The organism is Duganella sp. CT11-25, assembly GCF_047302815.1.
In the GTDB taxonomy this organism is placed as follows: Bacteria; Pseudomonadota; Gammaproteobacteria; order Burkholderiales; family Burkholderiaceae_D; genus Rugamonas.
Genome location: NZ_JBKBFD010000001.1, coordinates 2,002,782 through 2,057,833, shown reverse-complemented (window position 1 = coordinate 2,057,833; position 55,052 = coordinate 2,002,782). Strand labels below are relative to the sequence as shown.

The window sequence follows — 55,052 nt, the reverse complement described above, 5'->3', positions numbered from 1 at the left end:
CTTCAATGTGTACCTGAGCTGGCTTTTTTACGAGGATGTGTCGTTCGATCCTGGTCTAAGCGGTTTTACGATTGGGACGAACGTTAAGAGCACCGCAAAGCAGCGCAGTGTGTCCTTTAAACCGACCGTTCAATATAAGCTCATCAATCGTGAACCTCGAAAATTATCTCCCCGTTCTGTTGTTCATCCTCGTCGGTCTCGGCGTAGGTATCCTTCCCCAGGTGCTGGGCCACATCCTCGGCCCTAACAAGCCTGATGCGGCTAAACTCTCCCCGTATGAATGCGGCTTCGAAGCGTTCGAAGACGCGCGCATGAAATTCGACGTGCGTTACTACCTCGTCGCAATTCTCTTTATTTTGTTCGATCTGGAAACGGCATTCTTCTTCCCGTGGGGCGTAGCGATGCGCGACTTGGGCTGGCAAGGTTTCGTGACGATGATGGTGTTCATCGCCGAATTCGTGGTCGGTTTTTGGTATATCTGGAAGAAAGGTGCCCTTGATTGGGAATAAGCCATGGCTATTGAAGGCGTATTAAACGAAGGTTTCATCACCACCTCGGCCGACAAGCTGATCAACTGGGCGCGCACGGGTTCGATGTTCCCGATGACGTTCGGTCTGGCCTGCTGCGCGGTCGAAATGATGCACGTGGGCGCAGCCCGTTACGACATGGACCGCTTCGGCGTGGTGTTCCGTCCGTCGCCGCGTCAGTCCGACGTGATGATCGTGGCCGGCACGCTGTGCAACAAGATGGCGCCCGCGCTGCGCAAGGTCTACGACCAGATGCCGGAACCGCGCTGGGTCATCTCGATGGGCTCCTGCGCCAACGGCGGCGGCTACTATCACTACTCCTACTCCGTGGTGCGCGGTTGCGACCGCATCGTGCCAGTCGACGTCTACGTGCCGGGCTGTCCGCCGACGGCCGAGGCTCTGCTGTACGGCATCATGCAGCTGCAGAACAAGATCAAGCGCACCAATACGATCGCACGCTAACGGGGTCGCTTCAGAATATGACTACACATTTAGAAAAACTGCAAAACGCCCTCGGCTCCGCCCTGGGCGATCGCGTTTCCACCACCGTGGCGCTGGGCGAGATCACGCTGGTCGTGAAGGCGGCCGACTACTACGGCGTGATGCAAACGCTGCGCGACGACCCGTCGCTGGGCTTCGACCAGCTGATCGACCTGGCCGGCGTCGACTACCTGACCTACGGCGACGGCGCCTGGGACGGCCTGCGTTTCGCGGTGGTCGTCCATTTGCTGTCGGTAAAGCACAACTGGCGCGTGCGCGTGCGCGCGTTCTGCGCCGACGACGACATGCCGCTGCTGCCGTCGCTGGTGCCGCTGTGGCGCGCCGTCAACTGGTACGAGCGCGAAGCGTTCGACATGCTGGGCATCCTGTTCGAAGGCCACAACGACCTGCGCCGCATCCTGACCGACTACGGTTTCATCGGCCATCCGTTCCGCAAGGACTTCCCGGTATCGGGCTATGTCGAAATGCGCTACGACCCCGAGCAGAAGCGCGTGATCTACCAGCCGGTCACCATCGAGCCGCGTGAAAACGTGCCGCGTGTGATCCGCGAAGAAAACTACGGGAAGTAAATAATGGCTGAAATTAAGAACTACACCCTGAACTTTGGCCCGCAACACCCGGCCGCGCACGGCGTGCTGCGCCTGGTGCTGGAGCTGGACGGCGAAGTGATCCAGCGCGCCGACCCGCACATCGGCCTGCTGCACCGTGGTACCGAGAAGCTGGCGGAGCAGAAGACCTACCTGCAGTCGGTGCCGTATATGGACCGTCTCGATTACGTCTCGATGATGTGCAACGAGCACGCCTACGTGATGGCGATCGAGAAGCTGCTGGGCATCGAAGTGCCGCTGCGCGCGCAATACATCCGCGTGATGTTCGACGAGATCACCCGCATCCTGAACCACCTGATGTGGCTGGGCGCGCACGCGCTCGACGTCGGCGCCATGGGCCCGTTCCTGTACTGCTTCCGCGACCGCGAAGACTTGTTCGACTGCTACGAAGCGGTGTCGGGCGCGCGCATGCACGCGGCCTACTACCGTCCGGGCGGCGTGTACCGCGACCTGCCGGACGCGATGCCGCAGCACAAGCCGTCGATCATCCGTTCGGCCAAGGCGGTCGCCAACCTGAACGAGAACCGCCAGGGCTCGCTGCTGGACTTCATCGAAGACTTCACGCGCCGTTTCCCGACCTATGTCGACGAATACGAAACGCTGCTGACCGACAACCGTATCTGGAAACAGCGTACCGTCGGCATCGGCGTGGTCACGCCGGAAGATGCGCTGGCGATGGGCTTCACCGGCGCCATGCTGCGCGGTTCGGGCATCGAGTGGGACCTGCGCAAGCACCAGCCGTACGAAGTGTACGACCTGATGGACTTCGACGTTCCCGTCGGCACCAACGGCGACTGCTACGACCGCTACCTGGTGCGCGTGGAAGAACTGCGCCAGGCCAACAAGATCATCAAGCAGTGCGTCGAGTGGCTGCGCAACAATCCAGGTCCGGTCATGTCGGACAACCGCAAGGTCGCGCCTCCGGGCCGCGTCGACATGAAGACCAACATGGAATCGCTGATTCACCACTTCAAGCTGTTCACCGAGGGCTTCCACGTGCCGCCGGGCGAAGCGTACAGCGCGGTGGAGCACCCGAAAGGGGAGTTCGGCATCTACCTGCTGTCCGACGGCGCCAACAAGCCATACCGCATGAAGCTGCGCGCGCCGGACTACGCGCACTTGCAGGCGCTGGATGAGATGGCCCGTGGACACATGATTGCCGACGCCGTGACGATCATCGGTACGCAAGATATCGTGTTCGGCAGTATCGACCGCTAAGGGAAAAAGTATGTTGTTATCAGAGCAGTGCTATAAAAAAATCGACCGCGAATTGGCCAAGTATCCGGCCGACCAGCGCCAGTCGGCCGTGATGGCCTCGCTGGCTCACGCCCAGGTTGAACTGGGCTGGATCTCGCCGGAAACCATGCAGGAACTGGCCGACTACATCCAGATGCCGGCGATCGCCGTGCAGGAAGTCGCCACGTTCTACAATATGTACAACCTGAAGCCGGTCGGCAAGCACAAGATCACCGTGTGCACCAACCTGCCGTGCGCCCTGTCGGGCGGCGAGCGCGCAGCGCACCACCTGAAACAGAAGCTGGGCATCGACTACCGTGACACCACGGAAGACGGCGCCTTCACGCTGATGGAAGGCGAGTGCATGGGCGCCTGCGGCGACGCGCCGGTGATGCTGGTGAATAACCACCGCATGTGCAGCTTCATGTCCAACGATAAAATCGACGCCCTCGTGGAGGAATTGAAGAAATGACGTCACTCCACAATCGTCACATCGACCCAGTCATTCTCGCCGGCCTCGACGGCAAGAACTGGCACCTGGAAGATTACGTCAAGCGCGGCGGCTACAGCGCCCTGCGCAAGATCCTCGAAGAGAAGATCACCCCGGAACAGATCATCGCCGACCTCAAGGCGTCGTCGCTGCGCGGCCGTGGCGGCGCGGGCTTCCCGACCGGCCTGAAGTGGAGCTTCATGCCGCGCCAGTTCCCGGGCCAGAAGTACCTGGTATGCAACTCAGATGAGGGCGAGCCGGGCACTTTCAAGGACCGCGACATCATGCGCTTCAACCCGCATGCATTGATCGAAGGCATGGCCATCGGCGCTTACGCCATGGGCATCACGGTCGGCTACAACTACATCCACGGCGAGATCTTCGACGTCTACACGCAGTTTGAAGATGCGCTGGAAGAGGCGCGCGCCGCCGGCTTCCTGGGCGACAAGATCATGGGCAGCGAGTTCAGCTTCCAGCTGCACGCGCACCACGGCTACGGCGCCTACATCTGCGGCGAGGAAACCGCGCTGCTGGAATCGCTGGAGGGCAAGAAGGGCCAGCCGCGCTTCAAGCCGCCTTTCCCTGCCTCGTTCGGCCTGTACGGCAAGCCGACCACCATCAACAACACCGAGACCTTCGCGGCCGTCCCGTTCATCCTGAACATGGGCCCCGAGAAGTACCTGGCGATGGGGCGTCCGAACAACGGCGGTTCGAAGATCTTCTCGATCTCGGGCGACGTCGAAATGCCGGGCAACTACGAGGTACCGCTGGGCACCCCGTTCGCCAAGCTGCTGGAACTGGCGGGCGGCATGCGCGGCGGCAAAAAGATCAAGGCCGTGATCCCTGGCGGCTCGTCCGCTCCGGTGATCCGCGGCGAACTGATGATGAACACCGACCTGGACTACGACTCGATCGCCAAGGCTGGCTCGATGCTCGGTTCGGGCGCCGTCATCGTCATGGATGAAACGCGTTGCATGGTCAAGGCAATGGAGCGCCTGGCCTACTTCTACTTCGAAGAATCGTGCGGCCAGTGCACCCCATGCCGCGAAGGCACGGGCTGGATGTACCGCATGATCCACCGCATCGAAAACGGCCAGGGACGTCCGTCGGACCTGGACGTGCTGAACTCGATCTGCGACAACATCCAGGGCCGCACGATTTGCGCGCTGGGCGATGCCGCGGCGATGCCGATGCGCGCGTTCATCAAGCAATTCCGCGAAGAATTTGAATATCACGTCGAGCACAAGCATTGCTTAGTGCCCGCTTACATCTAAGCTGCGTCAGGTAACGATCACCATGGTTGAAATCGAAATAGACGGCAAAAAAGTCGAAGTCCCTGCTGGTAGCATGGTGATGGACGCCGCCAACAAATTGGGAACCTACATTCCGCACTTCTGCTATCACAAGAAATTGTCGATCGCCGCGAACTGCCGTATGTGCCTCGTCGAAGTGGAAAAGGCGCCCAAGCCTTTGCCAGCATGCGCAACGCCGGTCTCGGCAGGCATGATTGTGCGCTCCGCTTCGGACAAGGCCGTACAGGCACAGAAGTCCGTGATGGAATTCCTGCTGATTAACCACCCGCTGGATTGCCCGATCTGCGACCAGGGCGGCGAGTGCCAGTTGCAAGACTTGGCGGTCGGCTACGGCAAGGGCGAATCGCGCTACGAGGAAGACAAGCGCGTCGTCGTGCCGAAGGACGCCGGCCCGCTGGTCTCCATGCAGGAGATGGCGCGCTGCATCCAGTGCACCCGCTGCGTGCGTTTCGGCCAGGAAGTGGCCGGCGTGATGGAGCTGGGCATGATCGGCCGCGGCGAACACTCGGAAATCACCGCGTTCGTCGGCCAGACCGTCAACTCGGAAATGTCCGGTAACATGATCGATCTGTGCCCGGTCGGCGCGCTGACGTCGAAGCCGTTCCGCTACAGCGCCCGTTCGTGGGAACTGTCGCGCCGCAAATCGGTCTCGCCGCACGACGGCCTGGGTGCCAACCTGATCGTTCAGGTCAAGGCCGGCAAGGTCAAGCGCGTGCTGCCGCTGGAAAACGACGCGGTCAACGAGTGCTGGATTTCCGACAAGGACCGCTTCGCCTACGAAGGCCTGGACGCCGCCGATCGCCTGACCCAGCCGATGCTGAAGCAGGGCGGCGAGTGGAAGGAAGTCGACTGGCAGACCGCGCTGGAATACGTGGCGCACGGCCTGAAGAACATTAAGCACGAACACGGCGCCAACGCGCTGGCCGCGCTGGCCACGCCGCATTCGACGCTGGAAGAACTGCACCTGCTGCAAAAGCTGACCCGCGCCATGGGCTCGGACAGCGTTGACACGCGCCTGCGCCACAGCGACTTCTCGCTGGCCGACGTGACCCCTTGGCTGGGCATGTCGATCACCGAGTTCGGCCAGCTGAACCGCGCCTTCGTCATCGGCTCGTTCCTGCGCAAGGATCACCCGCTGCTGGCGACCCGTCTGCGTACCGCGGTGAAGGGCGGCGCCAAGCTGTCGATCCTGCACGCGACCGACGACGACCTGCTGATGAACGTGGCGAACAAGCTGATCGTCGCTCCTTCGGAATGGCTGTCGGCGCTGTCGCAAGTAGTCGTCGCCGTCGCCAAAGCCAAGGAAGTCGCCGCGCCTGCGGGCTTCGAAGGCGTCATCGCCTCCGACGCCGCCACCGCGATCGCCGCCTCGCTGATCTCCGGCGAGAACAAGGGTGTCTTCCTGGGTAACGCGGCAACGCAGCACCCGCAAGCCGCCGCGCTGCACGCCGCCGCACAATGGATCGCCGAACAAACCGGCGCCAAGCTGGGCTACCTGACCGAAGCCGCCAACACCGTCGGCGCCTACCTGGTCAACGCCAACGGCGCCAAGGCCCCGGCCTTCACCGAAGCCAAGTCGGCCTACGTGCTGCTGAACGTCGAGCCTGAGTTGGACGCGCACAACCCGCAAGCCGCCGTCGCCGCGCTGAAAAAAGCCGAGATGGTGGTCGTGATGTCGGCCTACAAGCATGGCCTGGACTACGCCGACGTGCTGCTGCCGGTATCGCCATTCAGCGAAACCTCGGGCACCTTCGTCAACTGCGAAGGCCGCGCGCAAAGCTTCAACGGCACCGTCAAGCCGCTGCTGGAAACCCGCCCTGCGTGGAAAATCCTGCGCGTGCTGGGCAACATCCTGGGCCTGACCGGCTTTGAGTACGACACCTCGGAAGCGATCCGCGACGAAGTGCTGGGCGCCGGCGTGACCGACCTGTCGGCAAAACTGAACAACGTAACGAAACAAGCTGTTGTCGCAGCCTCCGCTGCTTCCACCGGTACGGAACGTATTGCAGATGTGCCTATCTACTTCGCCGACGCAGTGGTGCGCCGCGCCGAGTCGCTGCAGAAGATGGCTGATGCGGCTGCGCCTCAAGCGCACCTGTCGACCGCGCTGGCGCAGCAGCTGGGTGTCGCCGCCGGCGACAAGGTCAAGGTAACGCAAGGTTCCGGCAGCGCGATCCTGGTCGCCGCTGTCGACGCCAAGCTGCCGGCCAACGCAGTCCGCGTCGCCGCCGCTCACGCGTCGACCGCCGCACTGGGCGGCATGTTCGGTTCCATCACCGTTGAAAAAGCAGGGGAGGGTAAATAATGGCTCTGCCTGAATTCGTCACTACGCTCAACAACCTGGGCGCAACCAGCCCGCTGGCGCCTGTCTGGCCTATCGTCTGGGCGATGATCAAGATCGTCGTCGTGCTGCTGCCGCTGATGGGCCTGGTCGCCTATCTGACGCTGTGGGAACGCAAGTTCATCGGCTGGATCCAGATCCGCGTCGGCCCGAACCGCGTCGGTCCCATGGGCCTGCTGCAGCCGATCGCCGATGCGCTCAAGCTGCTGTTCAAAGAGATCATCATGCCGGCCAAGGCCAACCCCGGCCTGTTCGTGATCGGTCCGATCATGACCATCATGCCGGCGCTGGCCGCATGGTCGGTCGTGCCTTTCGGCCCCGAGGCGGTGCTGGCCAACGTCAACGCCGGCCTGCTGCTGCTGATGGCGATCACCTCGATGGAAGTCTACGGCATCATCATCGCCGGCTGGGCCTCGAACTCGAAGTACTCGTTCATGGGCGCGATGCGCGCCTCGGCACAGATGATTTCCTACGAAATCCCGATGGGCTTCGTGCTGGTCGTGGTGCTGATGGTCTCCGGTTCGCTGAACTTCGGCGACATCGTGCTGGGTCAGCAGAAGGGCATGTTCGCCGACCACGGCGTCAACATCCTGTCGTGGAACTGGCTGCCGCTGCTGCCGCTGTTCGTGGTCTACCTGACCTCCGGCTTGGCTGAAGCGAACCGTCACCCGTTCGACGTGGTCGAGGGCGAGTCCGAGATCGTTGCCGGCCACATGGTCGAGTACTCGGGCATGGCCTACGCCATGTTCATGCTGGCCGAATACGCCAACATGATCCTGATCGCGACCCTGGGCTCGATCATGTTCCTGGGCGGCTGGTCCGCACCGTTTGCCTTCCTCGAATTCTGGGGCGGTTTCGGCGGCTTCTTCTGGTTGTTCGTGAAAGCGTTCTTCCTGGTCTCCGTCTTCATCTGGGTGCGCGGTACTTTCCCACGCTACCGTTACGACCAGATCATGCGTCTGGGCTGGAAAGTATTTATCCCTCTGACGCTGGTGTACCTGGTGTTCGTGGCCGGCTGGATGCAGACATCCTGGAATATCTGGAAGTAAGGACAAGAAATCATGGAACGTTTAAAAGACTTCGTCAGCAGCTTCATGCTGACCGAATTGATCAAAGGGATGGCGCTGACGGGCAAGTATATGTTCTCGCGCAAAATCACCGTGCAGTACCCGGAAGAGAAGACGCCGATGTCGCCGCGCTTCCGTGGCCTGCACGCGCTGCGCCGCTATCCGAATGGCGAAGAGCGCTGCATCGCCTGCAAACTGTGCGAAGCGGTTTGCCCGGCGATGGCGATCACCATCGAATCCGAGCAGCGCGACGACGGTTCGCGCCGCACCACGCGTTATGACATCGATCTGACCAAGTGCATCTTCTGCGGTTTCTGCGAAGAGTCCTGCCCGGTCGATTCGATCGTCGAGACGCACGTGCTGGAATACCACGGCGAGAAACGCGGCGATCTGTACTACACGAAAGAGATGCTGCTGGCCGTAGGCGATCGCTATGAAAACGAGATCGCCGCAGCCCGCGCAGCGGACGCTCCTTACCGCTGATCGAAGCCTGCCCCGCAAAACGCCGTAAGGCGCGGGGCAGGGATCACTAAACTGTACGTCTCTTGGGTTAGTTATGGAATTTAAAACTGCTTTGTTCTACGCCTTCTCAGCCATCATGATATTGGCTGCGACGCGCGTTATCACGGCCCGCAATCCGGTCCACGCCGCACTGTTCCTGGTGCTGGCGTTCTTCTCGGCGGCCGGCATCTGGATGCTGCTGGAGGCCGAGTTCCTCGCCATCGTGCTGGTCCTGGTCTACGTCGGCGCCGTCATGGTGCTGTTCCTGTTCGTGGTGATGATGCTGGACATCGACACCGACAAGATGCGGGAAAACTTCTGGGGCTACCTGCCGGTCGCGTCGTTCGTCGGCGCGGTCATCGTGCTGGAAATGGCCGCCGTGCTGTGGCGCTCCTTCCTGTCGTTCGACCAGCAGGCGGTCAACGCCGGCAACATCGGCGGCACCAAGGAACTGGGCCTGCTGATCTACACCAAATACATCTACGGCTTCGAGATCGCCGCGGCGATCCTGCTGGTCGCGATCATCGCCGCCGTGGCGCTGACCCTGCGCAAGCGCAAGGACACCAAACATTTCGACCCAGCCGACGCCGTGCGCGTCAAGCGCAACGACCGCCTGAAGATCATCAAGATCGATCCGGTCACCACGCGCGGCCAGGACGCCGCTGCTGCTGGTTCGGCAGAAGTTAAGGAGGCACCATGACTTTATCGCTCGCTCACTACCTCGTTCTCGGCGCGATACTGTTCGCGATCTCGATCGTCGGTATTTTCCTGAATCGCAAGAACATCATTGTCCTGCTGATGGCCATCGAACTGATGCTGCTGGCTGTGAACATGAACTTCATCGCGTTTTCGCATTACCTGGGCGACGCGGCCGGGCAGATCTTCGTTTTCTTCATCTTGACCGTGGCGGCTGCTGAATCGGCAATCGGCCTCGCGATTCTGGTGGTGATGTTCCGTAACCTGGACACCATCAATGTAGAAGACCTGGATAGCCTGAAGGGTTGATCCCGTGGCTAAAGTTCTAACCTCGAAAAATAACGATTAAGGTTCATCATGGCGGTTACTCTTAACCCTAATCTCCTGCTAGCCGTACCCTTGGCGCCGCTGGCCGGCGCCGCGGTAGCGGGCTTGTTGGGAACTAAATTCTTTGGCAACGTCGTCGGTCGCAAGATCTCGACCGCGGCGACCATCCTGGGCGTGCTGGTTGCCTTCATCCTGTCGGCGCTGACGCTGAACGATGTGCTGAACGGCGCTACGTACAACGGCACCGTCTACAACTGGATGACCGTGGCCGGCATGAAGCTGGAAGTCGGCTTCCAGATCGATTCGCTGTCGGCGATGATGATGTGCGTGGTGACCTTCGTGTCGCTGATGGTGCACGTCTACACCATCGGCTACATGGCCGAGGACGAAGGCTACAACCGCTTCTTCGCCTACATCTCGCTGTTCACCTTCTCGATGCTGATGCTGGTCATGGCCAACAACTTCCTGCAGCTGTTCTTCGGCTGGGAAGCGGTGGGCCTGGTGTCGTACCTGCTGATCGGCTTCTGGTACACCCGCCCAACGGCGATCGTGGCCAACATGAAGGCGTTCCTGGTCAACCGCGTCGGCGACTTCGGCTTCATCCTGGGTATCGGCCTGCTGCTGGCCTATACCGGTTCGATGGACTACCAGGAAGTCTTCGCCAAGAAGGAACAGCTGATGACGCTGACCCTGCCGGGTACCGACTGGGCGCTGCTGACCGTGGCCTGCATCTGCCTGTTCATCGGCGCGATGGGCAAGTCGGCGCAGTTCCCGCTGCACGTCTGGCTGCCTGACTCGATGGAAGGCCCAACCCCGATCTCGGCACTGATCCACGCCGCGACCATGGTTACCGCCGGTATCTTCATGGTGACCCGCATGTCGCCGCTGTTCGAACTGTCGGACACCGCGCTGTCGTTCATCCTGGTGATCGGCTCGATCACCGCGCTGTTCATGGGCTTCCTGGGCATCATCCAGAACGACATCAAGCGCGTGGTCGCCTACTCGACCTTGTCGCAGCTGGGCTACATGACCGTGGCGCTGGGCTCGTCGGCCTACTCGGTGGCTGTGTTCCACCTGATGACCCACGCCTTCTTCAAGGCGCTGCTGTTCCTCGGCGCCGGTTCGGTCATCATCGGCATGCACCACGACCAGGACATCCGCAACATGGGCGGCCTGCGCAAGTACATGCCGATCACCTGGATTACTTCGCTGCTGGGTTCCCTGGCGCTGATCGGCACCCCGTTCTTCTCGGGCTTCTACTCGAAGGATTCGATCATCGAAGCGGTGCACGAGACCCATATCTGGGGTGCGGGCTTCGCCAACTTCGCCGTGCTGGCTGGCGTATTCGTGACCGCGTTCTACTCGTTCCGCATGTACTTCCTGGTGTTCCATGGCGAAGAGCGTTTCGGCAAGGCCCACGCGCACGACGACCACCATCATGCTCCGGCGGCTGCCGCGCACGACGATCACGGTCACGACGACCACGGCCACGACGAGGAAGACGATCACGCGCACCACGGCCTGGAACCAGGCCAGAAGCCGCATGAATCGCCATTCGTGGTCTGGTTCCCGCTGGTGATGCTGGCCATCCCTTCGGTCTTCATCGGCTACTTCACGATCAAGCCTATGCTGCACGGCGACTTCTTCAAGAACGTGATCTTCATCGGCGAGAACCACAAAGCCATGGAAATCCTGGGCGAAGAGTTCCACAGCGCCGGCGCGATGGCGCTGCACTCGCTGACGACGCTGCCGCTGTGGCTGGCGATCGCCGGTGTCGCCACCGCGTTCTACTGCTACATGATCAACCCGCGCGTACCTGCCTGGTTCTTTGCCAAGTTCAAAGCCCTGCATACCCTGCTGGACAACAAGTACTACATGGACAAGTTCAACGAAGTAGTGTTCGCGGGCGGCGCACGCCTGCTGGGCAACGGCTTGTGGAATTTCGGCGACAAGAAACTGATCGACGGCCTGCTGGTGAACGGCAGCGCCAAAATGGTCGGCTGGTTCTCGACGCTGACCCGCTTGGCGCAGACTGGTTATATCTACCACTACGCGTTCGTCATGATCCTCGGCATTCTGGGGTTCCTGGTCTACTTCCTGCCGTTTTGGCACGCTTAATTAGCTGATACGCATAGAGATAACGATAACCATGATGCAGTCAACCATATCTACACTACCTCCGTACCTGAGCCTCGCGATCTGGCTCCCGATCATCTTCGGCCTGATCGTGCTGGCCGTCGGCCGTGATACCAATGCGGCGATGGTCCGCGTTGGTTCGCTGATCGCCGCGATCGTCAGCTTCATCGCGACCATCCCGCTGATCACCAACTTCGACAACGCCGCCCACGGCATGCAGTTCGTCGAGAAGTCGCCGTGGATCGAGCGCTTCAACATCTACTACTCGCTGGGCATCGACGGCCTGTCGCTGTGGTTCGTGCCGCTGACGGCATTCATCACCGTGATCGTCGTGATCTCGGCATGGCAGGTGATCCAGAAGCGTGTCGCGCAATACATGGGCGCCTTCCTGATCCTGTCAGGCCTGATGATCGGCGTGTTCTGCGCGATGGACGGCCTGCTGTTCTACTTCTTCTTTGAGGCGACCCTGATCCCGATGTACATCATCATCGGCGTGTGGGGCGGCGAGAACCGCGTGTACGCGTCGTTCAAGTTCTTCCTCTACACCTTCTTCGGCTCGCTGCTGACGCTGGTCGCCATCATCTACCTGTACAAGGTATCGGGCGGCAGCTTCGACATCCTGATGTGGCACCGCGTGCCGCTGACGATGAAAGAACAGATCTTCATCTTCATCGCCTTCTTCATGGCGTTCGCCGTCAAAGTGCCGATGTTCCCGGTCCACACCTGGCTGCCGGACGTCCACGTCGAAGCGCCTACCGGCGGTTCCGCCGTGCTGGCCGCGATCATGCTGAAGCTCGGTGCTTACGGCTTCCTGCGGTTCTCGCTGCCGATCACCCCGGACGCATCGCACTACCTGTCGGGCTTCGTCATCACGCTGTCGCTGATCGCCGTGATCTACATCGGTCTGGTGGCGCTGGTGCAGAAGGACATGAAAAAGCTGGTCGCCTACTCGTCGATCGCGCACATGGGCTTCGTCACCCTGGGCTTCTTCGTCTTCAACGCCATGGCGGTGCAGGGCGCGATCGTACAAATGATCTCGCACGGCTTCATCTCCGGCGCGATGTTCCTGTGCATCGGCGTGCTGTATGACCAGGCGCACTCGCGCCAGATCGCCGACTACGGTGGCGTCGTCAACAAGATGCCCAAGTTCGCGGCATTCTTCATCCTGTTCTCGATGGCTAACTGCGGCCTGCCTGCGACCTCCGGCTTCGTCGGCGAGTTCATGGTGATCCTGGGCGCCGTGCAGTACAACTTCTGGATCGGTTTGCTGGCCGCGACCGCGCTGATCTTCGGTGCAGCTTACTCGCTGTGGATGGCCAAGCGCGTCATCTTCGGCAAGGTCACCAACCACCACGTGGCTGAACTGGTCGACATCAACGGCCGTGAATTCCTGATGCTGGGCATTCTGGCGGTCGCCGTGCTGGCCATGGGCCTGTACCCAGCGCCATTCACCGACACGATGCAAACCTCGGTCGCTGACCTGCTGGCCCACGTCGCACACAGCAAGCTGCCTTAAGAAGAAAACGGAAACGCATAAATGACTACACCAATCCTACAAGAGGCCGTGAACCTGGTCCCGGTCTATGCCGAGATCGCGGTCCTGATCGGCGCCTCGGCCATCCTGCTGATCGACATGTTCCTGTCCCAGGGCCAGCGTTCGGTCACCTACGTGCTGTCGCTGCTGACGCTGCTGGTCTGCGGCGTGTTGAGCTACATCGACTTCTCGGCGGGCACCACGGTCTATACCTTCCACGGCATGTTCGTCTCCGATCCGATGGCGAACCTGCTCAAGCTGTTCACCTACCTGACGGTCGGCCTGACCCTGATCTACTCGCGCCAGTACGCCGGCGACCGCGGCATGTTGAGCGGTAACCTGGGCGGCGAGTTCTATGTGCTCGCGCTGTTCGCGATGCTGGGCCAGCTGGTCATGATCTCGGGTTCGAACTTCCTGTCGATCTACCTGGGCGTCGAACTGATGTCGCTGTCGCTGTACGCGCTGGTTGCGCTGCGCCGCGATAACCACAAGGCCACCGAAGCGGCGATGAAGTACTTCATCCTGGGCGCGCTGGCATCCGGTTTCCTGTTGTACGGCATCTCGATGCTGTACGGCGCCACCGGCACGCTGGACATCCGCAGCGTTTCGGCTGCTGTCGCGGCGGGCACCATCAAGCCGACGATCCTGATCTTCGGCATCGTGTTCCTGGTCGCCGGCCTGGCGTTCAAGCTGGGCGCCGTACCGTTCCATATGTGGGTACCGGACGTCTACGAAGGCTCGCCAACCGCGGTGACCCTGCTGCTGGGCGGCGCACCGAAGATCGCCACCTTCGCCATCTGCATCCGCATCCTGGTCGAAGGCCTGCTGCCGCTGGCGTTCGACTGGCAGCAGATGCTGCTGGTGCTGGCCGTGATGTCGCTGGCCATCGGTAACATCACCGCGATCGCGCAAACCAACCTGAAGCGTATGCTGGCTTACTCCACCATCGCGCAAATCGGCTTCGTGCTGCTTGGCCTGCTGGCTGGCGTGGCCGGCACCACCGACCGCACCGGCATCGCCGCCGCCTACAGCGCTGCGATGTACTACACCATCACCTACGTGCTGACCACCGTCGGCACCTTCGGCATGCTGATGCTGTTGTCGCGTTCCGGCTTCGAAGCCGAGAACCTGGCGGACTTCAAGGGCCTGAGCAAGCGTAACGGCTGGTTCGCGGTCGTGATGACGATCCTGCTGTTCTCGCTGGCGGGCGTGCCGCCGATGATGGGCTTTGCCGCCAAGTTCTCGGTGCTGACCGCCGTGCTGGGCACCGGCCAGATCTGGCTGACCGTGTTCGCGGTGATGTTCTCGCTGATCGGCGCGTTCTACTACCTGCGCGTGATCAAGACCATGTGGTTCGACGAGCCGACCGACAATACTCCTATCGTTGCCAACGGCGATACGAAGTTCGTCCTGAGCCTGAACGGCGTCGGCATCGTGGCGCTGGGCGTCTTGCCAGGTCCGCTGCTGGCGGCCTGCCTGACCGCCATCAAAGCGACGCTCGCCACCTGATGGATGTATCCCTCGCAAGCTGGTTGGTGATCGCGGTTGCTATCGTGGCCGCCAACCTGCCTTTTTTCAACGACAAGGTATTCGCACTGCTGCCAACCAAATGGCCGCGCAAGCCGCTGATCGTGCGCTTGCTCGAAATGGCGGTGCTGTACGTTGTCGTTGGCGCGATCGGCTTCGCCATCGAAGGCCAGATCGGCAGCCGCTTCCCGCAGACCCAGGAGTTCTACTGGATCGCCGGAGGCCTCTTCATCGTTCTCGGATTCCCGGGATTTATCGTCCGCTACCTGCGCAAGCGCCACGGCTGATACACTATCGTTCTACAACGACGTGGAGCAGGTATGGACAATTTGACAGAAACCCGTATCGACGGTGAATTGGTCTATGACGGCCATTTCCTCAAGGTCCAGCGCGACACCATCTCACTTCCCGACGGCAAGCACACAGCACGTGAATACGTGCTGCATCCCGGCGCGGTGGTGATCCTGCCGCTGCTCGACGACGGCACGGTGCTGATGGAGCGCCAATACCGCTATCCGCTGCACCAGGTATTCATCGAATTCCCGGCCGGGAAGATCGACCATGACGAAGATCCGCTCTCCAGCGCCAAGCGCGAACTGGAAGAGGAAACCGGCTACACCGCCAGCCAGTGGCAGTTCGTCAGCACCATCCACAACGCCATCGCCTATTCGGACGAACACCTGGACCTGTACCTGGCGCGCGGCCTCAAGGCCGGCCCGCAGAAGCTGGACGACGGCGAGTTCCTCGAAACCTTCACCGCCACCATCGACGAGCTGCTGCAATGGGTACGCGAAGGGAAGATCACCGACGTCAAGACGGTGATCGGCATCTTCTGGCTGGACAAGCTGCGCGCCGGCGACTGGAAGCTGGACTAAGGCCATGAAGGCGCTGCTGGCCATCGCCTGCATCTGTGCCGCCGCCGGCGCGCAGGCCGCCGAGCGTACGCCGTTCCAGATCCGTTGCGAGGACACGATCAACAAGACCGTCTCCGTGCTGTCATCGACGCAGAACGGCTTCACGATCAATAACCAGCTGCCATATCGCGCGCTGACCGCCAAGGCGGGCAGCATCGACGGCCGTATGCAGACGCTGGGACTGACCGTGACCAAGGGGATCTACAAAGCCAGCCTGGGCGGGCCGGTACTGCAGGATCCGGCCAGCGGCTACGAGTGCATCGCGCCCAAGGTCGAGATCAAATTGAATTACTCGCCGGTGCTGATCTACGTCGGCAACGAGTTCGTGCCGGGCAGCTGCGCCTACAACGAGATACTGACGCACGAGCAGCGCCACCTGAAGGCTTACATGGACAACCTGGCGCGTGTGGAGCTGGCCGTGCGCGACGCCTTGAGCAAGCGCTTCGAAGGCAAGCCGCTGTATGCGCCGTCCGGCACCGCGATGTCGGCGCTGGAGCACGAGATCAACGGCACGTGGTTCCCGTTCATACGGGATGAATTCGAGAAGGGCAAGGCGAAGCAGGCGGAGATCGATACGCCCGACGAATATGCGCGCCTTGGCAAGGCCTGTAATGGCGAGATCAGCGAAATACTGCTGCGCCGCCGGAAATAAGAGAGCAATGACGACAACGACTCAAACCCCGCGCTACTTCGCGTTGCTGCCCGCCGCCGGCGTCGGCGCGCGCATGGCGGCGGATGGACCCAAGCAATACCTGACGGTTGGCGGCAAGCCGATGCTGCGCCACGCCGTCGACGCCTTCCGCGCCAGCGAACTGGTGGCGCATACCTATGTCGTCGTCAGTGCTGCGGATGGCCAGATCGACGCCGTGCTGCCGCCTGGCCTGGACGGCGTCACGGTACTGCGCTGCGGCGGTGCCACCCGCATGGACACGGTGCTGAACGCGCTGCGCGAACTACACGGCGTGGTTGACGAGAGCGACATGATCATGGTGCACGATGCCGCGCGCCCCGGCCTGACGCCGGCCTTGATCGCGAAGCTGATCGACGGCGTCGGCGACGACGCGGCGGGCGGCCTGTTGGCGCTGCCGGTGGTGGACACCGTCAAGCGTGCCGCCGGTTCGCCGGCCCTGGCCGCGGCGACGGTGCCGCGTGCCGGATTGTGGCTGGCGCAGACGCCGCAGATGTTCAGCTACGCGCTGCTGCTGCGCGCACTGGGCAGCGCGCCGGATGCCAACGCCATCACCGACGACGCCAGTGCCGTCGAGATGCTGGGCTACTCGCCGCGCCTGATCGAAGGCCATCCACGCAATTTGAAGGTAACGCTGCCAGCCGACATCCGCATCGCGGAAATGTACCTGGCCGCAGGTGAACAAGGATAACGACATGACCGCACCAAAACTCCCATTCCGCATCGGCCAGGGCTACGATTGCCACGCGCTGGTGGAAGGCCGCAAATTGATCATCGGCGGCGTCGACATTCCGCATCACGTTGGTTTGCTGGGGCACTCGGATGCCGACGTGCTGCTGCACGCGATCACCGATTCGATCCTGGGCGCGGCCGCGCTGGGCGACATCGGCAAGCACTTCCCGGACACCGACCCGCAATTCAAGGGCGCCGACTCGCGCACGCTGCTGAAGGAGGCGGCGCGCCGCGTGGTCGCCACCGGCTACAGCATCGGCAACATCGACGCCACCATCATCGCGCAACGCCCGAAGATGGCGCCGCACATCGCCGGCATGTGCGCCAACATCGCCGAGGATCTCGGCGTGGCCGTCGGCCAGGTCAACATCAAGGCCAAGACCAACGAGAAGCTGGGCTACCTGGGGCGGGAAGAGGGCATCGCCGCCGAATCGATCGCCTTGCTGATCGCTTCGTAAAACAAGGTCCGCTCGGTTCCCAGGACGCCGATGGCGGTGTGGCGAGATACCGCCGGGTAGTCTGCAAGAAAATCTTCCAGTGACTTCCCGCGGAGCAGATAATCGAACATGCGCTTGATCGGTACCAGCGTGTCTTTAAAAACGGGCATGCCGCCCAGGATAGTCGGCTCCATCTGGATCAACGGCGTAATCGATTTCATGAACGCCAATAGTTCCGGGTCAATCGGGTCAGCAGGAGATCTCCTTGGCGGGATGATGCGCCCGTTTATCTTGTGAACCGGTGTGGAAAAGTATTTTGGGTCGTACGGAGGGCAATCCTCATCGTATTCGATATTGTCGTCCGGCATCTGCAAGACCGTATTCCAGTCATCTTCCATAGATGAACAAGGTTTCTCGCTCTTCGCGATTTGCTTTTCTGAATGAGATAATTCGGATGTCATCGTTTCTCTCCGTATAGGTAACTGCCACTTCGCGGCCCGCAAAATGACCGATGGTTATAAAACGGCGTTCTCCATAGCGAACTCGGGTATCTTCTGTCGTGAATGTCCTGCCAGCGAACACAGCCGAGGCGTTGGCAAAATCCAAACCATGCTTGCGGAGGTTGCTCAGCCGCTTCTTTTCGTCCCAAGTATAGGATGTCATTTTCAGTGTACTGGCTTAAAGATTTCCTTCAAGCGGCACTGAACGCAAAATGCCAGGCTGCCAGGACATCGTTTCGATATCCTGTGCCTGGCATTCTCTGCTGTCGTTCGACTAGATCAATGTGGCGTCGATGGCATCAGTAGTTGCCGTAGCCGGTCGGTGATGCCGGGAATGCGTTCCAGTCGCGGATAGCGCAGCGATCCGAAATAGTCGATGGCCACGGTGCGCGTGGCGCCATCGGCTTCAAACGTCAGTTGGATCGGCTGCTTGCCGGCGGCGGCTTCCTTGATCGCTTGCTTTAACAGCTCGTCGGTATAAGGCCGCTTGCCGACCGAGACCAGGCGCGCGCCGAGGCTGATGCCGGCGCGGAAGGCGGGACTCTCCCACGCCACGCTTTTGATCGCGCCTTTGCCGGCGATGACCAGTCCCAGCGACGTAGACAGGTCGATGCCGCCCAAATCGATCTCGTGCCGCATGAAGAATTCGGTCGGCTGGTCCGTATAGACCAGGTGATAGCCGCCGCGCCTCAGGCCATCCAGCAGATGGGTATCGTCATGTGTTTGCAGCCGCGCGGTGAAATAGCCGGACCAGTCATACGGCGCGATCTTGTTGAGCGTCTTGCAGATATCGGCGAAGGTATAGGTCGAGATGGTGCGGCTGTTGTCGCCCGCGCCGAAGAAGACGGCGGCGAAATCCGTCATGCTCTTCTTGTCCGCGGTGAGCTCGCGCAGCAGCATGTCCACGTCCAGCCAAAGCATGACGCCTTCGGCGTAGTAATCCTCGCGCCGCTGCCAGTCGCGCCAGTTGACCGCCTTGCCCGGCATGTATAGCGCATCGATGGTGCTGTCCTGCAGCGACTTCCATTGACGTCCGGGACGATTGCTCATCAACGACGCATCCACCGCCAGCGCATCCAGTGCCTGCTGCGTTGTGCGCAGGCCGAGGCGAGGCGTCATCGCATGGGCCCAGAACTCCGTCTGCCCTTCATAGAGCCACAGCAGGCTGCCGCGCATCGGCGTGTTCAGGTCGGGCGCCCACAGGTCGGCCGGCTGCCGGCTGCGGCCATTCCACGAGTGGATAAATTCGTGGATCACCAGGTTCCCCATGAACATCTGCTCTCCCGGATCCTGTGCATAACCGGCGGAGACATTGATCTCGGTCGATTCCTGGTGCTCCACGCCGCCGCCGGACTGCATCACGTCCGACAGCGACATGAGGAAATCAAAGTGGCGGTAGTGCTGCGAGTTGAACAGGCGCGGGACTGCGGAGGCCATCGCGCTGAACTTGGCCACCAGTTCCGGCGGCAGCGCCAGTGCGGCATCCGTATCGCCGAACAGGTTCAGCCGCACCGGGATCGCCGGCGCGGTGGTCAGCTCGATGCGCTTGAAGTGCTTGCCCGCATAGACCGGCGCATCGACCAGCTCCTCGAAGCTGGCAGCCTTGAACGACACCTGGTTGGCCTTGACGTCGGTGGTTTCCAAGGACGTCGCAAACTGGAAGCCATCAGGCATGGTCAGCTCGGCCTGCACGGCGATATTGCGGATGAACCAGCCCGCCGGGTAGAGTGCCACCTTCTGCCACGGCAGCATCAGCATGCCGGCGGAGATCAGCTGAGGTCCGCGTGCGGCTGGCAGATATTGGAATTCGACATCCAGCGTGCGCGCACCGGCGGGAGCGTTGACGCGAAAGGCAAACGGGTTGACCGGATCGCGCTGCCAATCCAGCCGCCGCGCGCCGGCCTTGATGGTCAGGCCTGCCAGCGGCGCCACCTCCTGCGTGGCGGAATGGCTGCCGGTCTCCCATTGCGGATACAACAGCACCATTGCGCCGGCCTTCTGGACCGGGATGGTTTCGCGCACGCGGAAGATCTTGTGGACGCTGTCGGTGGCGTCGACCTTTAGCTGGATCGTACCGTGAAAAGGGATGTCGCGCGGCGCTTCGATCGCCGGTGGAGCGGGTACCGGTTGCGGGCCGACGCTTGCGCAAGCCGGCGCCATGCACGCGGCGGACAAGAGCAAGGCAAGAACGGTGTTTTGCATGAGCAGAATGTCGCGTTGGAGGAAAGCTTCATTATGCAATAGGCATGCCATCCCTGATGCGAAGGCTTGGCGGGGAGAGCGCCCAGTCGCGCCGTCCGTTTTGGGCGACTGGGTGTCCGTGCGGACGTCCGCGTCCCGTGTCAGGTCGGCAGCGCTTGCCATCGACCACCTGAGTCTGGCCGATGGCAAGCGCTTATGCCGCGCTCCGCTGCAGCAGGGCGGCGATGGCTTGGTCCAGCTTCACCGAACCCTTGCGCGAGCCTTGCTGGCCGCCTTCAAACTCGATCCAGCCTTGGTTGAAGCCGTCCAGCATCTGCATGCGCGGCGTCGGATTGTTCATGCCCTGCGATGCGAACAAGCCGGCCCACACATCGCGCGGCACGGCCGCCGTGCCGACCTCATGACCCAGCAGGCGGCTGAAGCTCGCGGCGATATCGGCGGGGCTGATGCGCGCCGGACCTTCCAGCTCCACCACGCGGCGGCCGCTCCATGATTGCTGCAGCAGTTCGCAAGCTACCGCCGAGATATCGGCGCAGGCCACCATTGGCACCTTGCGCTCCAGCGGCTGCAGGAAGCTCGGTATGCGATGGGTTTCGCGTGCCGCCGCCACATCCCACAGGCTGTTCTCGATGAACCACGCCGCACGCAGGAAAGTGATCGGCAGGTCCAGCGTGCCAAGCTCGCGCTCCATGATGCCCAATTGGTTCAGCAGGTTGGGCTGTGTCGCCTGCGCGCCGACGGTGGACAGTACGACCACGCGCGACGGTTTGGCGGCAGCCAACGCCTCGCGCAGGGCGGCGATGCTGCGGCGCGCTTCCGGGAAGCCTTCGGTCGGATCGAAGGTGGGCGGCAGCAGCACGAAGACCGCCTCTGCGCCGGTGAAGGCGCGGGACAGCGCGGCGCCGTCGTTCACATCGGCCAGCGCCACTTCCGCGCCGCGCGCGGCCCAGGCTGTGCCCTTGGCGGCATCGCGTACCACGGCACGGACGGGCAGTCCGGCCGCCAGCAGCTGATTGCCCAGTTCCGAGCCGACTTGTCCTGTGATACCGGTGATTGCATACATGGTGTTCTCCTTGAATGAGGCGGCGAATTCCGCATGTGAAGAATTCTGATGCAAAACGAGTCATACTCCGATAGCATGGAACTCATATCATTCATGACCAATGAGCATATATGGCATTCGACGAGCGGGTAGTGAACGGCATGCGTGTGCTGGCGGCCATCGTGGACGGCGGCAGCTTCGTGCGCGCGGGCGAGGCGCTGGAGATGTCGCAGTCCGGCGTCAGCCGCGCCATCGCCAAGCTGGAATCGCGCTTGAATATCCGGCTGTTCGACCGCACCACGCGCAAGGTATCGCTGACCGACGAGGGGCGGCGCTTCTACGCGCAGATCGGGCCACTGCTGGCTGGGCTGGAGGAAGCGGTGACCTCGGCCGGCGAGGGCGCGGTGGTGGTGCGGGGGCGCCTGCGGGTGAATATCGATCCGCTGTGCGCACGGCTGCTGCTGGGGCCAAGGCTGGGCGGCTTCCTCAAGCGCTACCCGGAGCTGGAGCTGGACCTGATGGCGCGCGATCACCTCGGCGACATGGTAGGCGACGGTTTTGACCTGGCGATCCGGCTTGGTCAGCCGCAATCGTCCTCGCTGATCGCCCGCAAGCTGCTGGACACGCGCGTGCTGACGGTCGCCACGCCGGCCTATCTGCGCAAGCACGGCACGCCGAAGAAGCCCGCCGACCTGGAAGGGCCGGAGCATGTGTGCCTCCACTTCCGCAATCCTGCGACGGGGCGGCCCTTCGACTGGGAGTTTCATCGCGGCGGCAAGACCACCATCGTCAATCCGCACGGCCAGTTGACGCTCAACGACGCCGGTACGATGGAGAGTGTGCTGATGTCCGGCTACGGACTGGCGCAGGTGATCGACCTGGCGGTAGCGCCGCTGCTGCGTTCCGGCGCACTGGTGCCGGTGCTGACGGCGTGGCCGGACGAGCGCTTTCCCTTGTACGCGCTATACCCGTCGCGGCATCATCCGCCGGCCAAGACGCTGGCCTTCCTCGATTTCGTTACTTCGCTGGTGGAATAGGGAAGATCAGGCAGGTTGTCGTGGCATGCGCATACAGCTTGCCGTTGGCGTCCGTGATGCGGCCTTCGGCCACCGCCACCTGGCCGCCCACCGTCACGACCTTGCCCTCGGCCCGTACCGGGCCGGTCTGATCGGTCATCGCGCGGATGTAGTTGACCTTGAGCTCCAGCGTCGTAAAGCCTTTCCCCTGGGGCAGCATCGAATGCACCGCGCAGCCGACCGCGCTGTCGAGCAGCGTCGCCGCGTAGCCGCCGTGGACCGCGCCGCTCGGATTGTAGTGCTGCGGCCCCGGCGTGCCCTGGAATATCACCACGCCAGGCTCCACGCTGATGGGGATGAAATCCAGTGTCGCGCCGATGGGCGGCGGCGGCAGTTCGCCGGCGCTGATCGCCGCGAGGAACTCCGCGCCGCTGCGGGAGCTGAGCTGCTCGCGCGTCGCGACGCCTGGTTGCGCCAGTTTGGCGCGGACGGCGGCTTCTTCGGCCAGCCACTGTTCGTGATTGCTCATGCGGTCTCCTTTAGCGTCGGATAGAAGACTATAAACGATCTGCTAACATGGCGCTTTTGACGGCAAGGGATGACGATGGCGCGGGATATTTATGCATACCGGCAGGTGGCGGTGCATTCGGTGGCGCGCGGCGGCAAGGTGGAAATCCATCCGGTGCCGGGGCAGGCGTTCTCGCCGGAGCTGCACGTGCAATGCTCGCGGCGCATGAGCGATACGCGCGCATACCCGCTGGGCACCAGCTTCCTGCTCGATGCCAAGCTGACCGACCGCCAGGGCGGCACGCCGTATCTATACGCCTGGCACGGCGATGAGATCAAGGTCCTGTCGCCCAAGGAAACCAAGGCCTTCCTGGCCGAATTCAAGCGCGGCCGCATCTAAAGAAGTGGTGTCAGTGCCGACATTCGGACACAAGCTCTGCCGCAATGCGGCTGGGCCTGTGTCCGAATGTCGGCACTGACACCGCTGTTTCTGACACCGCTGTTTTAGTGGACGGCGTGCAGCTTGATCGCGGGCTGGTCGTCTTCTTCGCCCCACTTGGCGATGACGGCGGCCATCGCCAGAGCGAAGACGCCGCCGACGATCATCGCGCTGGAGACGCCCAGGTGGTCGACCGCCATGCCGCCTACCAGCGCGCCGCTGGCGAGCGAGATCTGCGCGGTGGCGACGAAGACGGCGCCGCCGCTTTCCATCGCATGCGGCGCGGCCTGGAAGATCCAGGTTTGCACCGAGATCGGCATCATGCCGAAGGCCAGGCCCCAGATGACGATCAGCGCCGTGGCTCCCCAGATGCCGGTGCCGAGCAGCGGCAGCGCGGCGGCCGACAGGCCGAGGATCAAGCCGGTGGCGATCAGCGATTTGCGCACGCTTTGCGCGACCGCCCAGCCGCCGATCAGGTTACCGACAAATCCCGCCGCGCCATACGTCAGCAGCAGTGCGCCGATGGTGCCGGCGTTCAGACCCGCGACCTGGCTGAGGAACGGCGTGATGTAGGTGTAGGCCGCGAACTGGCCGATGAAGATCAGCAGCGTGACGATGATCCCCAGCCGCGCCTTTTTCACCAGCAGCAGTTCCGGCAGCTGGCGGAAGGTCAGCGCTTGCGTTGCCGGCAGGCGCGGCAGCAGCCACATCTGCGTGAGCAGCACCAGCAGGGCGACCGCGCCGGCGGCGTGGAAGGCCATGCGCCAGCCGACCAGTTCTCCGATCAGCGCGCCGGCCGGTACGCCGGCCACCGTGCCGACCGAGACGCCGGCAAAGATCAGCGAGGTCGCCTTGGTGGCCGAGGCCGCCGGCACCAGCCGGGTGCCCAGCGCCGGGCCGATGGCCCAGAAGCCGCCGACGCCGACGCCCAGCAGTGCGCGTCCGAACAACACCAGCGGGAACGAGTGCGATAGCGCGACGATCAGGTTGGAGACGATCAGCGTGGCGGTCAGCCCCCAGATCGCGTAGCGGCGGTCGGCCTTGCCGATGCCGACGGTGACCAGGATGGCGGCCAGCGCGCCGACCAGTCCGGGGATGGTGACCATCAGGCCGGCGATACCTTCGGTGACGCCCAGCTCGGCGGCGATGGACGGCAGCAGGCCGACCGGCAGGAATTCCGTCGTGACCAGCGCGAAGGCGCCGATGGCGACCGACAGCACGGCCAGCCAGGCGCCCCGGGCCGGAGTGGGCGCGGGAGCAGGGGACAGCGGGGCCAGCGGCGCGTCGTCAGCGACGACCGCCTGGGTATTGGTATGGTTTTGCATTGGAGTCCTTAGGTGCGGTAAAAACACTTGAGTTTTTTACTGATCGGTTCATAATGTACGCACGAAAGAACTTTGTCAATGAATTTTTAACCGATCGGTATGAAAGATATTTCCGCTACGGCGCGCAAGACTGGCCGGCCGCGCACCTTCGATGCTGAAAACGCGCTGGACAAGGCCATGAAGGTGTTTTGGGAGAAGGGCTACGAGGGCAGTTCGCTGCCGGAGCTGACCGAGGCGATGGGCATGAACCGGCCCAGCATGTATGCGGTGTTCGGCAACAAGGAGAACTTGTTCCGCATGGCGCTGGACCGCTACGCCCAGACCCATGACCCGCTGTTCCATGCGGCGCTGAAGAAGCCGACCGCGCGCGCCGTGGTCGAACATTTCTTGCGCGGGAACGCCGACGCCCAGACCGAAACCGATAACCCCCACGGCTGCCTGGTGATCAACGGCGCGCTGGCCTGCAGCGACGATGCGCTGCCGATCCGCGATACGCTGATCGAACGCCGCGCCGCGAGCGAGGGCATGCTGCGCGAACGCTTCGAACGCGCCAAGGTCGACGGCGATCTGCCGGCCGACAGCTGTTCCAGCCAGATGGCGCGTTATGTGATGACGATCTCCAACGGCATGGCGGTGCAGGCCGCCGCCGGCGCCAGCCGCAAGCAGTTGCAGGAGGTGGTGGACCAGGTCTTGCGCGGATGGCCGGTCTGACAAGTGATATGACGAGCGTTGCTTTTAGGTCATATATTTTGTCAAAATGAAATTTATGTTGTGCTTTTGAAATTGATCGGTACAATGGCCACATTGCATCCATTTCCGAAGGTCACGACATCATGAAAATCGCTCAGTTGATCCAGGCAGCAGCAGTCACCGCATTGTTCGCCTCCGGCGCCGCCTCGGCTGCCGGCAATGGCAATCTCATTTCGAACGGTGACTTCGAGGCCTATACGGTCGGCGTCGCCAGCGGCGGCTACACCAAGGTGGATGCGGGTTCGAGCGCCATCACCGGCTGGACCATCGGCGGCGTATCGGTCGACCTGATCAAGAATAGCTACGGTTCGGTGAGCGGCACCAGCGTCGATATGCTGGGCACGCCTGGACCGGGTTCGTTGTCGCAGCTGTTCAGCTACAACGCCAACACCACTTACACGCTGTCGTTCGACGTCAGCCGTAATCCGAACGGCAGCTACACCGCGTTGTCGGTGGACGTCAACGGCATCCATCACGAGTACGTCGGCACCAGCCTGGCCACCACCCAGAGCTTCAGCTTCACCACCGGCAACTCCGCCGGCTCGCAACTGCTGCAGTTCAGCAGCGTCAATGGCGACGGCTACTCGGGCGCGGTGCTGGACAACGTGACGCTGACGGCCGCCGTGCCCGAGCCTGAAACCTATGCGATGCTGCTGGGCGGCCTGGGCCTGATGGGCTTCATGGCCCGCCGCAGGTCCGGCAAGAAGGCCGCCAAGTAATCGCTTAGTCCGAACCGTCGTCGTCGTCGTCGGTTTCCGGCACGCCGTTCTTGACGGCGCGCGTGCGTGCGGCGTCGATGTCGGTTTTGAGTTTCGCCGCGTTGGCCATGAACTGGTCGACGCTGCGGTCTTCACTGTGCCGCACTTCCGGCGGCAGCAACACCGACATGTACAGCTCGTCCGCCGTGCGGCCCGTGCCTTGCAGGTTGGTCATCAGCATCAAGCCGGCGCCGCCCACCAGCATCACCCAGCACGCTATCGCGAAGCGCCGCGGATGGTGCGGCTTGATGGTGATCAGGTGGAAGAACAACATGCCGCAGGCGATCGCCAGCGTCACCAGATTGCCATAGCGCGTCAGCGTTTCCGCCGACCACGCATAAGCCATCACCGCGCTGCCCGCGCGCCACAAGCCCACCACCGCCAAGCCGCTGCCGAGGATGAACAAGTGCCGGCCCAGCCGCGCGTGGCTGCCGAACAGGCGGTTGGCCAGCGCCCACACGCCGGCCCACAGCAGGCCGGCCGCCAGGCTGGACGCCAGCACCAGCAGGTAGCGGATCAGCGCAAACGGTTCGACATCGGACAGCCAGGTTTCCATGCAGGTGAAGACGGCGATCAGTACCAGGCCGATGGTGGCCGGCGTCGCGCCTTCCCAGCCATGCATGGTGGTGTCTTCCACTTCGGCCGCCACCGGGAAGTCGGCGGCGCGCACGCGCAGCCGCGTGTGGCCGAGGCGCACCACGGTGTCGCCGCCCAGCGCGACGCTGGTCTGGCGCTTGCCTTTGTATACCGTGCCGTTCTTGCTGCCCAGGTCGCGCAGCACCAGCTTGCCGTTCTCGCCGGCTTCGACGATGGCGTGGCTGGCGGCGCTGTGGGCGTCGTCGAGGATGATGTCGTTGTCGTAGCTGCGGCCGAGGCGGATCGGCAGTGCGCCGACCTTGTGACGATGCAGCACGTCGCCGTTGCGGGCCAGGATTTCAACGAAGTAGGGGGCGGTCATTGCGCGGCTCCCTTGGCGGGCTTGGCGGCGACAGCGGGCTTTTTGACGTGCACCGGCGCCAGCGACAGCGAATCGAGGAACACGCGCGACAAGCGCATGCCGTTGTCATAGGAAACACCGCGCGCGTCGAGCCGGCTCTGCAAGCTCATCAAGCCCTGGTCGGTGGTCGCGGTCAGCAGCGCGAAATCGTACAGGCCGGCGAACTTGCGGTAGGCGCGCACGCACAGCACGGCGCGCAGCGGCAGGTTCTTGTTCTTGACGAAGTCCTCGGTGCAGTTGGGACCGGTCAAGCGGGTGTCCTTGTTGTTGCCGAAGTGCTCGTTCTTGAACGAGGCGCTGGCCAGTTGCGCGAAGCGCAGCTTGTCGAGCCCGGTGCCGCGCAGGAACTGGTGGCGGATGCTGAGCTGGCCCGTCTGCAGCGTGCCGCTGACGAAGATCGCCGATTCCATCGCGCAGCTGGCGTCGTCCACCGTGAACGGCTTGTCGGCCTTGACGTTGGAGCGGCCCCAGCAGCGCATCTGTTCGGACTCGCGCACCGGCACCTGGTACGGGCCCATCGGCTTCAGGCTCAGCGGGCTGGACAGCAATTGATCGACCATCGCCTTCTGGTGGTTCAGCAGCTGGCCGGCCACCACCGAGGTGAACTCGGCCGGTGCTTGCTTCTGCTCTTCCACGCGCTTGAGCAAGTCCTGCGCAAAGCGGGCCGGCACCAGGAAGCTGACCAGTTCGCCATCGAGGCGCTTGGAGACGTTGACGCCGGCCACCGAGCCATCCACCGTCACGCTGGGGCCGCCGCTCATGCCGGAGTTGATCGGGCCGGTGAACATCAGCTGGTCGTAGAAGCTGCGCGCGATCACGCCGTTGTAGGCGCCCTCGGAAATGGCGAAGCCCAGGTCCAGCGGATTGCCCATCGAGTACAGGTACTGGCCTTGCGTCAGCTTGGCCAGCTGCTCGGGCATCTTGAAGAAGCCGGTGCCGTTGCGGTTGACGCGCAGCACCGCCAGGTCGTGCAGCACGTCGACCGCCAGCAGTTCCACATTGCCGCGCTGGCCGCTGGTGTCCACCCATTCGCCGACGTAGGTGTCGGGATCGAGCGCGAACTGCGACACCACGTGGTAATTGGTCACCACCAGGTTGCTGGTGCCGATCAGGAAGCCGGAGCCGACCGACGATTGCGTGCGGCCGCTCTTGAGCAGCGAGCGCACTTGCAGGATGTCGTTCTTGGCGGAAGCGTAGAGATGCTGGGCCGCGCTGGACGGCGGCGGCAGCGGGGGGGGGGCGGCGGCCGCCGCCGGTTCGCCGGGCTGGGCCGGTGCGGCGGGCGCAGCGGGTACGGCAGCCGGCGGCGCGGCGGCGGGTTTGGTGGCCGGGGCCGGGGCAGCCAGCGCGCTGGCGCAGGCCCAAGTTAAAGCGAGTGTACTGGCTAGCGCGGTAACTTTCATGCAGTCCTTAAAACGTTTAAAGCGCGCCATCCTCCACCGGGGCGGGTGTCAGCGGCGTCATCATGTGGCCCAGCTTGGCGGCCTTGGTATTCAGATAATGCTGGTTGAAGGCGTTGCGGTTGACCAGCAGCGGCACGCGCTCGGCCACCTCGATGCCTAGTTTAGTCATGGCATCGATCTTACGCGGATTATTGGTCATCAGGCGTAAGCTTTTCACGCCGAACTGGGCCAGCATCGGTTTGACCAGGCCGTAGGTGCGCTGATCCGGCTTGAAACCCAGCTGCTCGTTGGCCTGGACCGTGTCGGCGCCGGCTTCCTGCAGGCGGTAGGCGCGGATCTTGTTGATCAGGCCGATGCCGCGGCCTTCCTGGCGCAGGTACAGCAGCACGCCGCGGCCTTCGGCGGCGATCTTCTTCAGCGCGCCTTCGAGCTGGGCGCCGCAGTCGCAACGTTGCGAGAACAGCACGTCGCCGGTCAGGCATTCGGAATGGACGCGCGCCAGCACCGGCTCGCCGTTGCCGATGTCGCCCAGCACCATCGCCAGGTGTTCCTTGCCGGTGGCCTTTTCGACAAAGGCGTGCAGCGTGAACTGGGCCCAAGGGGTCGGCAGGGCGCAGGAAGTCATGTAATCCAGTTCGTCCGGTGCCGGGGTTTCTGCGCTCTGCGACATAGCTATGCTCTTTAATATGTATACATTTGAAGGTAAAAAAGGCGCGCCGGGCTGTTCAAACAGACCCGGCGCGCCCTTCATGATACCAAAACTGGCGGAAATTTATTTTAGGCCAGCCTCTAGCTTAGTTCGGCAGATCGAACAGCAGGATCTCCGCCGCTTTCGCCTGCTCCAGCGTCACCAGTGTTTCATCGGTGATTTTCAGCGCATCGCCGCCCTGCAGCACGGTGCCGTTGATCGTCACTTCGCCGCGGATCACGTGGGCATAGGCGCTGCGGCCCGCCGCCAGCGCATGCTTCAGGCTGTCGCCCGAGGTCATGATGGTGGCGTAGATCGCCGCATCCTGGTGCACCAGCACCGAGCCTTCGCGGCCGTCGTTCGACGCGATCAGGCGCAGCTGGCCCAGTTTGCTTTCCGGCGTGAAGTTCTTTTCCTCGTAGCTGGGAGGAATGCCGATCTCGCTGGGCTGGATCCAGATCTGCAGGAAATGCACCTGGTCGGTACGGGAGCCGTTGAACTCGCTGTGACGCACGCCGGTGCCTGCGCTCATGCGCTGGACGTCGCCGTAGTGCAGCACCGAACCGGTGCCCATGCTGTCCTTGTGCTCCAGCGCGCCGCTCAGCACGTAGGAGATAATCTCCATGTCGCGGTGACCGTGGGTGCCGAAGCCCTGGCCGGCCTGTACCTTGTCTTCGTTGATCACCAGCAGCGGGCCAAAGCCGACATGCTCAGGATCATGGTAGCTGCCGAACGAAAAGCTGTGATGGGAATTCAGCCAGCCGTGGTTAGCTTTGCCGCGGGATTCGCTTTTACGTACTTGCAACATGGTAGGGCTCCGTTTCTGATGATAGGGTTAAATGCTTGTGCGATAATTTCGAAAACTGTTTCGGTATCGCTGCATCCATGAATCACATTGTAGACCCCTGATCCGGATTAAAAAAACGGAAAATTTACCCCTTTACTATCGAAAAAATCGAATGCTCAGACTCAGCCTGGAAGCCCTGCAAATCGTCGATGCCATCGACCGCCGTGGATCCTTCTCCGCAGCCGGCAAGGAATTGCATCGCGTGCCGTCGACTATTTCCTATACTGTTAGCAAGCTGGAGGACGATCTCGGGGTCCAGGTATTCGAGCGCAACGGCCCGCGCGTCGTGCTGACGCCGGCCGGCGTCGAGCTGCTGAAGGAGGGGCGCTACCTGCTGAAGGCGGCCCAGGACCTGGAGCACCGAGTGCGCCGGGTGGCGTCCGGCTGGGAAACCGAGCTGTCGGTGGGCATGGATTCGATGTTTTCGCCCTGCATGTTCCGCGACGATGTGACGGCGTTTTACGACGTGGCGCAGCAGACCCGCTTGCGCATCGTCCAGGAAGCGCTGTCCGGCACCTGGGAGGCGCTGCTGGACCGCCGCGCCGACCTGCTGGTGGGCGTGGCCGGCGACGGTCCGGCGGGCGGCGGCTATGTGTCCCAGCCGATCGGCAAGATTCAGTTTGTGTTCGCGGTGGCGCCGTCGCATCCGCTGGCGGCCGTGGAAGGCAAGCTGGACCGCGTGCACCTGCAGCGGCACCGCGCCGTCAGCGTGGCCGATTCGGCCCGCCAGATGGCGCCGCGCACCGTCGGCCTGCTGCTGGGCCAGGACGCGCTGACGGTGCCGGACATGCAGACCAAGTTCCAGTACCAGCTGGCCGGGATGGGCTTCGGCTTCCTGCCGGAACCGTGCGCGCGTGCCGCCATCGCCGCCGGCCTGCTGGTCGAAAAGGAAGTGGAGGAGCCGAAGCCGGCCGAGACCTTCTACCTGGCCTGGCGCAGCGGCGAGAACGGCGCCGCGCTGAAATGGTGGATAGAGCGCATGCGCCAGCCCGGCCTGTTCGAGCGTCTGCTGCGGCATTTGCCGCGCCATGCGCCATCCGTTTGATGTGGAACATGAAACAGTCAACATAATTGCCAAGATGATATCTATAATGTTGACCAAGGCCAATAATTTCGGAGTACCATAGCGGGATAACCAACTGTTTTTTGGTGGAACACTTCATGACCGCATTGACTGCCACGCCGCCCGTGTTTTTGCATCCTCTGGCCGACCGCAACGGCAATCCTGCGGCGTTGCTGTTCGATGCGGATTGCATGCAGCAGGCCGGCGGCCCGCTGGACCTGCCGTCCGCCGTGCTGCAGGAGCTGGCCGGCGGCAGCATGAACTGCTTCTACCGCGCCTGCGAATCCGACATCCTCCATCCCTTGCTGGCCGCAGCCGGCTGGAAGCCGCTGGCCGCCGACAAGATCCATCGCGCCGACGAGGTGCTGGCCAAGGACCTGCCGCCGTCGGTGGCCTGGGTCGAGGGCAACTGGTTCCTGGCCCCGCCGCCCAAGGCGGTCGGCAACCAGGCCGCCTCGCGCGCGCTGGCGCTGCAGCTGGTGCAACTGGTGTCCGCCGATGCCGATACCCACGAAATCGAAGCGCTGCTGCGCCAGGATCCGACGCTGTCCTATCATCTGCTGCGCCTGGTCAATTCGCTGGGCATGGGCACCGGCCGCCGCGTCACCAGTTTTTCGCAAGCGATCCTGATCCTGGGCCGCTCGCAGCTGCGGCGCTGGCTCAACCTGATGCTGTTCTCGTCGCGCCAGGGCGACCAGCGCTCGGCCATGCTGCTGGCGCGGGTATCGGTGCGGGCGCGCTCGATGGAGCTGCTGTCCAAGCTCAGCGGCGACGACAAGCCGCACCAGGAGCAAGCGTTCATGGTCGGCATGTTCTCGCTGCTGGGCGTGCTGTTCGGCATGCCGCTGGACGAGGTGCTGAAACCGCTGACGATCAGCGACAACGTGCAGCAGGCCCTGCTGTCGCGCGAGGGCGAACTGGGCCGCTTGCTGTGCCTGGTGGAGTCGGCCGAATGCGACGACTACGTGGCGCTGGCCGAGGGCCTGCAGGCGCTGCAGATCGACAACGGCAATTTCAACCGTATCGTCGCCGACGCCTATCTGTGGATGCAGGGCGTCACGGCCGGCAAGGCGGGTGCCTCCCATGCTTGACGCGATCGAGCGTTGCCTGGCGCTGAGCCGGCAAGCCCGCACCGAGCAGGGCGAGGCGCTGGCGCGCACGCTGGCCGAGCTGGAGACGGCGCTGGCCGAGGCGCGCGTCGAAATCACGCCGGCCGCCATACCGCCGCTGGACGCCACGCTGGAACTGGACCTGACCGGCTACCTGACCGGCTGGAGCGCCGGCGCGCAGCTGATGTTCGGCTACGCGGCGCCAGAGGCGCTGGGCCAGCACGTGCTGTTCCTGTATGCCGAAGACGATGACGACGGCGATATCGCCGAGCTGTTCTTCGAGCACAATCCAGGCGAGACGGCGGCGCGCACCGAGGTCCGCCGCCGCAAGAAGAACGGCGACATCATCTGGGTCCACCTGGACATCCTCCTGCGCCATGACGACGGCGGCGAGCCGGTCGGCATGCTGGTCAAGCTGTCCGAGGCCAACCAGGCCTTGTCGGACCTGGACAAGGTCAACCTGCACGCGCGCATCATCGAGGACAGCGAGCAGGGCATCCTGATCACCGACGCCCACGAGCGCATCGTGTCCATCAACTCCTCGTTCACGCGCATCACCGGCTACACGCCGGCCGAGTCGATCGGGCAGACGCCGGACCTGCTGCGTTCTGGCGTGCACGACGCCGAATTCCGCGCCAAGGTGCGCACCGCGATGCAGGGCGGCGGGCCGTGGCGCGGCGAGATCGTCGGCAAGCGCAAGAACGGCGAGCTGTTCCCGCAATCGGTGACCATCAGCGCGGTGCGCGACGAGGCCGGCAAGATCAGCCATACCTTCTCGCTGTTCTCCGACATCAGCGTGCACAAGGACGCCGAGGCGCGCATGCAGCGCATGGCCAACTACGATCCGCTGACCGGCTTGCCCAACCTGTGCCTGCTGACCCAGCTGATGGGCCAGGCGCTGACCGAAACCAAGCGCACGCAGGAACACGGCGCGCTGCTGGTGGTGGAGATCACCCGCGTCGGCGCCATCAGCGACACGCTGGGCCATGAGATCGGCAATGAACTGCTGTGCGAGATCGGCCGCCTGTTCCGCCTGGCGCTGCGCGAAGGCGACGTGCTGGCGCGGCTGGACGGCCACAAGTTCGCCATCGCGCTGCTGCATATCGAAAAGCGCGAGCACGCCGCCATCGTCGCCAGGAAGCTGCTGGCGGCGCTGGCCTCGCCGATCATCGTCGCCTCGCACAACCTGCAGGTCGGCGGGCATGTCGGCATCACCGTCTACAACGAGGATGGCGCCGACGTGCCGACCCTGATCCGCTATGCGGACGTGGCGATGGCCAAGGCGGCGCAGAGCATCGAATCCAACTTCCTGTTCTACAGCGAAGAGATGAACCAGCGCGCCAAGGAACACCTGCGCATCGAAAGCGAACTGCGCCAGGCGCTGCGGAACGACGAGCTGCGGCTGTACTACCAGCCCAAGGTCAGCCTGCGCAGCGGCCGCATCGTCGGCGCCGAGGCGCTGCTGCGCTGGCGCCATCCGGTGCGCGGGCTGGTGTCGCCGGGCGTGTTCATCCCGGTCGCCGAGGAGACCGGCCTGATCCTGGACCTGGGCGCCTGGGTGCTGGAGGAGGCTTGCCGCCAGGTCAAGGAATGGCGCGAGGCCAACCTGATCATGCCGCCGATCGCCGTCAACCTGTCGGCGCGGCAGTTCGACGCCGGGCTGCCCAAGCGCATCGCGACGGTGCTGGAGCGCTACGGCGTGCAGCCGGACCAGATCAACCTGGAAATCACCGAGAGCCTGCTGGTGCGCGGCACCGACAACGTCATCGCCATCATGAACCAGCTGGTGGCGATGGGCATGGCGCTGGCGCTGGACGATTTCGGCACCGGCTATTCCAGCCTGGCCTACCTGAAGAAATTCCCGATCAGCACCCTGAAGATCGACCGCTCCTTCGTCATCGGCCTGCCATATGAAGAGAACGATTGCGCCATCGCCCGCGCCATCGTCACCATGGCCCAGCAGCTGCGCCAGGAAATCGTCGCCGAGGGCGTGGAGACCGCCGAGCAGATGAGCTTCCTGCGCGAGCTGGGCTGCGACCAGCTGCAGGGCTATCTGTTCAGCCAGCCGGTCCCGGCGGCGGAATTCGCGACCATGCTGCGCGAAGGGAAGCGGCTGATGTTCGGCAACCGCTAGGGCGGGCCGCCTTTCCCGGCACTACCCCATCGGGTGTAGGGGAGTGCCGGGCACGATGCTATTCTAGGTAGGCCAATTCCGGCCGAATCCTCAAGGAGATGCACATGTCCCGCAAAGAGCAGACCGCTGCTGCGGTCGATGCTGTCAAAGCCTTTTTCAAGCGCGACAAACAGGCCGCCATCAAATTCCCCCTTGTGTTGGCGGCTGTCTTCGTGGCGGCCTCCAGCCATGCAGCGCCGGCGGCCATCCAATCCGCCGCCAAGCTGGCCTTTGGCGATGCGAACACCTTGTTCGTGGCCGACTGGAAGGGCGCGCGCATTTATGCGCTGCCGGTCGCCGCGCCGGCCAAGGCGGCCGGCAAGCCGTTCAACCTGATGGATGTGCAGGCGCCGATCGCCAAGGCGCTCGGCGTGGCGCCGTCGGCCTTGCGCTTCGAGGACCTGGCGGTGCAGCCCGGCAGCGAGCTGGCGTTTGTCGCGCTGACGGTGCGCGCAGCCAAGGGCAAATCGTCGCCGGCCATCGTCAGCGTCGACGCCGCCGGCAAGGTGACGCGGCTGGACCTGGGCAAGGCCGCCGGCTCGGCCGCCATCACCGATGCGCCGGCGGCCGACCTGGCCTTCTGGCGCGACCTGCCGGCGCAAACGCTGACCGTCACCGACATGCGCTTCCACCAGAACAAGCTGTACGTGGCCGGCCTGTCCAACCGCAGCTTCGCCTCGACCTTGCGGGTGTACGACTATCCGTTCAGCGGCAAGGCCCAGGCCACCACCATCGAGATGTACCACCCGGTGCATAACGAGGTCGAGACCCGGGCGCCGATCCGCAGCATGGCGGTGATGACCATCGGCGGCGAGCCGACGCTGGTGGCCGCCTACACCTGCACGCCGCTGGTGACGATTCCGCTCAAGGACCTCAAGGATGGCGCCCACATCGTCGCCAAGACGGTGGGGGAGATGGGTTGGGGCAGTGCGCCGAACGGGCTGGTCACCTTCAAGATGGGCGACGCGGAATATGCGCTGCTGGTCAATTCCAGCCGCTCGGCCGACTTGCTCAGCGCCGCCGACCTGAGCGCCGCCGCCGCCGCGCCGGGCCTGAACACGCCGATCGAATGGCCGGCCAAGCCCTACCTGGGCGTCAAGGCCACGATGACGCCGCTGGCGGCGGTGATGCGGATCGATAACCTGAATCCGCAATTGCTGCTGGCGCTGCGGCGCGAGGACGCCAGCGGCCAGATGCAGCTGGTGTCGATCCCCAAGGGCGCCTATCTGCGGCTGAGCGATTTCGTGAACGAATACGACTTCCCCGACTACCGTTATCCGGAAGGGGACAAGTTCCGCGAGTTTCACAAGTACGCGCGTGGCCTCGAGGGCTATCCTGAACTGGCGCGCTAGCGGCGCGCTGCTGGCGCTGCTGCTTGCCGGGCCGGCGCCGGCCGCCACGGTGGTGACGCCGTCCGGGCCGGAGGTGCCGGAAAACCTGCTGCGCATCGAGCTGCATCTCGATACGCCGCTGTCCGCGCCGCTGGACATGCGCCGCGTGGTCCTGCTGGACAACCATGGGGCGCCGATCGTGGACGCTTTTCTCGATCTGCCGCTGGCCGGCCAGGACGGCATGGCGGTGACGCTGTTGCTGCATCCCGGGCGCATCAAGACCGGCGTGGGGCCGAACCTGGCGCTGGGGCCGGCCTTGCGCGCGGGGCAGGGCGTGCTGCTGCGGATCGATGATCCGCAACTGGGCGGGGCCGTGGAGAAACGCTGGCGTGTCGGGCCTCCCTTGACGCAGCGCATCATGCCGGCGCAGTGGACCTTGCATGCTGTCAAGCGGCGCAGCCGGCAGCCGCTGCGGATCGCCTTTCCCACCGCGCTGGATGGCGATGCCGCGCCCTTGATCGCGCTGCAGGGGCCGGATGGGCAGCGCCTGGCTGGTGTGGCGCGGCTGCAGCCGGGCGAACGGGAATGGCGCTTTACGCCGGCGCGGGCCTGGCGTCCGGGCAAGTATCTATTGCGGGTGCATCCGACGCTGGAAGACCCGCAGGGCAATCGCCTGTGCTCGGCGTTCGAGCAGGCCGCGCAAAGTGCTCAACAGTGCGGCGAAGAAGCGCGGCGCGCGTTTATTATCTACTAATATAGTTTGCCCTCATGGACGAAAGAGGGATCGTGCTCCAGGCGCCGCGCTGGCACAATCGCCTGGTAACGCCGCAACTGCGGCTTTCTTTTGGAGACTGTTATGCAGAAACGTACTTTCCTGGTTGGTAGCACCGCCGCACTAGCGCTTGCCGGTCTGGCGCTGAGCGGCTGCACCACCACCACCGGCGCGGCCAAGCCCGACAACGCCGCCGTGCGCACGCAGATCGAGCAGGGTTCCTACAACACGCTGGAGCGCCTGTACAAAGAGGTCAAGGGTTCGCGCGAGCTGGTGCGCAAGGCCAACGGCGTGCTGGTGTTCCCCAACGTGATCGCGGCCGGGCTGGTGGTTGGCGGCGAATACGGCAAGGGCGTGCTGCGCACCGGCGGCGAGACGGTCAGCTACTACAGCGTGGCCTCGGTCTCGGTCGGCTTCCAGGCGGGCGCGCAGTCCAAGGCCGTGGTGCTGCTGTTCATGAGCAAGGAATCGCTGGATAAATTCCGCAACAGCAAGGGCTGGACGGCGGGCGTGGACGGCTCGGTGGCCCTGATCAAGGTCGGCGCCAACGGCGAGATCGATACCACCACCGCCAACAATCCGGTGCAGGCGCTGGTGCTGACCAATGCCGGCCTGATGGCCAACCTGAACCTCGAAGGCACCAAGATCAGCAAGCTGGATCTGTAGCCGGCGGCGGCGCGGCGTCGAAAAGACTTTGCCGCCGCGCCGCTTGCGGCTACCCTTACGGTCAACTCTGACTTTAAGGAATATCCGATGACCCGTAACATCCTGGACGAAGCACGCATCCATCCCGCCATCCGCGCGCAGATCAGCGGCTATCACCGCGATATGGTCGCCGAGGTGGAGGCCGCCATCGCGGCCAACACCGTGGTGGTGATCGGCATGGGCCTGAATCCTTTCCCGGCCAAGGCGCGCAAGATCCTCGACCGCGTCGGCACGCCGTACAAATACCTGAGCTACGGTAACTACTTCTCCGAATGGCGTCCGCGCCTGGCGCTGAAGCTGTGGAGCGGCTGGTCGACTTTCCCGCTGGTCTTCGTCAAGGGCACGCTGATCGGCGGCGCCACCGACCTGCAAAAGCTGGTCGACTCGGGCGAATTCGCGCGCATGGTGGCTTGATGCAAACGCTGCCGCTGCGCCTGCATCCCGGCGACGACCTGCGGGCATCGGTGGTGGCGGCCTTGCTGGCCAGCGGCCACGGCGCCGGCTTCGTGTTGCAGGGCATAGGGAGCTTGAACGTGGCGCAGCTGCGTTATGCCGGCGTGCCGCAAGCGACCGAGTTGCGCGGCGACCTGGAAATCCTCACGCTGGCCGGATCGATCTCGCCGGATGGCGCGCATCTGCATATGTCGGTGTCGGACGCGCAGGGGCGCGTGCGGGGCGGGCATGTCGGGCCCGGTTGCATCGTCCGCACCACGGCGGAACTGCTGCTGGCGCTGCTGCCCGGCCAGCACTTTACGCGCGAGCACGATCCGCGCACCGGCTATCCCGAATTGAAGGTCAACTAATCGGGATCGACTTCGTCGTTGAGTTTTTCGGTCAGCGCCTTCAGCTGCGGCGGCGCGGCGTCCAGGTGGTAGCGGACGCTGTGGGCCTGCGGGCCCTGGTCCACCTCCAGGTCGTACTGGAAGTCCCAGGACTTGGGCGCGTCCTTGACCAGCTTGTCCGGCAGCGCAAAAAAGTCGCAGGCCAGCACCAGCTCTTCCAGCTGGCTGGCCTGCTCTTGCGGCAGTTGCGCCAGGTCGACGGTGCGCGTTTGCGCGCCGGCCGGTCCGGTGAAGCCGCCTGTGCATCGTAGGGTCATCCGCATCATGCTTCCTTTCAGGCGACGCCGACCACCTTCCAGGCCGCCTGCACGGCGTGCTGCTCGGGCGAGTCGGCGCCGTATAACAATGCGGCCGATTGCGCGGTGGCCTTGGCCATGTCCGCAAAGGTCGCGTTGGGCGTCAGCAGCGACAGCGCCTTGTACCAGATCGGCCCGGCCTTGTCCCAGGAATTGCCCTTGAGCGCGATCGCCGCCGCATGGAAGGCATGGTTGGGGATGCCGGAGTTGGTGTGCACGTCGCCATCCTCCACGTATCCTGCCATGGTTTTCGGTTGGTCGTCGCCCGACCAGGTGATTTCCTTGTTGCCCGGATCGGCCATCGAGCGCAGCGCCTTGCCGACCGTGGGCGCCATGATGCCGGCGCCGATCAGCCAGTCGGCCTGCTCGACGCTTTGCTTCAGCGACCACTGCTTGACGATGCTGCCGAACACGTCCGAGATCGATTCGTTGAGGGCGCCGCTCTGGTCTTCGTAGACCAGGCCGCCCGGCACGGCGTTCTGCGTCACGCCGTGGGTCAGCTCGTGGGCGATGACGTCGACGGCGCCGGTAAAGCCGAGGAACAGTTTGCCGTCGCCGTCGCCGTAGACCATTTGCTGGCCGTTCCAGAAAGCGTTGTTGAAGCGGGTCTGGTAATGGACGGTGGAATCGATGCGCATGCCCTTGCCGTCGATGGAGTTGCGGTTCAGGACTTCGCGGTAGAAATCGTAGGTCGCGCCGGCGCCGTCGTAGGCCTGGTTGACGGCGACATCCTTGGAGGCCTCGTTGCCCTCGTCGCGCACCAGTTTGCCGGGCAGGGTGGATTTGTTGCCGGCGTCGTAGACGGAGCGGCGCTTGCCGCCGAGCGCGGCCACGCCTTGCATGGTCGCCGGCGTGACCGAGCGCTGGCCGCGCAGGTGGGCCGAGATTTCTGCCTGGTCCAGCAGGCAATGGCGCTCGGCTTCGGTGGGCGCGTCATCGGCCAGCTTGCGCAGCATCTTCGACGAAATAATGAAGCAGGTGCAGCTATGCGGGTGCGCGGCCATGACGAAATCTCCTCTCGAAAGCAATAGTGTCTTTATACACTTATTTTCGTTGCCGGGATGTCACAGTTGCTATCGAGCGTGGCGCAGCGGGTCGAGCAGGGCGCGCAGGTCGTTGTGGTCGAGCTCGTACATCAGCGCGAGCAGGCCGCCCAGTTCCCCGGACGGGAAGCCTTCGCGCGCGAACCAGCCCAGGTAGTGGCCGGGCAGGTCGGCGATCTTGCGGCCCTTGTATTTGCCGTATGGCATTTCGCGGGTCAGCAGCAGGGCGAGTTTTTCGGAATTCATGGCTGCGATTTTAAACGGAACCGTCCCGGCGCTATTCTTCCTGCGGTCCGCGTTTTCTGCCCATCACCAGTCCCAGTGTCGTGAAGACAATCCAGACGGCGTAGTAGGGCAGCCAGTTGCCAAGCGGATGCTGGCCAAAAGTACCAGTCAGCAGAACAGCCGCCACTTCGGTCATGAAGGTGGCGATCAGTCCAATGACACCGATGGCGAGCAATGCGTTGATGTTCACAGGCAGCTTTCAATGTAAGTCGGCTCATTGTAGCTGACTTAAAATTCCCGTGGAGAAGCTTTTTGGTTGCCAATTCCTCAACTGGGTGCCAGTATTAGCGCTTCGAGAGATACACGGGGCGTCTGTTAATGGAACTTCGCTTTTCATGGGTAGAACAATTTGGGCATCTTGTTCCCGCTTGTCGCGCCAGCAACGGCATCGGATACAGCCCACTGTCATGCCTGCTGACCGACGACGGCGGAATCCCGTATCTGCAAACGGTGCCTTGGTTCGATCAATGTTTGAGCCGGATCGGATTGCTAAAAAACAAGCAGCTTGAATCCTACGATTGGGGCCGCGAACACTGGGCGGCGGAGCTGTCCAGGACCGAGGTACGTGTGATCTGCCAGCTTGACGAGACGTGTTTTGAAATCGTAGGGATCGATGCCTTTGAAACGATCTTGCTGGCCTGGCGAAACTTCATCCAATCAGGGTCGTCGGAGCCGGCACCAACGGAGTTGCATGAGTATTGAGGGAATGTCGGCACTGACACCGATGTTTTGACACCGGTATCTTGCGCGCAATAGGATCCGACGTACACAGCATGTGTGCTATTGTGCATGTACGGTCATCGTTTACCGTCCCCGCCGCCCACCTAGTTGACGACTTGGAACAAGGAATGTTTCCATGCGTCTTAACGACCCCAACCAGAACCATTTGCTCGCCGCCCTGCTGGACGCCGAGTTCGACCGTATTTCGCCGTACCTGGAACCGCAGATGATGCGGCTGGGCGATGTGCTGTACGAGTCCGGCGGCCAGCTCAATCATGTGTATTTCCCCACCTCGGCCATCGTCTCGCTGCATTATGTGCTGGAGAACGGCAGCTCGTCCGAGATCGCCGGGGTCGGCAACGAGGGCATCCTGGGGATTTCGCTGTTCATGGGCGGCAACACCACCCCCAGCCGCGCCGTGGTGCAGACCAGCGGCCACGGCTACCGCCTCAAGTCCCACATCCTGATGGAAGAGTTCAACCGCGCCGGCCCCGTCATGCGGCTGCTGCTGCGCTATACGCAGGCGCTGCTGACCCAGATGTCGCAAACGGCGGTGTGCAACCGCCATCACACCGTCGAACAGCAACTCTGCCGCTGGCTGTTGCTGACGCTCGACCGCCTGGACGGCAGCGAGCTGACCATGACCCAGGAGCTGATCGCCAACATGCTGGGCGTGCGCCGCGAAGGCGTGACCGTTGCCGCAGGCACTCTGCAGAAATACGGCTATATCAGCTGCCGCCGGGGCCATATCACCGTGCTCGACCGGGCCGGATTGGAAAGCACATCCTGTGAATGCTACGACGTGGTCAAAAAAGAATTTGCTCGGCTGATGTCCGATGTCCGTCAGCGCTAAGGGGGAAGCATGAAAAATAATTACGATGAACCATTGTTCAAGGCCGAAGCGTTGCAACTGGCGATCCATAACAGCGCCAATTTCTCCAGCATCGCCACCGATGCGCAGGGCGTGATCCAGATCTTCAACGTCGGCGCCGAGCGCATGCTGGGCTATAGCGCAGCCGATGTCGTCAACCAGATCACGCCGGCCGGCATTTCCGACGCGCCCGAAGTCATCGCGCGAGCCCAGGCGCTGAGCCTGGAGTTCGGCACCACCATCCTGCCCGGCTTCGAGGCGCTGGTATTCAAGGCGATGCGCGGCATCGAGGATATCTACGAGCTGACCTATATCCGCAAGGACGGCAGCCGCTTTCCCGCCATCGTCTCGGTCAGCGCGCTGCGCGACGGCGACGATAAGATCATCGGCTACCTGCTGATGGGGACCGACAATACCGCCCGCAAGCGGGTGGAGCAGGAACAGGCCAAGCTGGACAAGCTGCTGCGCGAGCAGCAGCATGCGCTGCAGGAAACCAATCAGGAGCTGGAGACGGCCCGCGCCACAGCGGACAAGGCCAACCGCGCGAAATCGGAATTCCTGTCGAGCATGAGCCATGAGCTGCGCACGCCGCTCAATGCCGTGCTAGGCTTTGCCCAGCTGCTGGCGTCCGACAAGCCGCCGCCTACCGTCTCGCAGCAGCGTTCGCTGGACCAGATCCTCAAGGGCGGCTGGTATCTGCTGCAGCTGATTAACGAGATACTCGACCTGGCCATGATCGAATCGGGCAAGGTGATGATGTCGCAGGAATCGATGGGGCTGTCCGAGGTGCTCAAGGATTGCCAGGCGATGATGGAGCCGCAGGCGAGGAAGCGCGGCATCGACATGCGCTTCACCAGCCTGGAGCAGCCGTTCTTCGTGCATGCCGACCGCACCCGCCTCAAGCAGGTGATGATCAACCTGCTGTCCAATGCCATCAAGTACAACCGCAGCGGCGGCAGCGTCACCGTCAGCGCCAGCGCCGCCAGCAAGGGCATGGTGCACATCCGCGTGGCCGACTCGGGCGCCGGTTTGAGCCAGGAGCAAGTCGAGCAACTGTTCCAGCCCTTTAACCGCCTGGGCCGGGAGCACGGCACGGAAGAGGGTACGGGCATCGGCCTGGTGGTCACCAAGCAGCTGGTCGAGCTGATGGGCGGTTCGATCGGCGTCGAAAGCGAACCGGACGTCGGCACCACCTTCTGGATCGAGCTGGCGGCCAGCCAGGAGCCGGTGCTGGAGGCCGCTCCCTTGAGCGCGGCCGATTTCGGCATCACCGAGGAACATGCCCTGACGCGCACCGTGCTGTATGTCGAAGACAATCCCGCCAACCTGATCCTGGTGGAGCAGCTGGTCGCGCGGCGTCCCAACCTCAAGCTGCTGACCGCCATCGACGGCTATGCCGGCATCCAGCTGGCGCGCACCTACCAGCCGGACGTGATCCTGATGGACATCAACCTGCCGGGCATCAGCGGCTATGGCTGCCTGAAGATATTGCAGGACGATGCCGAGACCGCACATATCCCGGTGATGGCGCTGTCGGCCAACGCCATGCCGCGCGACATAGACCGCGGCGTGGAAGCCGGCTTCTTCCGCTATCTGACCAAGCCGATCAAGGTGGTCGAGTTCATGGATGCCTTGGACCTCGCACTGGGCTTTGCCGCCGACCACACGAAAGTAACTCATGATTGATTCATCCAACCTCCTCAACGCCAGCATCCTGATCGTCGACGACCAGGAAGCCAACGTCATGCTGCTGGAGCAGATGCTGGCCAACGCCGGCTACACGCGGGTCACCAGCACCACCGACCCGTTTGCCGTGGCCGGATTGCATCTGGAGCACCACTACGACTTGATCCTGCTGGACCTGCAAATGCCCGGCATGGACGGTTTCGAGGTGCTGGAGGCGCTCAAGCTCATCGAGCCGGACGGCTACGTGCCGGTGCTGGTCATCACTGCCCAGCCCGGCCATAAACTGCGCGCGCTGCAGTCCGGCGCCAAGGACTTCGTCAGCAAGCCGTTCGAGCTGGTGGAAGTGGAAACGCGGATTCGCAACATGCTGGAGGTGCGCCTGCTGCATCGCCAGCTGAACCGCATCAACCAGCAGCTGGAACACACGGTGATGGTGCGCACCGCCGAGCTGCGCATCAGCGAGGCCCGCTTCCAGCGCTTCGCCGAGCTGTCGACCGACTGGTACTGGGAACAGGATGCCGAGGGTACGCTGGTCAACTGGTCCGGGCCGGTGACCGACATGGTGGGCATAGGCAGCGACGATGCCAGCGGCTGGGATGTGGCCGAACGCGCGCTGTTGAATGAAAACATCGCCGAGCGCAGGGCCTTCCTGGATTTCGTGTACAGCCGCACCACGGCCAACGGCACGGTGCAATATTTGCAAGTCAGCGGCGAGCCGATGTTCGACGAGGCCAGCCGCTTCACCGGCTACCGGGGCGTGGGACGTGACGTGACCGCCATGGCGGCGATGTTCTCCAAGGGGAAATAGACTTTATCGCGTTTGTTGCGCCCGGCGCAAATATGTTTGGCGTTTTGCTGTCTTTTTCTCAGCAACGAAAGTCCCGATACTGCATGACATCAACTTTTCAGGAGTGACGTCATGCCAATTGCCTTGCTTGCGCTGACCATCAGCGCGTTCGCTATCGGGACTACCGAGTTTGTTATCGTCGGCTTGCTGCCGACTATCGCCGCCGATCTGGGCGTGAACCTGCCTTCGGCCGGTCTGCTGGTCAGCCTGTATGCCTTGGGCGTGGCCGTCGGCGCGCCGGTATTGACGGCACTGACCGGCAAAGTGCCGCGCAAGCTGCTGCTGGTGTCGCTGATGGTGCTGTTCACCCTCGGCAATCTGCTGGCCTGGAAGGCGCCCAGCTACGAATCGCTGGTGATCGCCCGCATCCTGACCGGCCTGGCGCACGGCGTGTTCTTTTCGATCGGCTCGACCATCGCCACTTCGCTGGTGCCGAAGGAGAAGGCGGCCAGCGCGATCGCCATCATGTTCACCGGCCTGACCGTGGCGCTGGTGACCGGCGTGCCGCTGGGTACCTTCATCGGCCAGCACTTCGGCTGGCGCGAGACTTTCCTGGCCGTGTCGGCGCTGGGCGTGATCGCCTTCATCGGCAGCCTGCTGTACGTGCCTTCCAATATCCAGCATAACAAACCGGCCTCGCTGCTGCAGCAGATGAAAGTGCTGGGCGAGCCGCGCCTGCTGCTGGTGTATGCGATGACCGCCGTGGGCTATGGCGGTTCGTTCACCGCCTTCACCTTCCTGGCGCCTATCCTGACCGATATCACCGGTTTCAGCGCCAACGCGGTCGGCCTGGTGATGCTGGTGTACGGCGTGTCTGTCGCGGTCGGCAATATCTGGGGCGGCAGGCTGGCCGACCAGCGCGGCCCTGTCAGCGCCTTGAAGATCATCTTCCTGGGCCTGGCCGCCGTGCTGTTCGTGCTGACCTTCGCCGCGCCGTACAAATGGCTGGTGCTGGCGACCGTGCTGGCGTGGGGCGCCGTGGCCTTCGGCAACGTGGCTGGTTTGCAGGTGTATGTCGTGCATCAGGCGGAGCACTACACGCCGCGCGCCGTCGATGTGGCTTCGGGCCTGAACATCGCCGCGTTTAACCTGGGCATCGCCGGCGGCGCATGGGGCGGCGGCTTGATCGTCGAGCACCTGGGCCTGGTGCATACCGGCTGGATCGGCGGGCTGGTGGTGCTGGGCGCCTTCGGCCTGACCGCGCTGAGCGGCCGCCTGGACCGTCTGAATCCGCGTCCAGCCCATGTGGGCGGCGGCAAGTCCATCCACGCCGTGGCGCACTGATTGCGGTATATTGGCGGCGATTCGAATTACTCGCCGCCAATATGTCCGCCGTCTCCCTGTTTTGTCTCGTCTTCGCTTATTTCGCCTTGCTGCTGATCGTGGCCTGGCGCACCTCCCGCAACGCCACCAACGACAGTTTCTTTATCGGTAACAAGAGCAGCAACTGGAAACTGGTGGCGTTCGGCATGGTCGGCACCACGCTGAGCGGCGTGACCTTCATCAGCGTGCCCGGCGCCGTCGGCCGCGACGGCTTCGGCTACCTGCAGGTGATACTGGGCTACGTGCTGGGCTATGTCGCCGTCGCCACCATCCTGCTGCCGCTGTACTACCGCCTCAAGCTCACCTCGATCTACACCTATCTCGAAGGACGCCTGGGCCGCCGCTCCTACCAAAGCGGCGCCGCCTTCTTCATCCTGTCGCGCACGCTGAGCGCATCGGCGCGCCTCTACCTGGTCGTCAACATCCTGCAGATCACCATCCTCGACAGCCTGGGCGTGCCGTTCTGGCTGACCACGCTGGTCATCCTGGGCATGATCCTGCTGTACACCTACGAAGGCGGCGTCAAGACCATCGTCTGGACCGATACGCTGCAAACCACCGGCATGGTGCTGGGCCTGCTGGCCTGCGCCGGCTGGCTGCTGCACGAGATGAACCTGGGCCCGCTGGCCAGCCTGGCGCGGATGCACGACCACAACCTGACGCGCTGGATCACCACCTCGGTCGACAGCCCCGCGTATTTCTGGAAGCAGGTGCTGGCCGGCTTCTTCATCGTGCTGGCGATGACCGGCATGGACCAGGAGATCATGCAGAAGAATATCTCCGTCAAGACGCTGCGCGATTCGCAAAAGAATATGCTGATGCTGACCGTGATCCTGACCGCCGTGCTGGTGCTGTTCATGTTCCTCGGCGGGCTGCTGACCCTGTACGCGCCCACGGTCGGCGTGACGGCGGTGGGCGACAAGATCTTCCCGGCCGTGGTCATGGGCCACATGCCGGCGCTGCTGCAGCTGATCTTCTTCATCGGCCTGGTGTCGGCGCTGTTCCCCAGCGCGGATGGCGCAATGACGGCGCTGACCTCGACCTTCTGCATCGACATCCTCGGCCTGCGGCGCCGCACCGACCTGGCCGAGCAGGCCAAGGTGCGCCTGCGCCATCACGTGCACCTGGCGTTCTGCGCCATCTTCCTGCTGCTGGTGCTGATGTTCAAATGGGTGGACAACGCCAGCATGGTGGGCCTTGTGCTGAAGCTGACCGGCTATACCTATGGCCCGTTGCTGGGACTCTTCGCTTTCGGTATCCTCACCGGCCGCGACGTGCGCGACCGCTGGGTGCCGCTGGTGGCGCTGGCCGGCCCGGCGCTGTGCTATGTTATTGACTACAATCAGGAATTGCTGTTCGGCAGCTACCGTTTGGGACTGGAACTGCTTATCCTGAATGGCTGCCTGGTCTTCGGTGGCCTGCTGCTGGTCTCGAAACCAGCGGAAAGCGCCCGGCATGCAGTATCATCCTTGTAACACTTAACCACCGGAGTATTGATGACCCGTTCCCCGTTTTCCTACATCCGTAGCGGCTTCGCCTTTTTCTGGCGCGCGCTGGATACCGGCCGCCGCACAATACTGAACCTGCTGTTCCTCGCGGTGCTGCTGGCGATCCTGTACATGATCTTTGGCGGCGGCCTCAAGCCCTTGCAGCCGAAGACCACGTTGGTGCTGGATCTGAAGGGCCAGCTGGTCGAGCAGTCCAGCGTCAACGCGCGCGACGCGCTGCTGACCAATGTGCGCGGCGGCGAGGTGCACAAGATGATGCAGTTGCGCGACGTGCTGTCGGTGCTGGATGCCGCGGCCAAGGATCCCGACGTCGGCGCCGCCGTGCTGCTGACCGACGAGCTGCAGGGAGCCGGCCAGGCCTCGCTGCGCGAAGTGGCGACGGCGCTGGACCGCTTCAAGGCGTCCGGCAAGCCGGTGGTGGCCTGGGGCTCCAGCTTCGACCAGCGCCAGTACCTGCTGGCCGCGCACGCCAGCGAAGTGTATATGCACCCGATGGGCATGGTGCTGCTGGAGGGCTTCGGCCGCTATCGCAATTACTACCGCGACGCGCTGGATAAACTGGGCGTGACGGTCAACCTGCTGCGCGTCGGCACCTACAAGAGCTTCGCCGAGCCATACATCGCCAACGGTCCGTCGCCGGCCGCCAGCGAGGCGGAGTCCTACCTGAACAACGCGCTGTGGGCTTCGTACACCGACAACGTCGAGAAGGCCCGCAAGCTGCCGCAGGGCGAGATCATGAAGGCCATCAACGAGCTGCCGGTCAAGGTGGCCGAGGTCAATGGCGACCTGGCCAAGCTGTCGCTGTCGACCAAGCTGGTGGACGGCCTGAAAACCAAGGATGAAATCCGCCAGATGATGATCAACCGCGGCGCCCGCGACCTGGAAGGCAAGAGCTTCCGCCAGATCGGCTTTGACGACTACCTGGCCCGCGTGCACCACAAGCTGACCGGCGACGCCGTCGGCGTGATCGTGGCGCAGGGCGAGATCAGCGACGGCACGGCCGGTCCCGGCTCGATCGGCGGCGATTCGACCTCCAAGCTGATCCGCATGGCGCGCGAGGACGACAACATCAAGGCCGTGGTGCTGCGCGTCGATTCGCCTGGCGGCAGCGCCTTCGCCTCGGAGCTGATCCGCCGCGAGTTGGAACTGACGCGCTCCGCCGGCAAGCCGGTGGTGGTCTCGATGGGGAATGTGGCGGCCTCCGGCGGCTACTGGATTTCGATGGCGTCGGACGAGGTGATCGCCGAGCCGAACACCATCACCGGTTCGATCGGCGTGTTCGCCATCCTGCCGACCGCCGACAAGGTGATCGACAAGCTGGGCATCCACACCGCCGGCCAGCCGACCACCTGGCTGGGCGACGCGGGCAACCCATTGCGTCCGCTGGATCCACGCCTCGGCCAGGTCATCCAGGGCAGCATCAACCATATCTATGCGGAGTTCACCACGCGCGCGGCCAAGGCCCGCAAGACTACGCCGGCGAAAATCGACGAGGTGGCGCAGGGCCGCGTCTGGACCGGCGCGCAAGCCAAGGAGCGCGGCCTGGTCGATACGCTGGGCAGCTATGGCGATGCGCTGAAGTCGGCCGCCAGGCGCGCCAAGCTGGCCGGCGACTTCCGCGTGGTCTACATCGAGCGCGAGACCAGCAAGTTCGACCGCTTCGTCGAGATGATCGGCGGCGGCACGGCGCAAGCGGTGGCGCAGGCCGTCGGCGCGCAGCTCAAGCTGGGCACCACTATCGCCACCGGCCTGCCGCCGAGCGCGGCGACCGGCATCGCGAACGACCTGGGCTGGCTGTCGGACCTGACGGCGGCGCGCAAGCCGTTCACGGCGATCACGCACTGCCTGTGCGAATCGCCCTGATGGAGATTCAAATCCGCACCGCCGCGCGCGGCGATGAAGAGGCCTTGTCCGCAGTCGGCAAGGCCAGCTTTCTTGAAGCGTTTGCCGGCATCCTCGATGGCGGCGACATCATCGCCCATTGCGAGCGCCAGCATGCGGCAGCGGTCTATCGCGACTGGCTGGACGACGGCGGCATGCGGATCTGGCTGGCGGAAGCCAGTCCGGGCGGGGCGCCGATCGGCTACCTGGTGCTGGCGCCGGCGACGCTGCCGGTGGCCGCGCCGCGCGCGGACGACCTGGAGATCAAACGCATCTACCTGCTGCACCGTTTTCACGGGCGGCGCGTTGGCAAGCGGTTGATGGATGCGGCGCTGGCGGATGCGCGCTCGCGCGGCGCCGGCCGTGTGCTGCTGGGCGTCTACGCGGAAAACCACGATGCGCTGGCGTTCTACCGGCGCTGCGGTTTTGCGCCGATCGGCCGGCGCACTTTCCGCGTCGGCGAGACCGACTACGACGATGTCATGTTGGCGCTGGAGCTGACAGCGGCAGCGTAACCTCGAAGCAGCTGCGTCCATCCTTCATCAGGACGCAGCGCGCTTCGCCGCCGTGACGGCGGGCGATCTGGCGCACCAGCGCCAGGCCGAGGCCGGCGCCGCTGTTGTCCAGCGTGCCCCGGCGGCGGAAGAAGGGCTCGAACACCCGCTCGAATTCCGCGTCCGGCACGCCCGGACCGTTATCCCATACCCGCAGCGTGGCCTGGCCGTCGGCGCAGGCGATCAGCACATGCGCCGGCGGCACGCCGTGGCGGTGCGCGTTCTCCAGCAGGTTGCGCAGCAAGCGGCGCAGCAGGCGCGGATCGCCCCGCATCACGGCCGATTCGCCGTCCAGCACCGCCTCGTCGTAGCGCGCGCATTCCTCCGCCGCCAGCGCCAGCAGGTCGAGTTCTTCCGATTCCGTATTCTCCTGGATGGCGCCGAGGCGGCTGGCCAGCAGGATTTCGTCGAGCAGGTGATTCAGTTCGGCGATGTCCTGTTCCAGGCCGGCGCGGCGCTTCGGATCGACGCCGTCCTTGATCAGCTCCAGCGCCAGCCGGATGCGCGCCAGCGGCGTGCGCAGCTCGTGCGAGGCGTTGGCCAGCAGCGTCTTGTGCGCGCCGACCAGCTGTTCGATCTGGTCGGCGGCGCGGTTGAAGCTGGTCGCCAGCCGGGCCACCTCGTCCTTGCCCTCGACCTTGACGCGCGTGGTCAGGTCGCCGGCGCCCAGCGATTCCACGCCGCGCTGCAGGCGTTCCAGCCGCTTGGTCAGGTGCCGCACCAGCGGGAAGGCGGCAATGCCGATGCCCACCGCAAGCAGGAACAGCGTGTTGTGCAGCATGGCCTTGGGACGGGTGAAGCCCAGCGGCTCGCTGGACAGCAATTTGCGGCCGTCCGGAAGGCGCACAAAGGATTCTGGCGGCGGGCCGGTCACGCCCTGGCGCCGCCAGTGGCGCGCCGGGATCTGGTCGCCGACCACCGCCAGCGGACGCCAGTCGCGCGTGTACAGCGTCATGTGGGCGTCCATGCCGGCGGCCACGCGGGCCAGCGCGGCCTGCTGTTCCTCGGGCGGCGCGTCGGGCGGCGCCAGCACGTTCTGCATTACCTGCGACAGCGTCGAATTGGAGCGCTCCAACGGGCCGCCGGCACGGCTCCAGACCTGCATCACGGCCAGCGAGAACAGCAGCAGGACGACCAGCAGCGCCACGTAGAAGCGGAAGTAGAGGCGCGGCAGGAAAGGGCTGAAACGCTTCATCAATCCTGCACCTTGGCGAACAGGTAGCCGGCGCCGCGCACGGTGATGATGCGGCGCGGCTTTTTGGGATCGTCTTCGACGGCGGCGCGGATGCGCGACATATGCACGTCGATCGAGCGGTCGAAGGCTTCCAGAGGCTCGCCCTTGAGCAGGTCCATCAGGGCGTCGCGCGAGAGCACGCGGCCGGCATGCCTGGCCAGCACCAGCAGCAGGTCGAACTGGTAGGCGGTCAGCTCGCAGGGGGTGCCGTCCAGTTTGGCCGAGTGCGCGGCGGGATCGATCTCCAGCCGGCCGAAGCGCAGGAAGTGGTCGCCGGCCGCCGCGCCGCCGCGCTGGTTGTCCAGGTGGCGCAGGTCGACGCGGCGGCGCAGGATGGCGCGCAGGCGCGCCAGCAGTTCGCGCGGCTCGAAGGGTTTGGGCAGGTAGTCGTCGGCGCCGATCTCCAGGCCGACGATGCGGTCGATGGCGTCGCCGCGCGCGGTCAGCATCAGCACCGGCACGTCGGAGACGGCACGCAACTGGCGGCACACGTCCAGGCCATCCATGTCGGGCAGCATCAGGTCGAGGATCACGGCGTCGATCCCGGCGGCGGCGACGTGTTCCATCGCGATGCGGCCGGTGGGGGCGTGGGAGACGCGAAAACCCGCCTGGCTCAGATACTCGGTGAGCATCTCGGCCAGGCGGGGATCGTCTTCCACCAGCAAAATTCGGTCTACAGGATTCATGCGGTTCATTCTACGGAGTGTTGCGGCGTAAGGGTAACCCTTACTTCGGACAGTGAAATCAGTATGCACTGTAACGGTTTTTGGGCGATGTCGGGCAGGTAAAGATATGTAAAGCTACTTTAACGATATGTGCTCAAAGTCCTTGATTTGTAGCGAGTTTGTAACCCCGCGCAGTCGCCGACAGACAGCGGTAAATGCTTATGCTAGAGTCCTCGCATTGATCGCCGCGGTGTCTTTGCCGTGGACTCGCACGCATATAAAAAAAGGATAAAGATGGATACGCAAACCAAGCCGACTTTGAATACCGCCCCACCTAAGCGCAGCCGCAAGATACTCGGCAGCGTGATCGCCGTCGCCGTCATGGCGGCGCTGGGCGGCTTGGCGTGGTATTTGACGCACCAGCCGGCAGGCGATCCCGCCGCCAGCGTGCCCGGCGCGGGCGGTCCCGGTCCCGGCGGCCCCGGTGGTGGTGGCGGTGGTGGACGGCGCTCCGTGGCGACCACGGTCGGCGTGGCGACGGCTGAAAAGGCCGACATCCCGGTGACGCTGGAGGCGCTGGGCACCGTGACCGCGGCGGCCACCACCACCGTGCGTCCGCAAGTGTCGGGCATCCTGCAAAGCGTGTTGTTCAAGGAAGGACAGATGGTCAAGGCCGGGCAAGTGCTGGCGCAGATCGATCCGCGCCAGTTCGAGATGGCGCTGCTGCAGGCTTCCGGCCAACGCCAGCGCGATGAGGCTCAGCTGGAAAACGCCAAGCTGACCTTGAACCGCTATCGCACGCTGCTGGGCCAGGACTCGATCGCGCGCCAGGACGTCGACACGCAGGCGGCGCTGGTCAAGCAGCTCGAAGGCACGGTCATGACCGACCGCGCGGCCGAAGGCATGGCCAAGCTGAACCTGGGCTACACCAAGGTGATCGCGCCGATTTCGGGCCGCGTCGGCCTGCGCGTGGTCGATATCGGCAACCTGGTCGGCTCCAGCGACACCAACGGCATCGCCCTGATCACCCAGCTGTCGCCTATCGATGTGGAATTCTCGATCCCGCAGGACACCGTGCCCGGCGTGATGGAGCGCGTGAACGACGGCGCCGCCTTGCCGGCGCTGGCGCTGGACCGCAGCCGCACCAATACGCTCGACAGCGGCAAGTTCTCGGCGATGGATAACCAGGTCGATGTGCAGACCGGCACCGTCAAGGCCAAGGCGCGCTTCGCCAACGCCAAGTCGGCGCTGTTCCCGAGCCAGTTCGTCAACGTGCGGCTGGAGCTGCGCACCATCAAGGATGCGATCATGGTGCCGGTGACGGCGGTGCGCCACGGCACCAGCGGCGATTTCGTCTACGTGGTCAAGGCCGACAAGACGGTCACCGTGCGCAAGGTCACGCGCGGCCAGGCCACCGTGGACAAGGTGCAGATCGCCAGCGGCCTGGAACTGGGCGAACAAGTCATCACCGAAGGCGGCGACCGCCTGAAAGAGGGCGCCAAGGTCACGCTGCCCGGCGCCGGCGGCGAACACGGCAAAGGCCGCGGCGGCGAGCACGCGGCCGGCGGCTGGAAAGGCAAGCATGGCGGCGCGGCGGCCGATGGCGCGAGCGCGCCTGCCGCCGCCGCGGACGGCGCATCGGCGCCGGCCGGCGAGCATCGCCGCCGCAACAAGGAAGGCGCAGCACAGCAATGAGTCCATCCGCCCCCTTCATCCAGCGCCCGGTAGCGACCTCGCTGCTGATGCTGGCGATCGTCCTGGCCGGTATCGTCGGTTTCAAATTCCTGCCGCTGTCGGCCTTGCCGCAGGTGGATTTCCCGACCATCCAGGTACAGACGCTGTATCCCGGCGGTAGCCCTGAGGTGATGGGCCAGACCGTCACCGCGCCGCTGGAGCGCCAGTTCGGCCAGATGGCCGGCCTGCAGCGCATGAGTTCCACCAGCGCCGCCGGCGTCTCCATCATCACGCTGCAGTTCGGCCTGGGCCAGACGCTGGACGTGGCCGAGCAGGAAGTGCAGGCCGCGATCAACGCCGGCTCGTCGCTGCTGCCGACCGACCTGCCGGCGCCGCCGGTCTACGCCAAGGTCAATCCGGCCGACGCGCCGGTGCTGACGCTGGCGATCACCTCCGACACCATGCCGCTGACCGAGGTGCAGAACGTGGTCAACACCCGCCTGGCGCTGAAGATCAGCCAGGTCTCGGGCGTCGGCCTGGTGACGCTGAGCGGCGGCCAGCGCCCGGCCGTGCGCATACAAGCCGACACCAACGCGCTGGCGTCCTACGGCCTCGGCCTCGACACGCTGCGCACCGCCATCACGGCGGCCAACGCCAACGGCGCCAAGGGCAGCTTCGACGGCCCGACCCGCGCCTACAGCATCAACGCCAACGACCAGCTGGTCACAGCCAAGGATTACAAGGACCTGATCCTGGCCTACAAGAACGGCGCGCCGGTGCGCCTGACCGACGTCGCCACCGTGGTCGACAGCGCCGAGAACGTGGAGCTGGGCGCCTGGTCCGGCACCAGGCAGGCCATCATCCTCAACGTGCAGCGCCAGCCCGGCGCCAACGTCATCGCCACCGTGGACGCCATCAAGGCCCGTCTGCCCGAACTGCAGGCGGGCCTGCCGGGCGCCATGCATGTCGAGGTGCTGAGCGACCGCACCACCGGCATCCGCGCCTCCGTCGAACACGTGGAGATGGAGCTGCTGCTGGCCGTGGTGCTGGTGGTGCTGGTGATCTTCGCCTTCCTGCACAGCATCCGCGCCACCGTGATCGCCAGCCTGTCGGTGCCGATCTCGCTGATCGGCACCTGCGGCGTCATGTACCTGCTGGGCTATAGCCTGAACAACCTGTCGCTGATGGCGCTGACCATCGCCACCGGTTTCGTGGTCGACGATGCGATCGTCATGATCGAGAATATCGCGCGCTACATCGAAGAGGGCGAAAAGCCGATGGCCGCCGCGCTCAAGGGCGCCAAGCAGATCGGCTTCACCATCATCTCGCTGACGGTGTCGCTGATCGCGGTGCTGATACCGCTGCTGTTCATGGGCGACGTGGTCGGCCGCCTGTTCCGCGAATTCGCGATCTCGCTGGCGATCACCATCCTGATTTCCGCCGTGGTGTCGCTGACGCTGGTGCCGATGATGTCGGCGCGCTGGCTGAAGAGCCACGGCGAGGAAAAGCAGAGCCGCTTCGCGGTGCGCTTCCAGCAGTTCTTCGACTGGGTGATCGGCCACTACGACAGGTCGCTGACCTGGGTCATCAACCATAGCGGCCTGACGCTGCTGGTGGCGCTGGCCACCTTGCTGCTGACGGTGCTGCTGTACGTGGTGATCCCGAAAGGCCTGTTCCCGACCCAGGACACCGGCCAGCTGCAGGCGCGCCTGGAAACCAGCAAGGCCGTCTCCTACGCCAGGATGGCGGATCTGCAGCAGCAGGCCGCCAAGGCCGTGCTGGAGGATCCGGACGTCGCCACGCTCAGTTCCGTGGTCGGCGTGGACGCCGCCAACAACACCATGCTGCATACCGGCAGCATGCTGATCAACCTGAAGCACAAGCGCACCGGCAGCCAGCAGGAAACCATGGACCGCCTGCGCAACCGCGTGGCCGCGATTCCGGGACTGACGCTGTACCTGCAGCCGACCCAGGACTTGACCATCGACGCCGAGTCCGGCCCGACCCAGTTCCGCGTGTCGATCGAGGGCGCCGACAACGCCACCGTCAACGAGTGGGCCACCAAGCTGGCCGCGCAGATGCGCACCAAGTCCGAACTGCGCAACGTGGTGTCCGACGTCGGCGCCAGCGCCAACGCGGCCTATGTCAGCGTCGACCGCGACACGGCCTCGCGCCTGTCGGTCACCGCCGCCTCCATCGACGACGCGCTGTACAGCGCCTTCGGCCAGCGCATCGTCTCGACCATCTTCACCGAGACCAACCAGTACCGCGTGATCCTGGAAGCGCGCCGCGACGACATCACCACGCCGGCCGACCTGGGCAACCTGCAGCTGCGCACCGGCTCCGGCAAGGCGACGCCGCTGTCGGCCGTGGCCACCGTCACCGAGCGCCAGGCGCCGCTGCAGGTCACGCACGTGGCGC

The 55,052-nt window shown here is 63.9% G+C and carries 57 protein-coding genes (1 of these 57 only partly in view); 41 read left to right on the top strand and 16 right to left on the bottom strand.

Annotated elements, in window-relative coordinates:
• Nucleotides 1-149 precede the first annotated feature (149 nt).
• The 19 genes from ACEN9F_RS08600 (at nt 150) to ispF (ending at nt 17,596) form a co-directional block, all read left to right on the top strand.
• Nucleotides 150-509, top strand: coding sequence for an NADH-quinone oxidoreductase subunit A (locus tag ACEN9F_RS08600; RefSeq protein WP_413419622.1), 360 nt, complete (start codon nt 150-152; stop codon nt 507-509).
• Nucleotides 510-512: 3 nt separating this feature from the next.
• On the top strand, nt 513-989 hold the full coding sequence (locus ACEN9F_RS08595) for a NuoB/complex I 20 kDa subunit family protein (RefSeq protein ID WP_008450353.1): 477 nt from the start codon (nt 513-515) through the stop codon (nt 987-989).
• A gap of 17 nt (nt 990-1,006) precedes the next feature.
• Nucleotides 1,007-1,597, top strand: a complete 591-nt coding sequence (locus ACEN9F_RS08590) for an NADH-quinone oxidoreductase subunit C (protein WP_413419621.1) — start codon at nt 1,007-1,009, stop codon at nt 1,595-1,597.
• A 3-nt stretch (nt 1,598-1,600) separates the two neighbouring features.
• Entirely contained in the window at nt 1,601-2,854 is a 1,254-nt protein-coding gene (locus ACEN9F_RS08585) for an NADH-quinone oxidoreductase subunit D (protein WP_413419620.1), read from the top strand.
• Nucleotides 2,855-2,864: 10 nt separating this feature from the next.
• Nucleotides 2,865-3,344, top strand: coding sequence for an NADH-quinone oxidoreductase subunit NuoE (gene nuoE / locus ACEN9F_RS08580; RefSeq protein ID WP_413419619.1), 480 nt, complete (start codon nt 2,865-2,867; stop codon nt 3,342-3,344).
• Nucleotides 3,341-4,636: an NADH-quinone oxidoreductase subunit NuoF gene (gene nuoF, locus ACEN9F_RS08575; protein ID WP_413419618.1), complete on the top strand. Its 1,296-nt coding sequence runs from the start codon at nt 3,341-3,343 to the stop codon at nt 4,634-4,636. The genes nuoE and nuoF overlap by 4 nt, the downstream gene beginning before the upstream one ends.
• Nucleotides 4,637-4,658: 22 nt before the next feature.
• Nucleotides 4,659-6,980 (top strand): NADH-quinone oxidoreductase subunit NuoG, encoded by a 2,322-nt coding sequence (nuoG, locus tag ACEN9F_RS08570; RefSeq protein WP_413419617.1) that lies wholly within the window; start codon nt 4,659-4,661, stop codon nt 6,978-6,980.
• Nucleotides 6,980-8,065, top strand: coding sequence for an NADH-quinone oxidoreductase subunit NuoH (gene nuoH / locus ACEN9F_RS08565; protein ID WP_413419616.1), 1,086 nt, complete (start codon nt 6,980-6,982; stop codon nt 8,063-8,065). The genes nuoG and nuoH overlap by 1 nt, the downstream gene beginning before the upstream one ends.
• A 12-nt stretch (nt 8,066-8,077) precedes the next feature.
• Entirely contained in the window at nt 8,078-8,566 is a 489-nt protein-coding gene (gene nuoI / locus ACEN9F_RS08560) for an NADH-quinone oxidoreductase subunit NuoI (protein ID WP_413419615.1), read from the top strand.
• A gap of 73 nt (nt 8,567-8,639) precedes the next feature.
• Nucleotides 8,640-9,284 carry an NADH-quinone oxidoreductase subunit J gene (locus ACEN9F_RS08555; RefSeq protein ID WP_413419614.1) on the top strand — a complete coding sequence of 215 codons (645 nt, stop codon included), beginning with the start codon at nt 8,640-8,642 and terminating at the stop codon, nt 9,282-9,284.
• Nucleotides 9,281-9,589, top strand: coding sequence for an NADH-quinone oxidoreductase subunit NuoK (nuoK, locus tag ACEN9F_RS08550; protein WP_008450334.1), 309 nt, complete (start codon nt 9,281-9,283; stop codon nt 9,587-9,589). The genes ACEN9F_RS08555 and nuoK overlap by 4 nt, the downstream gene beginning before the upstream one ends.
• A 48-nt stretch (nt 9,590-9,637) precedes the next feature.
• Complete coding sequence (nuoL, locus tag ACEN9F_RS08545; protein ID WP_413419613.1) at nt 9,638-11,725, top strand: NADH-quinone oxidoreductase subunit L; 2,088 nt, start codon at nt 9,638-9,640, stop codon at nt 11,723-11,725.
• Nucleotides 11,726-11,756: 31 nt separating this feature from the next.
• Nucleotides 11,757-13,259 carry an NADH-quinone oxidoreductase subunit M gene (locus tag ACEN9F_RS08540; RefSeq protein WP_413419612.1) on the top strand — a complete coding sequence of 501 codons (1,503 nt, stop codon included), beginning with the start codon at nt 11,757-11,759 and terminating at the stop codon, nt 13,257-13,259.
• A 21-nt stretch (nt 13,260-13,280) separates the two neighbouring features.
• A complete protein-coding gene (gene nuoN, locus ACEN9F_RS08535; protein ID WP_413419611.1) occupies nt 13,281-14,786 on the top strand; it encodes an NADH-quinone oxidoreductase subunit NuoN in 1,506 nt (501 codons plus the stop codon).
• Nucleotides 14,786-15,091, top strand: a complete 306-nt coding sequence (locus tag ACEN9F_RS08530) for a DUF2818 family protein (protein WP_413419610.1) — start codon at nt 14,786-14,788, stop codon at nt 15,089-15,091. The genes nuoN and ACEN9F_RS08530 overlap by 1 nt, the downstream gene beginning before the upstream one ends.
• Nucleotides 15,092-15,124: 33 nt before the next feature.
• Complete coding sequence (locus tag ACEN9F_RS08525; protein WP_413419609.1) at nt 15,125-15,679, top strand: NUDIX domain-containing protein; 555 nt, start codon at nt 15,125-15,127, stop codon at nt 15,677-15,679.
• A gap of 4 nt (nt 15,680-15,683) precedes the next feature.
• Complete coding sequence (locus ACEN9F_RS08520) at nt 15,684-16,370, top strand: hypothetical protein (protein ID WP_413419608.1); 687 nt, start codon at nt 15,684-15,686, stop codon at nt 16,368-16,370.
• Nucleotides 16,371-16,377: 7 nt separating this feature from the next.
• The gene (gene ispD / locus ACEN9F_RS08515) at nt 16,378-17,097 is read left to right on the top strand and encodes a 2-C-methyl-D-erythritol 4-phosphate cytidylyltransferase (RefSeq protein WP_413419607.1); all 720 of its coding nucleotides are present in this window, start codon (nt 16,378-16,380) and stop codon (nt 17,095-17,097) included.
• Between the two features lie 4 nt (nt 17,098-17,101).
• On the top strand, nt 17,102-17,596 hold the full coding sequence (gene ispF, locus ACEN9F_RS08510; protein ID WP_413419606.1) for a 2-C-methyl-D-erythritol 2,4-cyclodiphosphate synthase: 495 nt from the start codon (nt 17,102-17,104) through the stop codon (nt 17,594-17,596).
• On the opposite strand, the gene ACEN9F_RS08505 is transcribed toward ispF, so the two are convergent.
• The 4 genes from ACEN9F_RS08505 to ACEN9F_RS08490 all read right to left on the bottom strand — a co-directional run bounded on the left by ACEN9F_RS08505 (nt 17,536) and on the right by ACEN9F_RS08490 (nt 21,340).
• Nucleotides 17,536-18,036: a DUF433 domain-containing protein gene (locus ACEN9F_RS08505; RefSeq protein WP_413419605.1), complete on the bottom strand. Its 501-nt coding sequence runs from the start codon at nt 18,034-18,036 to the stop codon at nt 17,536-17,538. The genes ispF and ACEN9F_RS08505 overlap by 61 nt on opposite strands.
• The gene (locus tag ACEN9F_RS08500; protein WP_413419604.1) at nt 17,963-18,238 is read right to left on the bottom strand and encodes a BrnT family toxin; all 276 of its coding nucleotides are present in this window, start codon (nt 18,236-18,238) and stop codon (nt 17,963-17,965) included. The genes ACEN9F_RS08505 and ACEN9F_RS08500 overlap by 74 nt, the downstream gene beginning before the upstream one ends.
• A 116-nt stretch (nt 18,239-18,354) precedes the next feature.
• The gene (locus ACEN9F_RS08495) at nt 18,355-20,277 is read right to left on the bottom strand and encodes a M61 family metallopeptidase (protein ID WP_413419603.1); all 1,923 of its coding nucleotides are present in this window, start codon (nt 20,275-20,277) and stop codon (nt 18,355-18,357) included.
• A 193-nt stretch (nt 20,278-20,470) separates the two neighbouring features.
• A complete protein-coding gene (locus tag ACEN9F_RS08490) occupies nt 20,471-21,340 on the bottom strand; it encodes an NAD(P)H-binding protein (RefSeq protein ID WP_413419602.1) in 870 nt (289 codons plus the stop codon).
• Between the two features lie 110 nt (nt 21,341-21,450).
• Between ACEN9F_RS08490 and ACEN9F_RS08485 the strand changes: the two genes are divergently transcribed.
• Nucleotides 21,451-22,356, top strand: coding sequence for a LysR family transcriptional regulator (locus ACEN9F_RS08485; RefSeq protein WP_413419601.1), 906 nt, complete (start codon nt 21,451-21,453; stop codon nt 22,354-22,356).
• Here the strand turns inward: ACEN9F_RS08485 and ACEN9F_RS08480 are convergent.
• Entirely contained in the window at nt 22,337-22,864 is a 528-nt protein-coding gene (locus ACEN9F_RS08480) for a PaaI family thioesterase (RefSeq protein ID WP_413419600.1), read from the bottom strand. The two genes, ACEN9F_RS08485 and ACEN9F_RS08480, sit on opposite strands and share 20 nt — an antisense overlap.
• Nucleotides 22,865-22,939: 75 nt before the next feature.
• Here ACEN9F_RS08480 and ACEN9F_RS08475 point away from each other — a divergent pair, with 75 nt between their 5' ends.
• Nucleotides 22,940-23,242 (top strand): hypothetical protein, encoded by a 303-nt coding sequence (locus ACEN9F_RS08475; RefSeq protein ID WP_413419599.1) that lies wholly within the window; start codon nt 22,940-22,942, stop codon nt 23,240-23,242.
• Nucleotides 23,243-23,346: 104 nt separating this feature from the next.
• Here the strand turns inward: ACEN9F_RS08475 and ACEN9F_RS08470 are convergent, their stop codons facing one another.
• Nucleotides 23,347-24,606, bottom strand: a complete 1,260-nt coding sequence (locus tag ACEN9F_RS08470) for an MFS transporter (RefSeq protein WP_413419598.1) — start codon at nt 24,604-24,606, stop codon at nt 23,347-23,349.
• A gap of 99 nt (nt 24,607-24,705) precedes the next feature.
• Here ACEN9F_RS08470 and ACEN9F_RS08465 point away from each other — a divergent pair, with 99 nt between their 5' ends.
• Together ACEN9F_RS08465 and ACEN9F_RS08460 are read left to right on the top strand one after the other, a co-directional pair.
• The gene (locus tag ACEN9F_RS08465) at nt 24,706-25,317 is read left to right on the top strand and encodes a TetR/AcrR family transcriptional regulator (RefSeq protein ID WP_413419597.1); all 612 of its coding nucleotides are present in this window, start codon (nt 24,706-24,708) and stop codon (nt 25,315-25,317) included.
• A gap of 122 nt (nt 25,318-25,439) precedes the next feature.
• Nucleotides 25,440-26,075, top strand: a complete 636-nt coding sequence (locus tag ACEN9F_RS08460) for an FxDxF family PEP-CTERM protein (RefSeq protein WP_413419596.1) — start codon at nt 25,440-25,442, stop codon at nt 26,073-26,075.
• Nucleotides 26,076-26,079: 4 nt separating this feature from the next.
• Here ACEN9F_RS08460 and ACEN9F_RS08455 read toward each other — a convergent pair whose 3' ends face one another.
• The 4 genes from ACEN9F_RS08455 to ACEN9F_RS08440 all read right to left on the bottom strand — a co-directional run bounded on the left by ACEN9F_RS08455 (nt 26,080) and on the right by ACEN9F_RS08440 (nt 30,010).
• Entirely contained in the window at nt 26,080-27,072 is a 993-nt protein-coding gene (locus tag ACEN9F_RS08455) for an FHA domain-containing protein (protein ID WP_413419595.1), read from the bottom strand.
• Nucleotides 27,069-28,514 (bottom strand): S1 family peptidase, encoded by a 1,446-nt coding sequence (locus tag ACEN9F_RS08450; protein ID WP_413419594.1) that lies wholly within the window; start codon nt 28,512-28,514, stop codon nt 27,069-27,071. Before ACEN9F_RS08450 ends, ACEN9F_RS08455 begins: the two co-directional genes overlap by 4 nt.
• Before the next feature lie 16 nt (nt 28,515-28,530).
• Nucleotides 28,531-29,184 (bottom strand): GTP cyclohydrolase II, encoded by a 654-nt coding sequence (ribA, locus tag ACEN9F_RS08445; protein ID WP_413419593.1) that lies wholly within the window; start codon nt 29,182-29,184, stop codon nt 28,531-28,533.
• Nucleotides 29,185-29,308: 124 nt separating this feature from the next.
• On the bottom strand, nt 29,309-30,010 hold the full coding sequence (locus tag ACEN9F_RS08440; protein WP_413419592.1) for a pirin family protein: 702 nt from the start codon (nt 30,008-30,010) through the stop codon (nt 29,309-29,311).
• 151 nt (nt 30,011-30,161) lie between these two features.
• Between ACEN9F_RS08440 and ACEN9F_RS08435 the strand changes: the two genes are divergently transcribed.
• The 8 genes from ACEN9F_RS08435 (at nt 30,162) to ACEN9F_RS08400 (ending at nt 38,005) form a co-directional block, all read left to right on the top strand.
• Nucleotides 30,162-31,094 (top strand): LysR family transcriptional regulator, encoded by a 933-nt coding sequence (locus tag ACEN9F_RS08435; RefSeq protein WP_413419591.1) that lies wholly within the window; start codon nt 30,162-30,164, stop codon nt 31,092-31,094.
• Between the two features lie 116 nt (nt 31,095-31,210).
• Nucleotides 31,211-32,203 (top strand): EAL and HDOD domain-containing protein, encoded by a 993-nt coding sequence (locus ACEN9F_RS08430; RefSeq protein ID WP_413419590.1) that lies wholly within the window; start codon nt 31,211-31,213, stop codon nt 32,201-32,203.
• Nucleotides 32,196-34,355, top strand: coding sequence for a putative bifunctional diguanylate cyclase/phosphodiesterase (locus ACEN9F_RS08425; protein WP_413419589.1), 2,160 nt, complete (start codon nt 32,196-32,198; stop codon nt 34,353-34,355). Before ACEN9F_RS08430 ends, ACEN9F_RS08425 begins: the two co-directional genes overlap by 8 nt.
• Before the next feature lie 104 nt (nt 34,356-34,459).
• Nucleotides 34,460-35,746 (top strand): hypothetical protein, encoded by a 1,287-nt coding sequence (locus tag ACEN9F_RS08420; protein WP_413419588.1) that lies wholly within the window; start codon nt 34,460-34,462, stop codon nt 35,744-35,746.
• Entirely contained in the window at nt 35,712-36,479 is a 768-nt protein-coding gene (locus ACEN9F_RS08415) for a hypothetical protein (protein ID WP_413419587.1), read from the top strand. Before ACEN9F_RS08420 ends, ACEN9F_RS08415 begins: the two co-directional genes overlap by 35 nt.
• A gap of 102 nt (nt 36,480-36,581) precedes the next feature.
• Nucleotides 36,582-37,163 (top strand): YSC84-related protein, encoded by a 582-nt coding sequence (locus ACEN9F_RS08410; RefSeq protein ID WP_413419586.1) that lies wholly within the window; start codon nt 36,582-36,584, stop codon nt 37,161-37,163.
• A gap of 87 nt (nt 37,164-37,250) precedes the next feature.
• Nucleotides 37,251-37,616 carry a glutaredoxin gene (locus tag ACEN9F_RS08405; protein ID WP_413419585.1) on the top strand — a complete coding sequence of 122 codons (366 nt, stop codon included), beginning with the start codon at nt 37,251-37,253 and terminating at the stop codon, nt 37,614-37,616.
• Nucleotides 37,616-38,005, top strand: coding sequence for a PPC domain-containing DNA-binding protein (locus tag ACEN9F_RS08400; RefSeq protein ID WP_413419584.1), 390 nt, complete (start codon nt 37,616-37,618; stop codon nt 38,003-38,005). Before ACEN9F_RS08405 ends, ACEN9F_RS08400 begins: the two co-directional genes overlap by 1 nt.
• On the opposite strand, the gene ACEN9F_RS08395 is transcribed toward ACEN9F_RS08400, so the two are convergent.
• From ACEN9F_RS08395 to ACEN9F_RS08380, 4 genes are all read right to left on the bottom strand, one after another.
• Nucleotides 38,002-38,301 (bottom strand): protealysin inhibitor emfourin, encoded by a 300-nt coding sequence (locus ACEN9F_RS08395; RefSeq protein ID WP_413419583.1) that lies wholly within the window; start codon nt 38,299-38,301, stop codon nt 38,002-38,004. The genes ACEN9F_RS08400 and ACEN9F_RS08395 overlap by 4 nt on opposite strands.
• Nucleotides 38,302-38,318: 17 nt before the next feature.
• Entirely contained in the window at nt 38,319-39,344 is a 1,026-nt protein-coding gene (locus ACEN9F_RS08390) for a M4 family metallopeptidase (protein WP_413419582.1), read from the bottom strand.
• 69 nt (nt 39,345-39,413) lie between these two features.
• Nucleotides 39,414-39,629, bottom strand: coding sequence for a DUF3820 family protein (locus tag ACEN9F_RS08385; RefSeq protein WP_413419581.1), 216 nt, complete (start codon nt 39,627-39,629; stop codon nt 39,414-39,416).
• Between the two features lie 31 nt (nt 39,630-39,660).
• Nucleotides 39,661-39,858: a hypothetical protein gene (locus ACEN9F_RS08380; protein ID WP_413419580.1), complete on the bottom strand. Its 198-nt coding sequence runs from the start codon at nt 39,856-39,858 to the stop codon at nt 39,661-39,663.
• Nucleotides 39,859-39,986: 128 nt separating this feature from the next.
• On the opposite strand from ACEN9F_RS08380, the gene ACEN9F_RS08375 reads away from it, so the two are divergent.
• From ACEN9F_RS08375 to ACEN9F_RS08340, 8 genes are all read left to right on the top strand, one after another.
• The gene (locus ACEN9F_RS08375) at nt 39,987-40,370 is read left to right on the top strand and encodes a hypothetical protein (RefSeq protein ID WP_413419579.1); all 384 of its coding nucleotides are present in this window, start codon (nt 39,987-39,989) and stop codon (nt 40,368-40,370) included.
• A 154-nt stretch (nt 40,371-40,524) separates the two neighbouring features.
• Nucleotides 40,525-41,241: a Crp/Fnr family transcriptional regulator gene (locus ACEN9F_RS08370; protein ID WP_413419578.1), complete on the top strand. Its 717-nt coding sequence runs from the start codon at nt 40,525-40,527 to the stop codon at nt 41,239-41,241.
• Between the two features lie 9 nt (nt 41,242-41,250).
• Nucleotides 41,251-42,945 carry an ATP-binding protein gene (locus ACEN9F_RS08365; protein ID WP_413419577.1) on the top strand — a complete coding sequence of 565 codons (1,695 nt, stop codon included), beginning with the start codon at nt 41,251-41,253 and terminating at the stop codon, nt 42,943-42,945.
• Nucleotides 42,938-43,753, top strand: coding sequence for a response regulator (locus ACEN9F_RS08360; protein WP_413419576.1), 816 nt, complete (start codon nt 42,938-42,940; stop codon nt 43,751-43,753). The genes ACEN9F_RS08365 and ACEN9F_RS08360 overlap by 8 nt, the downstream gene beginning before the upstream one ends.
• Before the next feature lie 111 nt (nt 43,754-43,864).
• Entirely contained in the window at nt 43,865-45,076 is a 1,212-nt protein-coding gene (locus ACEN9F_RS08355) for an MFS transporter (protein WP_413419575.1), read from the top strand.
• Nucleotides 45,077-45,117: 41 nt separating this feature from the next.
• The gene (locus tag ACEN9F_RS08350; protein WP_413419574.1) at nt 45,118-46,590 is read left to right on the top strand and encodes a sodium:solute symporter; all 1,473 of its coding nucleotides are present in this window, start codon (nt 45,118-45,120) and stop codon (nt 46,588-46,590) included.
• Between the two features lie 21 nt (nt 46,591-46,611).
• Nucleotides 46,612-48,486 carry a signal peptide peptidase SppA gene (gene sppA / locus ACEN9F_RS08345; RefSeq protein WP_413419573.1) on the top strand — a complete coding sequence of 625 codons (1,875 nt, stop codon included), beginning with the start codon at nt 46,612-46,614 and terminating at the stop codon, nt 48,484-48,486.
• A complete protein-coding gene (locus ACEN9F_RS08340; protein ID WP_413419572.1) occupies nt 48,486-49,019 on the top strand; it encodes an N-acetyltransferase family protein in 534 nt (177 codons plus the stop codon). The genes sppA and ACEN9F_RS08340 overlap by 1 nt, the downstream gene beginning before the upstream one ends.
• Here ACEN9F_RS08340 and ACEN9F_RS08335 read toward each other — a convergent pair.
• Both ACEN9F_RS08335 and ACEN9F_RS08330 read right to left on the bottom strand, forming a co-directional pair.
• The gene (locus ACEN9F_RS08335) at nt 48,985-50,253 is read right to left on the bottom strand and encodes a sensor histidine kinase (protein WP_413419571.1); all 1,269 of its coding nucleotides are present in this window, start codon (nt 50,251-50,253) and stop codon (nt 48,985-48,987) included. The genes ACEN9F_RS08340 and ACEN9F_RS08335 overlap by 35 nt on opposite strands.
• Entirely contained in the window at nt 50,253-50,978 is a 726-nt protein-coding gene (locus tag ACEN9F_RS08330; protein WP_413419570.1) for a response regulator, read from the bottom strand. The genes ACEN9F_RS08335 and ACEN9F_RS08330 overlap by 1 nt, the downstream gene beginning before the upstream one ends.
• Nucleotides 50,979-51,251: 273 nt before the next feature.
• Between ACEN9F_RS08330 and ACEN9F_RS08325 the strand changes: the two genes are divergently transcribed.
• On the top strand, nt 51,252-52,652 hold the full coding sequence (locus ACEN9F_RS08325) for an efflux RND transporter periplasmic adaptor subunit (RefSeq protein ID WP_413419569.1): 1,401 nt from the start codon (nt 51,252-51,254) through the stop codon (nt 52,650-52,652).
• Nucleotides 52,649-55,052, top strand: partial view of an efflux RND transporter permease subunit gene (locus ACEN9F_RS08320; protein ID WP_413419568.1) — the 5' portion only. Its footprint extends 704 nt past the window's final position; only the first 2,404 of its 3,108 coding nucleotides appear in the window; the start codon lies at nt 52,649-52,651; its stop codon lies beyond the right edge, outside the window. The genes ACEN9F_RS08325 and ACEN9F_RS08320 overlap by 4 nt, the downstream gene beginning before the upstream one ends.

Coding starts and splice junctions, on each gene's coding strand:
- ACEN9F_RS08595 (WP_008450353.1), top strand. CDS start 513: ATGGCTATTGAAGGCGTATTAAACGAAGGTTTCATCACCACCTCGGCC.
- ACEN9F_RS08590 (WP_413419621.1), top strand. CDS start 1,007: ATGACTACACATTTAGAAAAACTGCAAAACGCCCTCGGCTCCGCCCTG.
- ACEN9F_RS08585 (WP_413419620.1), top strand. CDS start 1,601: ATGGCTGAAATTAAGAACTACACCCTGAACTTTGGCCCGCAACACCCG.
- nuoE (WP_413419619.1), top strand. CDS start 2,865: ATGTTGTTATCAGAGCAGTGCTATAAAAAAATCGACCGCGAATTGGCC.
- nuoF (WP_413419618.1), top strand. CDS start 3,341: ATGACGTCACTCCACAATCGTCACATCGACCCAGTCATTCTCGCCGGC.
- nuoG (WP_413419617.1), top strand. CDS start 4,659: ATGGTTGAAATCGAAATAGACGGCAAAAAAGTCGAAGTCCCTGCTGGT.
- nuoH (WP_413419616.1), top strand. CDS start 6,980: ATGGCTCTGCCTGAATTCGTCACTACGCTCAACAACCTGGGCGCAACC.
- nuoI (WP_413419615.1), top strand. CDS start 8,078: ATGGAACGTTTAAAAGACTTCGTCAGCAGCTTCATGCTGACCGAATTG.
- ACEN9F_RS08555 (WP_413419614.1), top strand. CDS start 8,640: ATGGAATTTAAAACTGCTTTGTTCTACGCCTTCTCAGCCATCATGATA.
- nuoK (WP_008450334.1), top strand. CDS start 9,281: ATGACTTTATCGCTCGCTCACTACCTCGTTCTCGGCGCGATACTGTTC.
- nuoL (WP_413419613.1), top strand. CDS start 9,638: ATGGCGGTTACTCTTAACCCTAATCTCCTGCTAGCCGTACCCTTGGCG.
- ACEN9F_RS08540 (WP_413419612.1), top strand. CDS start 11,757: ATGATGCAGTCAACCATATCTACACTACCTCCGTACCTGAGCCTCGCG.
- nuoN (WP_413419611.1), top strand. CDS start 13,281: ATGACTACACCAATCCTACAAGAGGCCGTGAACCTGGTCCCGGTCTAT.
- ACEN9F_RS08530 (WP_413419610.1), top strand. CDS start 14,786: ATGGATGTATCCCTCGCAAGCTGGTTGGTGATCGCGGTTGCTATCGTG.
- ACEN9F_RS08525 (WP_413419609.1), top strand. CDS start 15,125: ATGGACAATTTGACAGAAACCCGTATCGACGGTGAATTGGTCTATGAC.
- ACEN9F_RS08520 (WP_413419608.1), top strand. CDS start 15,684: ATGAAGGCGCTGCTGGCCATCGCCTGCATCTGTGCCGCCGCCGGCGCG.
- ispD (WP_413419607.1), top strand. CDS start 16,378: ATGACGACAACGACTCAAACCCCGCGCTACTTCGCGTTGCTGCCCGCC.
- ispF (WP_413419606.1), top strand. CDS start 17,102: ATGACCGCACCAAAACTCCCATTCCGCATCGGCCAGGGCTACGATTGC.
- ACEN9F_RS08505 (WP_413419605.1), bottom strand. CDS start 18,036: ATGACATCCGAATTATCTCATTCAGAAAAGCAAATCGCGAAGAGCGAG.
- ACEN9F_RS08500 (WP_413419604.1), bottom strand. CDS start 18,238: ATGACATCCTATACTTGGGACGAAAAGAAGCGGCTGAGCAACCTCCGC.
- ACEN9F_RS08495 (WP_413419603.1), bottom strand. CDS start 20,277: ATGCAAAACACCGTTCTTGCCTTGCTCTTGTCCGCCGCGTGCATGGCG.
- ACEN9F_RS08490 (WP_413419602.1), bottom strand. CDS start 21,340: ATGTATGCAATCACCGGTATCACAGGACAAGTCGGCTCGGAACTGGGC.
- ACEN9F_RS08485 (WP_413419601.1), top strand. CDS start 21,451: ATGGCATTCGACGAGCGGGTAGTGAACGGCATGCGTGTGCTGGCGGCC.
- ACEN9F_RS08480 (WP_413419600.1), bottom strand. CDS start 22,864: ATGAGCAATCACGAACAGTGGCTGGCCGAAGAAGCCGCCGTCCGCGCC.
- ACEN9F_RS08475 (WP_413419599.1), top strand. CDS start 22,940: ATGGCGCGGGATATTTATGCATACCGGCAGGTGGCGGTGCATTCGGTG.
- ACEN9F_RS08470 (WP_413419598.1), bottom strand. CDS start 24,606: ATGCAAAACCATACCAATACCCAGGCGGTCGTCGCTGACGACGCGCCG.
- ACEN9F_RS08465 (WP_413419597.1), top strand. CDS start 24,706: ATGAAAGATATTTCCGCTACGGCGCGCAAGACTGGCCGGCCGCGCACC.
- ACEN9F_RS08460 (WP_413419596.1), top strand. CDS start 25,440: ATGAAAATCGCTCAGTTGATCCAGGCAGCAGCAGTCACCGCATTGTTC.
- ACEN9F_RS08455 (WP_413419595.1), bottom strand. CDS start 27,072: ATGACCGCCCCCTACTTCGTTGAAATCCTGGCCCGCAACGGCGACGTG.
- ACEN9F_RS08450 (WP_413419594.1), bottom strand. CDS start 28,514: ATGAAAGTTACCGCGCTAGCCAGTACACTCGCTTTAACTTGGGCCTGC.
- ribA (WP_413419593.1), bottom strand. CDS start 29,184: ATGTCGCAGAGCGCAGAAACCCCGGCACCGGACGAACTGGATTACATG.
- ACEN9F_RS08440 (WP_413419592.1), bottom strand. CDS start 30,010: ATGTTGCAAGTACGTAAAAGCGAATCCCGCGGCAAAGCTAACCACGGC.
- ACEN9F_RS08435 (WP_413419591.1), top strand. CDS start 30,162: ATGCTCAGACTCAGCCTGGAAGCCCTGCAAATCGTCGATGCCATCGAC.
- ACEN9F_RS08430 (WP_413419590.1), top strand. CDS start 31,211: ATGACCGCATTGACTGCCACGCCGCCCGTGTTTTTGCATCCTCTGGCC.
- ACEN9F_RS08425 (WP_413419589.1), top strand. CDS start 32,196: ATGCTTGACGCGATCGAGCGTTGCCTGGCGCTGAGCCGGCAAGCCCGC.
- ACEN9F_RS08420 (WP_413419588.1), top strand. CDS start 34,460: ATGTCCCGCAAAGAGCAGACCGCTGCTGCGGTCGATGCTGTCAAAGCC.
- ACEN9F_RS08410 (WP_413419586.1), top strand. CDS start 36,582: ATGCAGAAACGTACTTTCCTGGTTGGTAGCACCGCCGCACTAGCGCTT.
- ACEN9F_RS08405 (WP_413419585.1), top strand. CDS start 37,251: ATGACCCGTAACATCCTGGACGAAGCACGCATCCATCCCGCCATCCGC.
- ACEN9F_RS08400 (WP_413419584.1), top strand. CDS start 37,616: ATGCAAACGCTGCCGCTGCGCCTGCATCCCGGCGACGACCTGCGGGCA.
- ACEN9F_RS08395 (WP_413419583.1), bottom strand. CDS start 38,301: ATGACCCTACGATGCACAGGCGGCTTCACCGGACCGGCCGGCGCGCAA.
- ACEN9F_RS08390 (WP_413419582.1), bottom strand. CDS start 39,344: ATGGCCGCGCACCCGCATAGCTGCACCTGCTTCATTATTTCGTCGAAG.
- ACEN9F_RS08385 (WP_413419581.1), bottom strand. CDS start 39,629: ATGAATTCCGAAAAACTCGCCCTGCTGCTGACCCGCGAAATGCCATAC.
- ACEN9F_RS08375 (WP_413419579.1), top strand. CDS start 39,987: ATGGAACTTCGCTTTTCATGGGTAGAACAATTTGGGCATCTTGTTCCC.
- ACEN9F_RS08370 (WP_413419578.1), top strand. CDS start 40,525: ATGCGTCTTAACGACCCCAACCAGAACCATTTGCTCGCCGCCCTGCTG.
- ACEN9F_RS08365 (WP_413419577.1), top strand. CDS start 41,251: ATGAAAAATAATTACGATGAACCATTGTTCAAGGCCGAAGCGTTGCAA.
- ACEN9F_RS08360 (WP_413419576.1), top strand. CDS start 42,938: ATGATTGATTCATCCAACCTCCTCAACGCCAGCATCCTGATCGTCGAC.
- ACEN9F_RS08355 (WP_413419575.1), top strand. CDS start 43,865: ATGCCAATTGCCTTGCTTGCGCTGACCATCAGCGCGTTCGCTATCGGG.
- ACEN9F_RS08350 (WP_413419574.1), top strand. CDS start 45,118: ATGTCCGCCGTCTCCCTGTTTTGTCTCGTCTTCGCTTATTTCGCCTTG.
- sppA (WP_413419573.1), top strand. CDS start 46,612: ATGACCCGTTCCCCGTTTTCCTACATCCGTAGCGGCTTCGCCTTTTTC.
- ACEN9F_RS08340 (WP_413419572.1), top strand. CDS start 48,486: ATGGAGATTCAAATCCGCACCGCCGCGCGCGGCGATGAAGAGGCCTTG.
- ACEN9F_RS08335 (WP_413419571.1), bottom strand. CDS start 50,253: ATGAAGCGTTTCAGCCCTTTCCTGCCGCGCCTCTACTTCCGCTTCTAC.
- ACEN9F_RS08330 (WP_413419570.1), bottom strand. CDS start 50,978: ATGAATCCTGTAGACCGAATTTTGCTGGTGGAAGACGATCCCCGCCTG.
- ACEN9F_RS08325 (WP_413419569.1), top strand. CDS start 51,252: ATGGATACGCAAACCAAGCCGACTTTGAATACCGCCCCACCTAAGCGC.